The organism is Aliidiomarina maris, from assembly GCF_003987335.1.
Lineage (GTDB): Bacteria > Pseudomonadota > Gammaproteobacteria > Enterobacterales > Alteromonadaceae > Aliidiomarina > Aliidiomarina maris.
This window is the reverse complement of record NZ_PIPK01000001.1, coordinates 459,183-516,853: the sequence shown is the minus strand read 5'-3', so window position 1 is coordinate 516,853 and position 57,671 is coordinate 459,183. Positions and strand designations below refer to the sequence as shown.

Sequence of the window (57,671 nt, the reverse complement as noted above, 5' to 3'; positions counted from 1 at the left end):
AGCTGTTTACGTAATTAATAAATACACGATAGCCATCTTCCGCTAGTGCTTTTGAAGTTGCCGCGCCAATACCACGCGCACCACCAGTTACTAATGCATTACGTTTTGTCATGTGACTTCCTTATAGTTTTTTGAAGGTTGGGTTGTGGCAGCATCTAGTGTATGTGGCTGCCTCACATTACTTAATTAAGGCTTTTATCGATTCAGTTGTCTTAAACTAGTAATCACTTTCGATAAGTGCTGTTTACTTGTTTGTAGTTCCTGATCATCAATGTCCTGCTGCGCATCCTGCAAAACACTCGCGGCAATCTCTTCACACTCTGCAACGACCCCGAGGGACTTTTCCGTCAGCATGACAATTTTACTGCGACTATCATGCGTAGAGCTTTGGCGCTCAACCCAGCCACGTTTTTCTAAGCCATCGATTGAACGGCTTACACTGGATTTCTCCAGATAGAGCAACTCACTGATTTGGCTCTGCGTCATCGGTTCACTGTTTCTCAAAATCAGAATGACTCCCCACTGCTCTGCGGTCATATCAATGCCGGCTTGTTTAAAGCGTATTGTCAGTAGTCGGTTAAAAAGTCGACTGGCTAAGCCCGTTAAATGTCCAAGTGACTGTTGATGGCTGTAGTTCTTCACTCTTATCTCAATCGTTTCTGTTAACTATATAATTGTATACACAACTATATAGTTAACTGTCAATAGTTCCCATTTTGTAGTGAGTTATCACGAGCAAATTTCAGGGATGTTGCTATGGCTTACTTACTGGAAAGCATCCGCATGAATAGGCTGAGATCGGGAAAGTCAAGCGAGACCTTAAAGCTCAACGAATTTCCGTTGACGACAATGCCCTTGGTGTCCCAGTCGAACGCTATCTACTTGATGCCATGAGGCGATTGCTTGTCAGTTCCCAGTGGTTAGTCAATCTGGCTACCCATGCTGCATAGTCAACAGTTTAAATTGTTGAAAGGCTACAGTTTTATTTGTAGAATACGGGCTTATGAAAACTTTATCCGAACGACTAAACCATGCCTTGCAGCTTACTGGGGTGACTCAGTCTGAGTTGGCTCGTCGCATTGGTATCAAACAGCAGTCGATCAGCCAGATTTGCTCTGGTAAATCGGCTAGGTCTCGTTACACCATGCAGATTGCGGAAGCGCTTCGCGTGAATGCTCATTGGCTCGCCACAGGTGATGGCGAGATTGGCTTGGGGATCGGTAATGTCGAAGTTGGGCCTGACATTAAGGGAAGAATTCCTCTCATTAACTGGGTTCAGGCCGGTGATTGGACTGAAATAGCGGAGGGATTTGCCCATGAAGATGCTGAAGAGTGGCGTGAAGTCACAGGGAAAGCACATGAGGGTTGTTTCGCACTTCGCGTAAAAGGCGACAGTATGGAAAATCCAAGCGGGAAAAAATCCATACCTGAGGGGGCAGTGATCGTTGTTGATCCCGAGTTACCTTACTCTTCAGGTTCATTGGTTGTTGCGCGTTTGGATGATTCGAAAGAAGCAACTTTTAAGCAGTTGGTCATTGACGGTGAACAGAAGTACCTAAAACCTTTGAACCCCCAATACCCTGCAATACCGATCAACGGCAACTGCACCATAATTGGTGTTGTACGACAAGCTATCATCGATTTTTGGTAGCGAAGGAATTTGTGGTTTAGCCACAGTTGTTCATGAGCTGAAGAAGCAACGATTGCAAACAGCTACAGCTGAGCATTGGCGCACGCTGAGAGTAAATGGTAGCCGATTAGATAACCATTGATTGTTTATAAAGTCAAGATCAGCGAAAATAGCGGCCAATTACGATTAATACGACGGATTTGACAAGCGAAGAACTGACAAAAGAGGACTTCCAATAATGTCTACAAATTCGCCTATAAACTAAAAGAACTCATACATGGCAAATCAAGATTTTCTTAATGAAATCAATAAGCGTCGAACTTTCGCGATTATCTCGCACCCTGACGCGGGTAAAACCACAATTACCGAAAAAGTTTTATTGCACGGACAGAAGCTGCAAAAAGCGGGCACCGTAAAAGGTAAAAAGTCGGGTCAGCATGCGAAGTCTGACTGGATGGAAATGGAAAAAGAACGGGGTATCTCGGTAACCACGTCGGTGATGCAGTTTCCGTATCGCAACGACCTGGTTAACTTACTTGATACCCCAGGCCACGAAGATTTTTCTGAAGACACTTACCGCACCCTAACCGCGGTGGATTCGTGCTTGATGGTTATCGATGGTGCCAAAGGTGTCGAGGACCGCACCATTAAGTTGATGGAAGTTACGCGCTTACGTGATACCCCGATTTTAACCTTTATGAACAAGCTCGATCGCGATATTCGCGACCCGTTTGAGTTGTTAGATGAAGTTGAAGACGTTCTCAAAATTATGTGTGCGCCAATTACCTGGCCGATTGGTTCAGGGAAAAACTTTAAGGGTGTTTACCACCTGCAGCGCGACGAAACAATTTTGTATAAAACCGGGCAAGGCCACCGTATTCAAGAGCTTGACGTGATTGCAGGCATTGATAACCCTGAGCTGGATAAACGCATTGGTAGCTGGGCGGATGAATTGCGTGAGCAAATCGAGCTGGTACGCGGGGCATCAAATGAATTCGATTTAGAGATGTTTTTAGCCGGTGAACTGACCCCTGTATTTTTCGGTACTGCATTGGGCAACTTTGGTGTCGACCACATGCTGGATGGCTTGGTGGATTGGGCGCCGCGGCCGCTGGCACGTGCTACCGACACCGGTGAAGCAGTTGAGTCGGCAACGCCTGAATTCTCAGGTTTCGTATTTAAAATTCAGGCCAACATGGACCCGAAACACCGTGACCGCGTGGCGTTTATGCGGATTGTTTCGGGTAAGTATGAAAAAGGCATGAAAATGAAGCATGTGCGCACGGGCAAAGACGTGCGTATAGCCGATGCATTGACGTTCTTAGCGGGCGATCGTGCCCACGTTGAAGAAGCCTACCCGGGCGACATTATTGGTTTGCATAACCACGGCACAATTCAAATTGGAGATACCTTTACGGCAGGCTCTGACTTTAAATTCTCGGGCATTCCGAACTTTGCACCAGAACTATTCCGCCGTATTCGCTTAAAAGACCCATTGAAGCAAAAGCAGTTGCTAAAAGGCTTGGTGCAGCTGTCAGAAGAGGGTGCGGTGCAGGTGTTCCGTCCGCTGATTAGCAATGACTTGATTGTGGGGGCTGTGGGTGTGCTGCAGTTTGATGTGGTGGTGCACCGCTTGAAGTCAGAGTATAACGTGGACGCGATTTACGAGAATATTCAAGTGGCGACCGCTCGTTGGGTCTACAGCGATGATGCGAAGAAGTTGGATGAGTTCCGCCGGAAAACTGAGCATAACCTGGCTTTAGACGGTGGTGACAACCTAACCTATATTGCGCCGACCATGGCAAACTTAAGCTTAACCCAAGAGCGTTACCCGGATGTGCAATTTGAGCACACCCGAGAGCACTAAAGCGTTTTAGCCGGCTGCTAGCGTAAAACGTCTAGCAGTCGCGCTAAGTTTTTCTCATCCAGACAGTAATCAGCCACTTCACGCACTTTCGGCTTGGCCATAAAGGCCACCGCAAAGCCTGCTGCCTGTAACATCGGAATATCGTTGGCGCCGTCGCCGACTGCCATGACTTGCGATTTAGGTAAACCATACTGCGAAGTTAGCTGGGTTAACGTATCGGCTTTGGTTTTGGCATCGACGATGCGTCCGCCTAAAGTGCCAGTTAAACGATCATTGTCGTCAAACTCTAAAAAGTTACTCACCACCACGTCAAAATGAAAGCGACGCGCCAGTTCGTCTGCAAACCAGGTAAAACCGCCTGATACTAACACCGTTCGCCAGCGATGCTCACGTAAGGTGCTGAGTAATTCCGCAGCGCCTGGCATAACCGGCATTTCGTCGCGGATCATGTCTAAGGTTTCAAGGTGTACGCCTTTGAGCAAGCTAACGCGCTCTTTCAGGCTTTGGGTGAAATCGATGTCGCCGCGCATGGCGCGCTCGGTAATGGCCGCAACTTGTTCACCGCAGCCAGCTGATGCAGCGATGGTGTCGATGCATTCCATATCGATTAACGTGGAGTCCATGTCAAAAACAGCCATGCCTCGCTCTGAGAGCAGGGGAGGCTGGCGCGAAGCTGCGGTGAAGCCTCCGAGGGCTCCCGCGGGAGGTAGATTGTTCACAGTTCGTCCTTATTGACGGCCTACGTAATGACAAGGGTTGTCGCGAGCGTACGCCGAGTTATTGTTATTATGGGTCATAAATTCTTTGGCACTGCTTCAATATTAAAGCCCGAACCCTAAAATTTAGCAAAGATTAATTAACAAATTTGCACTGCCAAAATTCTAGCGCAGTTAGCGCCTTTCATATAGTATGGCTGGCATGAAAATGACAATACAAACATGGACTAAGCACTGGCTGATTGACGGCGAACACCTGTATCGACGCGCCATTCAGCTACTTGTTGCGCTGCTCCTCCTGTCTTGGATTGGAGTCAATTGGTACACCGTGGCGCAGCGCGGTGAAGAAGTGCGCTCGTTGCAAACGGAAGCCATGGCGCGGGTGATTTTGTCCCAAGCCAGCCATGAAGCCAGAATTTGGTTGTTAGAAGACAACATGGATGGTTTGAATGGTTTAGCCCAACACCTGCAACTACAAGACAGTATTCTTGAAGTGGCGATTCACGATGCGCGTGGACGTTTGCTGGTGACCGCGGGTCATTCGTTGCCGGTACAGGACTACCTCAGTTCATTGCCTACCTATTTTAGCGCTGTACCTAAAGTGTCGCCGATTGATGATGGCGATCAGGTGATTGGTTTTATTCGCTTAACCTTCGACTACCAGCGCGTCATGAGCGAAGCGGATATCTATCAGCGTGCGTATTTACAGCGCACCGGGTTCTTAATTTTCTTATCGGTGTTGGCCGGCTTTTTACTGGCTACGGCAGTGCTCAAACGCCGTCCACGCCAAGTGGCAGACCCTGAGTTGTAACATGGGTGTGAGCTTAATTGACACCCATTGCCACTTAAACCTGCAAGCTTTTGACGAAGACCGCGCTGAGATGCTGATGCGCGCGCACCAAGTGGGTGTCACCCATGTGGTGGTGCCGGGCATTACCGCAGCAAGTTGGGCGCAGCAGCGCGATTGCGCCAAGCGTTATGCCAACTGGTTCAATGCCTTCGGTTTGCACCCTTACTTTATTGATCAACACCAAGACGGCGACATCGACTTGTTAGCGCAGCAGTTGCACCAAGGCGGTGCCATTGCGGTCGGGGAAATTGGTCTCGATGCGACCTGTGCCGATATGCCACGCCAACGTAAGTTATTGCATGCCCAGCTTGAATTAGCGGTTGAATTTCAATTGCCGGTTATTTTACACCACCGTAAAACTTTGGACGAACTACTTAAATGCACACGCGAACACGGCGTTGAGCGTGCGGTGGTACATGCGTTCAGCGGTAGTGAGCAACAAGCCCTTGCCTGGGCGGATGCGGGTTATTACTTGGGTGTCGGCGGTGTGATTACTTACCCGCGGGCGCAAAAAACGCGCCGCGCCATTGCCAGTGCGCCGCTGCACGCCTTGGTGTTGGAAACCGACAGCCCGGATATGCCAACCTGTGGTAAGCAAGGTCAGCGCAATGAGCCTGCGTATATGACCCGGGTGTTTGATGCCCTGTGCGAGATACGCCAAGAGCCGCCCCATGTGCTGCGCGCGGCATTGCATGCCAACACCTGCGCGCTGTTTGGGCTAAGTTAGCGGTTACACCTGCTCAAGTGCATCAGCAATGGTTTTCACAGCAATCACCTGCATGCCTTGAGGCGGGGTTTTCGGCGCATTCGCAACCGGTACAATAGCGCGCTTAAACCCGTGTTTACTGGCTTCGTTAAGGCGCTCTGAGCCATTGGTGACCGGGCGAATTTCCCCTGCAAGACCGACTTCACCAAACACAATCAAATCGCGCGGCAATTCTTTATTTTTAAAGCTGGACACAATTGCGAGCAACAACGCGAGATCTGAGCCTGTTTCCGCGACGCGTACGCCACCGACCACATTCACGAACACGTCCTGATCGCCAAGGGCTAAACCGCCGTGGCGATGTAGTACGGCTAATAATAGGGCGAGACGGTTTTGCTCGGTGCCGACTGCGACGCGCCTTGGGTTGGCCAATTGTGAATGGTCGACTAAAGCCTGGATTTCCACCAGCAGTGGGCGCGTGCCTTCCCAAATCACCATCACCACGGAGCCACTGCCATGTTCATCGGCACGTGATAAAAATATTGCGGAGGGGTTTTTGACTTCTTTTAAGCCGCTCCCAGTCATCGCGAATACGCCAAGCTCGTTGACTGCGCCAAAGCGGTTTTTGGTGCCGCGCATGGTGCGATAGCGCGAGTCACCGTCGCCGTCCAGAATCACTGAACAGTCGATACAGTGTTCGAGCACTTTGGGGCCGGCGAGGCTACCGTCTTTGGTGACGTGCCCAACCATAATAATGGCGACATTGTTTTGCTTGGCATAGCGGGTTAAATAGGCGGCGGTTTCGCGCACTTGTGACACACTGCCCGGCGCTGACTGAATGTCACTTAAATGCATCACCTGAATAGAGTCGATCACCATAATCGCGGGCTTTTCCTGGTCCGCCAACTGGCAAATGGTCTCTACGGACGTTTCCGCCAGCATGCGCAGCTTGGCGGTCGGCAATTGCAAACGCTGGGCGCGCATAGCAACTTGCTGTAACGATTCCTCACCAGTGACATACAAGGCGTTCATGCGTTCCGCTAGCTGACACATGGTTTGCAACAGCAGGGTACTTTTACCCGCACCGGGTGAGCCGCCGATCAAGATAGCTGAGCCTGGCACCACGCCACCACCGAGCACGCGGTCAAATTCCGCAAAGCCACTACTAAAGCGCGGCACTTGTTGTAGATCGACTTCACTTAAGGTTTGTACTTTGGCATCCGTTAAGCCGGCGAACCCGCCCCGGGTGGCATGGCTACGAGCGGGGCTGGCGCTGCCTAAGCGCACCTCGGTGACAGTATTCCAGGCTTTGCATTCACTGCATTGCCCCATCCAACGTGGGTAATCGGCACCACATTCGGTGCATACATACGCGGTTTTCTGTTTTGCCATGGTGTCGTACCCTTTGCCCAGACAGTTATTGGTGTAATTCGGGCTATGATAACAAGGCGCGACGATAAACAGGCAGCTTTTTACGGATTAAAAGGTGGGTAAATGGCGCAAAACGTTGAAAGCCGGTGTCGCTGGGGTGGGTTGCTATCGACAAGCGCCCCAAGAGTTTTCATAATGGCTGCCGATATAACATAATAACTTTGCAAATCAGGCACGCAGGAACGCGTATTCATATGAACGATATCGCCCGACAAGAGTTGGTTGAGCAGTTAAAACCCGTGGTCAATGAACCCGAGTTTGATGACATTTTTGCGGCCCTTACCGAAGGGTTGTCTGGCCCTGAACGCTTTAAATTAAAAGGCGAGCTGCGCCATTTGGCGCGTCCGTGCCGTAAAGTTATTGACCTGCGCAAGCGCGTAGAGGGCAGCTGCCGCCCTTACCAACATAAAGGTATCACCCATTACATGGACGATGTGGCGATACAAATTTTTGAAAATGGGCTGCAGCAGTATCGTGGCACCTATACCGAAGACACTTATGAACAGGTGCACAACGCCGACAACAATTTCCGGATTATTGCCCAGCGCGAGCGCGAGCGTTCATTACAGGCTGCGCGGCGTACTTTTGAGGTAGGCAAGCAGCCGCTACCGTCGCAAATGAAGAAGCTGGGGGAGACCGAGGGCACCCAGTATAAGCACCTTGAAAAGCCCTATTTTACTTTCGGTGAGTATATCAGCCGACGTGAAGAGCGGATGAACTTCGTGGTGCCGGTGGTGTTAAATACCGCACGTGGTAAATCAATTGAAGCGAATACCAGTAACATTTCAATTAGCGGCATGAAAGTGAAGCTGTCACCCGATGACGTCGTCAACGAGGGCGAGCAGGTGGGTGTGCGCTTTGTTGGATTAGCCAAAGAATTTACTTTCGACCCTAGCTTTGTCGCCCCTTACAAGGTGGTCAAAGTCGAGCGTACGCCCGATGCGTTATTTTTGGGGCTGGCGCGCGACAGCATGTTTGACTCCGACGAATTTGATGAATTCTTACTGCGTTTTATTAATGGCTACAAACGACGCTATAAAGTGAATGTCGAGAACACCTATCGCACGGTGTTAAGCAAAAGCTATGAGCAGTTTTACTTTCCACGCTCGGCAGCGCTGCCGCTATTTTTTAAACGTGACGGCGTCAAAATGTTCGCGGCGTTGGCGCTGGAAACCGCCAACAACAAAGGTATTTTGGACGACTGGCTAAACGAATCGAACCTTAATATTTTACCCAATGTATTTTTGGGGCGGCGTATCGCCCAGTTGCTTAAGCACTTAAAGCAACACCCAGGCGGTATTGCACGGGTGCTGATCTATAGCTTTCATGTGTTGATGCAAGGCCAGGTACATTTTTATGCCGCTACCAGCGACGAATTTGAGCAAGATCCTGAGCTCAAGCGGGTATTTTTAGCTTATGCCGCACGCACCAATAATTTCCGTGTGTATAGTTTTGATTTCAGCCAGTTGGACAAAAGCCGTGCGTGGCAGCCGATTGCGCTGCCGGACTCGATTTTAGAGCAGGACAAATACTTAAGCCGACCGCCTTCCCCGGAAGTGATGCAAAAAATCAGTACCTTGTCGCACTTAGGTGTGCTGCGTGATGTAACCCCGCTACGTAGCTCCTATAAAAGTTACACCTGCAAGAAAGAAGAGCTTGAACTGATTAAGCCGTATCGCTTGTCACGCAAGCCACCGGTGACCTTAGAACATGTGGCGTATAGCTTTACCAACTTTCGTGCCGAGGCTCGCTTTGGGTACCGTACGCGGGTGCGTTTGCGCGTTGGTGAAACCAATGTTATGGCGACCACGCGGGATATTTCCACCATGGGTATGCAGGTTGAGTCTGAGGAAGCAGTGCCTACCAAAGCGGGGGAGCATATTCAACTGGACTTACTTGAGCTGGCGAAACGAGCCGGTACGCAGGATGTCACGCGCTTGCGTTATGAAGTGATGCATATTAGTGAAGACCAAACCACTTTGCATCTGCGCGCCGACGTCAATGATGCCAGCCATCGCGGTAAAGCGTTTTTTGAAAAGATGATCAGCGATAATCAGGACGAGATCCTGCGTAACCGTCAGGAAGGCACCCTGCATGGTTTAGCGCTGTGTTTGCGCAATTTGTACAGTCACTCAATGACCAGTTTGTCGATATATTTGCAGCGACCGAAAGACCAAGACTTCCAACTTGGGATGGTCGGTTTTTCGCCGCTTAACCACCATTTAAAAGAGCTTAGTGTTGGGCTTTCTTATCAACCAGAGCATGCCAGCTTGCGGTTTTTACTCGGTGAGAAAGATGTCAGCCGTGTGCTGCGCAAAGCTTGGGACGGTTTAACCGAGAGCTCGTATCCGCAGGCGCTGGAAGTGTATGTCTATATTGGTGCGAGTGATGCCGGGAAAGGCTTGCGTGGCAGTAAGGTTGTGGTGCGTTATCAGCAAGACTTTAAAGACACTGAGCAAGAACAAAAATTTATTGTGCAGGCGCTGAAACACGGTTGTCTGATGTTTTTGCGCATGGAGGTTAGCCGCACGGGTAAACCTGATATTGCGTTCATTGCCAAAGAATTTAAGTACGTCAGCATGTATGCGTCGCACAAAGCGCAGCAACTGGAGAAAGATTTATGGAGCGTGGTGGGCTTGGTGGACGTGGTGGATTGTACCAAAGAGCTGATGACGCGGCTCAAACTGAGCCAAAATGAGCAACAGAAGCAAGCCCAGCGCCTGGATGATTTGCTCGCAATGCGATAGCAGCGAACCACACGGCCTGAGGTTGTGAGCGATAGGCGCAACCTGATAGAATTGCGCGCCTAAGTAGAGGCGCGTTTCGCTGGTGTTTTTTGTCATGGCACTGTAGCGACCCCCAGCCCAAGTGATTAGTCAGACTGAAAAGGAATAGCCCGAGTATGGCGCAATATATTTATAGCATGCTGCGTGTCAGCAAAGTCGTGCCGCCTAAGCGCACGATTTTGAAAGACATTTCATTAAGCTTTTTCCCTGGTGCGAAAATCGGTGTGTTGGGCTTGAACGGCTCAGGTAAATCGACGTTATTGCGCATCATGGCCGGTGTCGACACCGAGTTTGAAGGGGAAGCGCGTGCGTTAAGCGGCACTAAAATTGGCTATTTGCCGCAAGAGCCGCAACTGGACGAAAACAAAACCGTACGCGAAGTGGTAGAAGAAGCCGTTGCGGACGTGAAAGACGCGTTAACGCGCTTAGATGCAATTTATGCCGCGTATGCCGAAGAAGACGCTGACTTTGATGCCTTGTCAAAAGAGCAAGGTGAGCTTGAGGCAATTTTACAAGCTAAAGATGGGCACAACTTAGATCACGCATTAGAAAAAGCCGCTGATGCCCTGCGTCTGCCGCCTTGGGATGCCAAGGTGCAGCACCTTTCCGGGGGTGAGCGTCGCCGTGTGGCAATCTGTCGCTTGTTACTTGATAAGCCAGACATGCTGTTGCTGGATGAGCCAACCAACCACTTAGACGCTGAGTCGGTGGCGTGGTTAGAGCGCTTCTTACATGATTATGAAGGCACCGTAGTGGCGATTACCCACGACCGTTACTTCTTAGATAACGTCGCGGGCTGGATTCTTGAGCTTGACCGTGGCTACGGTATTCCTTGGGAAGGTAACTACTCAAGCTGGCTTGATCAAAAAGAGAAGCGCCTGGAGCAGGAAGAGAAAACCGAAAGCGCGCGTCAAAAATCGATTAAACGTGAGCTCGAATGGGTACGCCAGAACCCGAAAGGCCGCGGTACTAAGTCAAAAGCGCGGATGTCGCGATTTGAAGAGTTGCAAAGCGGTGAGTACCAGCGCCGTAACGAAACCAACGAATTGTATATTCCGCCGGGTCCGCGTTTGGGCGACAAGGTATTGGAAGTCAACAACTTGCGTAAGTCGTTTGGCGACCGTGTACTGATTGATGATTTGACATTCAGCATGCCAAAAGGCGCGATTGTCGGCATTATCGGCCCGAACGGTGCGGGTAAATCGACTTTATTTAAAATGTTGTCTGGCGCTGAACAGCCTGATTCAGGCAGCGTAGAGCTGGGTGAAACGGTCAAGCTGGCAAGTGTTGATCAGTTCCGTGACAGCATGGACGACAAGAAAACCGTGTTTGAAGAAATTTCTGACGGTTTAGACATTCTGTCGATTGGCGGTTATGAAGTACCAAGCCGTGCCTACTGTGGCCGGTTTAACTTTAAAGGCAACGACCAGCAAAAACGCATCGGCGAATTGTCGGGCGGTGAGCGCAATCGGGTGCATTTAGCCAAGCTGTTAAAAGCTGGCGGCAACTTGTTGTTACTCGATGAGCCAACCAACGACTTGGACGTTGAAACCTTGCGTGCCCTTGAAAACGCGTTGCTGGAATTCCCGGGCGCCGCGATGGTTATCTCGCACGACCGTTGGTTCCTTGACCGTATTGCGACCCATATTTTGGATTACCGCGATGAAGGTCAAATTAACTTCTACGAAGGTAACTACACCGACTACGAAGCTTATATGAAAGAAAAGCTTGGTGCGGCGGCGATGGAGCCTCACCGCATCAAGTATAAGCCTATCGCGTAAGCGAACGGGGTTAGCAAAAGGGCAGCTTACTTAGCTGCCTTTTTTGTACTTGGCGGCAAGTTATTTAAGTTGGCATGTGGCGCATAGCATGCGATGGCTAAAACCGTTATAATGCAGCCAGACTTTAGCCGCTGAGCGCGCACGCTGCGTGTTCACACGATTCAGCCAGGAGTAAGCATGTACAGCCGTGATATGACAATTGCTGAGTTCGATAGCGAACTTTGGGACGCCATGCAGGCGGAAGAACAACGTCAAGAAGAGCATATTGAGCTCATCGCGTCAGAAAACTACACCAGCCCGCGGGTGTTAGAAGCGCAAGGTTCGCAACTGACCAACAAGTACGCAGAAGGTTACCCAGGCAAGCGCTATTACGGCGGCTGTGAGTTCGTTGATATCGCTGAGAACCTGGCGATTGAGCGCGCTAAAGAATTATTTTCGGCCAAATATGCCAACGTACAACCGCACGCGGGTTCGCAAGCCAACGCGGCTGCTTTTATGGCGCTATTAAACGCGGGCGATACGGTATTAGGTATGAGCTTGGCCCATGGCGGTCACTTGACCCACGGTTCGCATGTCAACTTTTCAGGTAAAACCTACCATGCGGTGCAGTACGGTTTGCACCCGGACACCGGCGACATTCATTACGACGAAGTGGCTGAGCTGGCGCGTGAACACAAACCGAAGCTGATTATTGCTGGCTTCTCTGCGTTCTCTGGCATTATCGACTGGCAGCGTTTTCGTGATATCGCCGACGAAGTGGGTGCTTACCTACTGGTTGATATGGCGCACGTGGCAGGTTTAGTGGCCGCTGGTTTGTACCCGAACCCAGTGCCAATTGCTGATGTCGTGACCACCACCACACACAAAACGTTGGCAGGCCCGCGTAGTGGTTTGATTTTGTCAGGTAAAGACGACCCAGAGCTACACAAGAAGCTAAATAGCTCAGTGTTCCCTGGTAACCAAGGTGGCCCACTAATGCATGTGATCGCAGCCAAAGCGGTCGCGTTTAAAGAAGCATTGCAGCCTGAATTTAAAGCATACCAACAGCAGGTGTTAGATAACGCCAACGCTATGGTCGAAGTGCTGCAAGCTCGTGGCTATAAGATTGTATCGGGCGGCACCCAAAACCATTTGTTCTTGGTTGATCTGATTGATCGTGAATTTTCTGGTAAAGATGCTGATGCCGCGTTAGGTCGCGCTTACATCACCGTGAACAAGAACTCAGTGCCAAATGACCCACGTTCACCCTTCGTGACCTCAGGTTTACGTTTAGGTACACCAGCAATTACCCGTCGTGGTTTCAAAGTTGCTGAAGCGAAGCAAGTGGCGACCTGGATTTGTGACGTATTAGACAATATCGGCGATGAGTCGGTTGAAGCGCGCGTTCGCGATGAAGTGAAAGCTTTGTGCGCACGTTTCCCAGTTTACGCCTAAGGTAAGCCATGCATTGCCCGTTTTGCAGTACACAAGACACCAAAGTGATTGATTCGCGGTTAGTCAGCGAAGGGATGTCTGTGCGTCGGCGACGCGAGTGCAATGCGTGCCACGAGCGCTTTACCACTTTTGAAAGCGCCGAGTTGATTATGCCGCGCGTGATTAAAAGCGATGGCGCTCGTGAACCTTTTAATGAAGAGAAGCTGCGTAACGGCTTATTACGCTCGCTGGAGAAACGTCCAGTCAGCCTTGAGTCGATGGAGCAGCTGATCAACCGAGTCAAATCTGAGTTGCGAGCCACAGGTGAGCGCGAAATCAGCAGCAACACCATTGGCAACTTGGTGATGGAACAACTCAAAACCTTAGATAAAGTGGCGTATATTCGCTTCGCTTCGGTGTATCGCTCATTTGAAGATATCCGTGAGTTTGGTGAAGAAATCGCACGTTTGCATGACTAACATGCCGCTAAGGCCAACCATTAAGGCAGTGTATGACCGAGGTCGGGCGCGACTTTACTCAGTTTGATAAATCCTGCATGGCAGAGGCTTTGCGCCTTGCCGCCATGGGTCTGTTTACTACCTCTCCTAACCCCAATGTAGGCTGCGTGATTGCGAGCGCGAACGGCGCGGTTGTAGGCCGTGGTTATCATGCCAAAGCGGGGACTGAACATGCCGAAGTCCATGCGTTGCGCGAGGCGGGTGAGCAAGCCGCTGGCGCCACCGCGTATGTCACATTAGAACCCTGTAGCCATTTCGGGCGTACGCCGCCTTGTGCCGATGCCTTGATTGAAGCAGGTATTGCGCGTGTGGTCGTCGCGATGCAAGACCCGTATCACAAAGTCGCGGGGCGTGGCATTGAAAAGCTGCGTGCGGCAGGCATTGAGGTAGCGGTGGGGCTGTTTGCAGCTCAGGCTGCGGCACTGAATAAAGGGTTTATTTGCCGGGCTACGACTGGCAGACCGTATGTGCGAGTGAAGCTGGCACAAAGCCTTGACGGGCGCACGGCACTGTCCAATGGGCAAAGTAAATGGATTACCAGCACTGAGGCGCGTCATGACGTGCAATTTGGGCGTGCACAATGCTCTGCGTTACTGACCGGGGCTGGCACTGTGATGGCTGATGACCCACTGCTAAATGTGCGTTTAGCGCTGGATGAATATCAAAGCCAAGCGCATTTGCGCCGCGCACTGGCGAATGAAGCCCTATATCAGGAAGTGGCGGCGACTGAACCATTGTCATTGCCATCGACGCTCGCGCAAACGGCGTTGAGCGAAGTAAGGCAGCCTGCACGTGTGGTGGTGGACAACCGCTGTGAAATTCATGATCTATTGCAGTTATGGCAGGTGGATGCGCCGATTTGGCTGGCAAGCCCGCACCATTGCGAGGACGGGTTGAATAGTGAGCTGCCGGCGCACGGTGAATACCTCTGGGTCGAAACCGGCGCAGACGACAGCCGGATTGACTTGCCCCAGTTAATTGAATTGCTTGGGCAGCGAGACGTGAATGATTTGTGGGTTGAAGCCGGTGCTTCGCTGGCAGGGGCGTTGCTGAGCCACGATTTAATTGACGAACTAATCGTGTATACCGCGCCGCGCTTGATGGGGCCTGATGCGACTGGTTTGATAGATATGCCCATGTTAAGCGCGATGGACCAAGTGCCGCAATTTGAATTTAGTGAAGTTGAGCGCGTGGGCACTGATTTAAAATTGACCGTGCGGATTACTCGTTAACCGCCTTTTATCACGACTGGGCTAGTCGCTAGCCAAATTATGCTAACCGAAAAGGTACATGCAAGCTATGAGCACATTGAACACAACTGAAGAAATCATTGCCGATATTCAAGCGGGCAAGATGGTGATTTTGATGGACGATGAGGATCGCGAGAACGAAGGCGATCTGATTATGGCGGCGGAATGTGTCGATGCCGAAGCAATTAACTTTATGGCGCGCTACGGCCGCGGACTGATTTGCCTGACTTTGAGCGAAGCGCGCTGCCAGCAGTTACGTTTGCCGTTAATGGTGAACCAGAATAATTCGCCTTATGCGACCAATTTTACCGTGTCGATTGAAGCGGCTGAAGGGGTCACGACGGGGATTTCTGCGGCTGACCGCGCGCGTACCGTGCAAGCGGCAGTGGCGAAAGATGCGCAGCCAAGTGATTTAGTCATGCCGGGGCATATTTTTCCGTTGAAAGCGAAAGACGGTGGCGTGTTGAGCCGTGCAGGGCACACCGAAGCGGGTTGTGATTTAGCGCGCTTGGCAGGGTTTGAACCTGCGGCGGTGATTGTCGAGATTCTGAAAGAAGACGGCAGCATGGCAAGACGCCCTGATCTTGAGGAATTTGCTGTCGAGCATGGGATTAAAATTGGCACCATCGCTGATTTAATTGAATACCGTTCATTGAAAGAGCGCACGATTGAGCGTGTGGCGCAGTGTAAGTTGCCAACCGCCTATGGCAATTTTGATTTGGTGACCTATCAGGACACCGTCGATGGTCAGGTGCATTTTGCGTTGCAAAGTGGTGTGATTCGTGAAGACGAACCGACCTTGGTGCGTGTGCATTTGCAAGACACTTTTAACGACTTGCTGGCGACTGAGCGTGCGACACGCCGCAGTTGGCCGTTGTACCGTGCGATGCGCAAAATTGCCGAAGAAGGCGGCGTATTGGTGCTGCTAGGGCGTCAGCAGACCCCGATGGACTTGATTGAGCAGGTGCGCCACTTTGAGCGTGAAGATAAAGGTGAACCTAAGCCGAGTGCAATGCTGAGTCAGCAATCGCGTAATGTTGGGGTTGGATCGCAAATTCTGGCCGATTTAGGCGTGCACAAAATGCACCTGTTGAGCTCGCCAAAGCGCTATTCAGCGCTCTCAGGTTTCGGCCTGGAAGTCATCGATTTCATCGAAGACAAATCGTAACGACATGCTCGCACTGGGCGTTGCATTCAACGTTCGGTGCGGGTTTTAATGTGTTGGGTTAACTGCGCGTTGGTGGGCACTGCAATGCGGTGCTGCCTGGCCATGCGCACGATATATCCATTCAGGTAATCAATCTCGGTGGGTCTACCTTGTTGAATGTCTTGCAGCATCGAGCACGTATTGTTCGCGGTGTGAGCAATCACGTCCTGGACTTTGCCAAGCAATAGCTCGGCTGGCAACACCCCCTTGCCCAACACCTGTTCAGCCACCGCGGCGACCTCATCACACACCGCCTCGATGGTGGCCTGATACTGCGGCTTAGCGAGCTCGCCATTACTGGTGCCCGCCAGGCTTGCGAGCGGGTTAATCGCGCAGTTAATCGCTAATTTTTGCCAGCGTTGCAGCAACATATCGTTCCGCCAACTAAGCGGTGGCATGGCGGCGGCTAAGGCTTCGAACCACACTGGTGGCAATCCCCCAGCGTCCGCTTTGCGTGGCCCGATGGCGCTGCCACCCACACCTGCATGCACCGTATCAAAAGGATTGCGTCGCCACGCCCCTTGGGTAGTGACCAAATCAAACACTTGAGTATTAAATTGCGCCAAGCGCGCATCCGCTGCGCCAAGCCCATTGTGGCTGACAATCAAGGCTTGCGGCATACATCCCGCTTGCTGACAGGCAAGGCTGAGCTGCGCTAACGCAGGTTCAAGTTGCCAGGCTTTCAGCATCAGCAGCACGCAGGTATCGGGGGTTAACACCGTACTTGCTTGCGACCATGTGACACGCGCGAACTGGCGTTGCTCACTTTCACCTAATGCCGATTCTAGGGTAAACACCTGCGCGTGTTTGAAGGCCTTAGTCGCGGACGTGTCACGCACCACCACATGCAATGGTTGTTCGCTGCGTGCTAAACCATGGGCCCACAAGCTTGCCAGCGCGCCGTGTCCGACCACTAACCATGGTGTCTGGTTAGCGGTCATTGGTTTGTTCCGTGGCCCGGCGGTGGTCGGCGGCTGCCTGACGCGCATTATTCTCAGCTTCCAACGCATAGATTTGATGGCGAATCGACCATAGCAATAACAAGCTTGGGATCACCATCACCGTGGTTAAGATAAAGAATACCGCCCAGTTGCCGTCCAACCAATCGACCATAGCGCCGCTGTAGGTGCCTAATAAGGTGCGCCCCAGGGTACCTAATGACGCCATTAACGCATATTGGGTGGCGGTAAATGCCCGGTTGGCAAGCAGGCTAATAAAGGCTACGAAAGCGACGGTCGACCAAGCTGAGGTAAAGCCATCAGTGACCACCGCGATGATAAATAAGGTGCGGTCGGGGCCGACCAATGCCAGCACCGAAAACGCTAAGTTACTCAGCGCCATCGCGCTACCACCGATAATTAAGCCTTTGATGATACCCAAGCGCATATTGACGTAACTGCCTATCAGCGCGAATAAGATAGTCACCCACCAGTTCATCAGCTTCGAGAACAAGCCAATGTCAGTGTTACTAAAGCCAATTTCCTGATAGAACACGATGGACATGCGGCCTAAGAAAGCTTCACCGACTTTAAATAAGGTAATGAATAGCAATACCGTGAGCGCCATGCGCACGCCATTACGCTGGAAGAATTCAGACACCGGCTCGATCATGGTAACGATAATCCAGGCCACAATTTTGTCACGGCGCCGCGCCTGTGGTTGTAGTTGCTCATCCACAGGCATGTTTTGGTGGTGAATATGTAAACGCACCAGTAAACGTACAATAAACACCAACAAAGCGAGCTGGAACAGCCCCCATAAGGTGATCGCATACCATGTGCCGGGCAGGAAATTCACCGCTAATATCGCTGACGTAATGAAGCCAGCGCTTAACAAGGTCATGCTTAAAGTTTGCTTGGGGTTGTTGGCGGCTAAACTTTGATATTTGCGTTCAGAGGCTTGCTGCAGCGCACGGCGATTGGTTTGCGGTTCACGTGACAACCAAACCCCTGCGGTTAATACCAACATAAACACGGCCATAGCTTGGTAAATCAGCGGCCAGTTCCAGCCTTGCATGTCGGATAAAATAAACGGAATCGCACCAAGGGCACCGTAGCCTGTCCACCAGCCCGCAGTGGTCATGGCCGCTGCGGCGGACTGCATCCGCGCTTCGTCTTCACCAATTGAGTCAATCCGATAGGCGTCGATACCGATGTCCTGGGTGGCGCTGCACACAGCAATAAAGAGCGCGACAAGACCGGCGTATTTTAAACTGTCGGTAAATTCGAGGGTACTTAAGTAAAAGCAGCCCGCAGCAATGCCCAGTTGGCAAAGTAAGATCCAGCCGCGGCGTTGGCCGAGCCAGCGGGTAAGACCCGGCAGGCGCACACGGTCCACTAAGGGAGACCATAAGAAATTGACTGAGTAGGCGGCAAATACGGCACCGAAAAAACCGATGCTGGTGCGACTCACGCCAATTTCATTCAGCCAGGCTGACATGGACGAACCTATCATTAGCCAAGGGTAGCCACTGGCAATGCCGAACAAGAAGATAATCAGCAAGCGGCGCTGGGTGTAAAACTTGACTAAATCACGCCAGTTTTGTGGCTGCGCGGAACTCATAGCCTTCCTTATTATTGTTGTTATTAGCGACTTAAGTGCGGCACGTTAAGCTTATTCGCGTGGTAGCAATTGCACACGAATCAAGCGTAACGGTTGCACTGGCACGTCATCGGCTTGGGTGTCCGGGTCGGTATGGGTTTCAACGCTGGCTAACTCATGCAGCAAGGCATCGTTTTCCACCACGCGGCCAAACACGGCGTAACCCCACCGGCGTGAACTCGGGTTTAAGCTGTCGTTGTCTTTGACGTTGAAATAGAACTGGCTGCTGGCAGAGTGTGGGTTGCGCTCGCGCGCCATCGCAATGGTTGCGAACTGATTGGTTAAACCATTGCCACTTTCATTCACCACAGGGTCGCGTGTGCGCAAGGGTGAATCGTCGGCTTTATAACCGCCGCCTTGCACCACAAAGTCTTCGACAACGCGGTGGAACAGGGTGTTGTTATAGTCGCCCGCGACCACATAACGAAGAAAGTTATCCACCGTAAGCGGCGCACGCATACGGTCAAGTTCGACCACCATCTCGCCATGCTCAGTGACAAATTTGACCCGTGGAAACAGGTTGTTTTGTTGAATGTCCTGGGCTTTTACTGGCATCAGCACTGACAATAGCAATGCCGCGAATAACGGGTAGAGTTTATTGCGCATGTTGAGCCTCGCGAATCCGGTTGGTCAGGGTTTCGTCGTTGAGCACATCGTTTAACACGGAGCCAAGCAAGTCAGCAAACTCGCGCTCGATGCGACGTTGATCGGCACGCAGCGGCCCATTTGATTCCCGGCTGCCGGTGAAGGTTTTCTCGGTTTCACGCTCAGCCGATGTCACTTTGGTGTACAGGCGGATGTTGTGCTGGGTGTCGTGGCGCAGTGAACCTTGCTGTACCACAAACAAGGCATCACGAATAATAATTTCCAGCTCGACTGGGGCATCATCGCGCACTGACCAGCGCTGGCCAACCCGTTCACTGATCAGACTAGCCAAGGTTGGGTCTGCCGTGGCAAACTCTGCAGTCTGGTCGTTGGTTTTTAAGCGCATGACGTAATTGTGTGCACGCTGATCACGCACTTGTAACCGCACGGCATCGCCACTTGGCTGGGTGCTAACTTGCGGGTTCAGTGATACTGGGGTCGGCGTGCTTTGACACGCACCTAAAAATGCCAAACTTAATAGGGCGGCAACCATTTGTTTTTTTATCATCGTAGTGCCTCAATGCTTGCTGATTTCACGTTTTATCTGCGTTGTTGTAAGTTCGCCGCGCGCTACGGCAAATAGAAAAATGTGGGTTTCAGACCCGTAAAGGTATACGATTGTTCCAATAGAGTCACCTGCACAGTGCTGATTGCAGCGCAAAAAGGTGGAAAAGATACGTACAAGGTTAGACTGATGAAATTTGAGAAGTATGCAGAAATTACAGGATGGGGCAAATGTCTGCCTCCGGCAGTGCTCACCAATGACGATTTAGCGACGTTTTTGGATACTTCCGACGAATGGATTAAACCGCGCACCGGTATTTCTGAGCGTCGAGTAAGCCATGTAGGCACCTCGGAACTTGCCACAGTGGCGGCACGCAATGCATTGGCCTGCGCCGACCTTGACCCCAAAGAGCTGGACCTGATTATTGTGGGTACCTGTACAGCGGACGAGATTATCCCCAATGTGGCGTCTGCGGTGCAGCGTAATATTGGCGCAAGTGGTGCCGCAGCCTACGACTTAAACGCGGCCTGTAGTAGCTTCTTTTATGCCATGCACAATGCCACGGCGGGTATTCGCACTGGGATGCACAAAAAAGTGCTGATTATCGGTGCCGAGCGTTTGACCCGAATTCTGGACTGGACCAAGCGCGAAAGTGCTGTGTTATTTGGTGATGGCGCTGGCGCCATGGTGCTGGAAGCGACGGATGAAGAATGTGGCTTGTTGGCCTCGAAAATCAGCTGCGATTCAGACGCCCGCGACGTGTTGGCCCTTGATTTTGGTTTGAGCTTTGATCGCTACAACTTTGACGGCGTGATGCCATTTAACTTTGAAGGTCAGGAAATCTTTAAGCGTGCCGTCAAAGGCATGAGCGCTGCAGTTGAAGACGTATTCCAGCAAACCGGTCTGACTATGGACGATGTGGACGCGCTGATCCCTCACCAAGCGAATAAGCGGTTAATCGATTTCCTGGCAAAAATGTGTAAGGTGCCAGAAGGTAAAACCATGCTGAATATTCATAAGTATGGCAATACCTCGTCAGCCACCTTGCCAATTGCCTTTGCTGAAGCGATTGAGAATGGCCTGGTCAAGCCAGGTGATACCATTGTGTCAGCGGTATTTGGTGGCGGGTTAACTTGTGGTGCCGGCATTATTAAGTGGGGCAAGCGAGTGAAGCCATTGCAAGACAACCAATTGCAATTGCCAAGCGATGGGCAAAGCGCGTTAGACTTAATTTTGCCATTGCATGAAGGCGCCAAGGCGGCTTGGGCCAAACGAGGCGAATAGGCGCGGCGAATTAACGCGGCAAATAAATGCGGCAAATAAGCAAGGAGCAATAGGCATGAACTGGCGTTTAGCAGGCATTGCCGCACTTACTTGGGTTATCGCGGGTTGTAGCAGCAACCCGAGCCAATCATCTGAAGACGTCGCTTGTGCGACGTCTTCTTTGTTTGCGGAGCTACAAGCCCTAAGCCCTGAGGCGCGAGTGCGTGCACGTGATATCGACCCCGTATTACTTGACCGTTGGCTCGCGACAGGCTGCGCGATAGAAGGCGGATTAGGGGTATTTGCTGCGGTAGCGGGGCTTACGCCGAGCCGCTTAGCCGATGAGCTGGCGGCTGCAGGGGAATACGAGTATGCCGTGGCCTGGTATCAGCACGAGCCGTCCGAGCGCAATTTCAGTCAACTCATAGCGCTGTATTCACCCAATGGTGCACTGGCAGATGACGCGCAGCTGTTACGCACAGAAATTCAGCGCGCCCAGTGGCAGCAAAGTATGGGTCGTGAAGTTACATGGCCACATGTTAGCCAGGCCCAGCCCTTATATGTGCAAACCGAACGCACCGCACTGCAAGCTGAGAGCGATTTTGATGCGCCTGTATTAGAGGCGCTAGAATTTGATCAGCGCGTGTACTTGATTGATGTGGTGATGCTGGCTGACAGCGACGAATATTGGGTGGAAGCCTATTTTCCGCAAACCTTAACCCTTGGTTGGATGCCTGCCGAAGACTTAGCGCAACATCCGCAGCGTGTACGTCGTGCATTGGCCGAAGTTGACGCTGCAGCGCAACGCCAATATGCCCAACAGGTGATTTTCAGTGCGCTGATTGCTGGCATGCCACTACAATCATTGCAGGCGCTGGATAGCAGCGAGTTCTTTAATACGGCAACGAAGCAACAGGTAAATAGCCTGGCATTACTGCGCCGCTTAGGCACCACCACGGACATTTGCCAGTCTGAAGTGCAGCAATTAGAAGACCAGCTAGCGCGCTACCTAGTTGATGAAGGGCCAGCACCTCAGGCCGACGATGCGCCCCATAGTCGATTGCTGCGCGAAGCACTCGCAGCATTAACTCAACGCCCGACGCCGGGGGTCGAGGTTGACGCCACTTTAGCCGAGCAATTAAGCCAGCGGGCATACCAGTATTTTCGTATCCGCAGCTATGGTCAGCTTGATCAGCGCTTATGCTTTAGTTTGCCCAACGCGGCAGGCAACCCAGAGCTTGCGGGGGCTGCATGCGACGCGATGGCCAGCTTGCAACGCTGTGTAAACCGTATCGATGCGTTGCTGACTATCAGTGCCAACAGCGCTGAATCACAGTAAAGCTTGTTTTCCGCTAACGCGAGAATCCAAATTACTGCTATGGTAGACAGGTACAACCAGTTTTATGGTAGGTTGTTAGAACTATATGCAGAGCAACTGGGAGCGAAGTCACTGTGAGCGAATTTGTTATCACTCAGCGCGAGGGCGCAATTTTACATCTGCGTCTTAACCGCGCGAATAAAAAGAACGCCCTGACGCAAGATATGTATCAAGCATTGTTAGATGGCGTAAACACCGCGGAAGCGGACCCGAGCGTACAGGCTGTGGTATTCAGTGGCGCTGGCGACGCGTTTTGTGCGGGCAACGACTTAGGTGATTTTCTGCGCCATGGTGAGTTAACCCCGCAAGCCCCCGTATTTAAACTACTCAAGCGTTTACCCGAATTAACCGTGCCCTTAGTGGCTTCCGTTCAAGGCGCGGCGATTGGCATTGGCACCACATTATTGATGCACTGCGACATTATCTATGCCGCCGAAGACGCGGTATTTGCGCTGCCATTCGTTGATTTAGCCTTAGTGCCGGAAGCGGGCTCGAGCTTGCTGTTACCTCAGATTGCCGGTTATCCAAAGGCCGCTGAGCTGTTGCTATTGGGTGAGAGCTTTGATGCCAGCCAAGCACTGGCGATGGGCTTAATTAACCGAGTCGTGCCATTAAATGCGCTGCAAAGTGCAACGGAAGAGGTCGCCGGGAAACTGGCGAGTAAGCCACCACAGGCTTTACGCCGTAGTAAGCAACTACTCAAAACCCCAACCGAAAGTACGGCTGTGCGAATCGAGCGCGAACTTGAGATTTTCATGCAAGCTTTGGCCAGCGATGAAGCGCAGCAAGTGATTGCCGTGAAAGCGAAGAAAAAGAGCGCTTAATGGGTCATTGCTGAAAAACTGTGCAGTTAAACGCCGTCTCGGGCGGTGTCCTTGCATTACCGCTGTGCATCATAGATAATGCGCAGCGGTGGCCCCATGGGTCCCCTCGCAACGTTAACCAGCGAACCCGGTCAGGCCCGGAAGGGAGCAGCCGCAGTTGGGGACGCGTGTGCCGGGGTGCGGCTTGTGGGGTCACCACCTATCTCTCTTGTTTTTTCTTCACATTCAATTAATTTACCTTTTGATTTCCCCCTCTAGGCTAATTTTTAGCGAATTAGTGCGTCTCTTTGCTTTTAATTTACATTAATAGCTGTCGTTCACTTTGAATAAAATTTGCCCATATGATGAACGTGTGTTACAAAAATATAGCAGTAAGGATAAATAAACTATGACATAAAGGATATTCAAATGAACAATTTTGGTAAAAAGTTGTTAGTGCTAGCGTTGCCGGCATTCGTGTGTAGCCAAGCTTACGCTACTGACATTGAGGCAGATGTGGAGGTTCAGGCTGTGCCGCCTCAAGTTGTTACTTTTATCGCCGCTCAAGCGAAGTCGTTTCTAATTTCGCAAGCATCCAGCTTTCTTAGAGAACAGATTTTTGGTGGTAGTAATGGGCCTCAAGTTGCTCTTCTTCATCAAGACTCATTGGATGAGATTAGAGCTATAGTCAATAGTGGCTTTGAGCAGCATCGTTTAATTACCATGCAGGCTGAATTCAATGCCTATTCAGATATGGTTCACGTAGCCCATCAGATAGCGGCAAACGACGACTACGATGCTGGTTATATCAGCAATCTGATTACTCACGGATTCTCTCTGGTCAATAACTCGACTTATAGCGCACAGGGGTATGATTACTACTTTACTCTGACTGGCAGCCGAGCAATGGCTTACTCACTTATGTTGAGTGTAATGACCGAGCGTGCGCTTAAGCAAAGTGGATATACAAGAGCAAACGTTGCTCAGTTTGCGAACGAGTGGGCGTCAAATTTAACCACTATGGGCGCGGCGGCAGACTCATACGTAATGCAAAACGTAACTATTCAGTACATGTCGCCCTCTTGTTCTGGAACAATTATTCATTCTGAGCCTCCATCACATGAACCTGAGTTTTCAACGACAAATTTAAACGGACGATGTGAAAATATAGTCACTGACAGTATTGGGAATCGACAGGAACGTATTATGGCGAACCTCTGGGGGTACGAGGGAGCGCATAGTCGAGCTTCAGAGATCGTCAACCAGTGGAGAAGCGAGTATCGAGTGAAATTTAAAGGCGCTGAATTCAATCAGTTTGTTGCAGAGCTTGAGAATTTCGGTAACTAATCTTCATTAATTCTTCCAGACTTGCGATTCTAGGCCGCATTTAGCAAATACCATGCTATGCGGCCTTTTTTAGTATGGTGGGCAGTGTTAACGTGACCAAGCAGTTAAACTATTTGTGTATAAGGTATAATAAGTGAAAAAGAACCCTGAAGCTGTGTATTACGGCGACTATCTGCAACTGGATAAGTTGCTTGACGCGCAGGCGCTGCAAAGCGAAAAGTATGCCAGCGCTGCCCATGATGAAATGCTGTTTATTATTGTGCACCAAGCCTACGAACTTTGGTTTAAGCAAGTGCTGCACGAACTGCGCTCGGTTTTGACGATTTTTCGTGCCGATCATGTGCCAGATGAAGCTTTAATGACAGTGGTGCATCGGTTGAATCGGATTAGCAAAATTCAGCAATTAATGAACCAGCAAATTGGCGTACTGGAAACAATGACGCCACAAGATTTCTTTGAGTTTCGCGATTACCTCGTACCCGCATCAGGCTTTCAAAGTATTCAGTTTAAAGAGCTGGAAATTAGCTTAGGTTTACGTCGTGACACGCGAATCGCCTTTGATCAGCAGTCTTTTTATACTCGCATTAACGACCGCGATCGCGCATACCTGGGCGAGTTAGAGGGGCAGGCAAGTTTATTTGAGCGGGTGGATGATTGGCTGGCGCGGATGCCATTTCTGGATATGCAGGATTTCGCGTTCGCTGAGCATTTCAAAGCGGCCATTGAAGATAGTCTGAGCCATGATGAAGCCATTATTCGCGCCAACGACCTATTGAGCGATGAAGAGAAAGCTCAGGAGCTTAAAGACCTGCAAGCTACACGAGAGAATTTTGCCGCTTTGTTTGAACCAGAGCTGTATGCGCAGATGCAAGCCGAGGGTAGGGTCCGGCTTTCCCAACGCGCACTTCAAGGCGCGCTATTTATTCAGTTGTACCGTGAAGAACCAGTTTTCAATCTACCTTGCCAGGTGCTTAGCTGCCTTGCGGATATGGACGATAACATGACCATTTGGCGTTATCGACACGCCATGATGGTACAGCGTATGCTGGGCTCGAAAATTGGCACCGGCGGTTCGTCAGGACATGAGTACTTACGCAAGACCACTGAACGTAATCGTATCTTTACGGATTTGCTGAATATGTCGAGTTATTTATTACCAAAATCAGCCCTTCCGGACTTGCCAGAACGAGTCAGACAGGCATTGCGCCGTCAACAATAAAGCAATGCTTGGTAAAGTTTCATCCTTTTAACCCGAAATTTTTGCCGCTGGGCGCGTCTAGCTGCGCGCCCACGCGACGGGCAATACGCGGTGTAATAAAGCGCTTACTCACTGGCAAACACGCGGAGATGTTGAGGTTTAACATGTAAGGTGAGCGAGTGCCTACATATTGACCATTCGTTAACGCCGGATGCACTGGTATTTTAATTGTGTTTTCTTTGTGTAAGTCATTGTTTATAAATAAATTCAAAAATAAATCTACAATTAGCACACAATAAATTCATAAACTCATGTAGAAAATATGTAATAACCCAAAAAGGTTATTTTTTCGCCTGCTCAATGCTTTAACAACCCCTGCGCTTGGCTTAGTATCTTGCCTCCACTTTGCACAAGGTGGGACCCACGGCGTACAACAATATTATACGGCGCCTTATGTCATCCAAAGCACTCAGTGCTCCAGGGAGAAATTATGTCAACTCATCACAAGACCGCTCGTGCGGTTCGTTTGGCCTTGATGCTTGGCGCAGCTAGCACTGCATTCAGCGGTGTGGTTAGCGCACAAGAAGGGCAAGATTCAGAAGTCGCAGACCGTCCTGAACGTATTCAAGTTACCGGTTCGCGGATTGCGCGCCCAGAGCTGTCGCAAGCGGCACCTTTGGTTTCGATTGGTCGTGAAGAAATTGGTAATTTCGGTAGCCCAGACTTGGGTCAGATTTTGGCAGAGTTGCCAGCCATCGGCGCGACTGACACCCTAATTGGTAACCGTAATAACAACGCATCAGGTGGTGTGAGCTCTGCAGACTTACGTCGTTTAGGTACTTCGCGTACATTGGTACTGGTTAACGGTAAGCGCCATGTTGCAGGTAGCCCAGGCTCGGCTGCGGTAGATCTATCGACTATTCCAGCATCGATGATTGAGCGTGTTGAAGTGATGACCGGTGGTGCGTCTGCTGTGTACGGTTCAGACGCGGTATCAGGTGTTATTAACGTGATTCTGCGCGACAACTATGAGGGCGTTGAGCTTTCAGGTCGTGCCACTACGTCAACCGAAGGTGTTGGCGCACGTACCCACGAATTTAACTTGCTAGGCGGTGGCGACTTCTTAAGTGGTCGTGGTAATGCTACCTTCCATTTAGGTGTGAACCGCATTCAGCAAACCATGGAAAATGATGTACGCCAGTTTGCGAACTGGGGCACCATTGTGAACCCTGCAGACACCGGGCGTTTAGACGGTATCCCTGACCGTATCTATGTGCCTAATATCGGTACCGACTTCCGTTCAGGTAATGGCGTGATTATTGCCGGTAGCGGCGATAGTCAGCGCTTGTACGGTTTTTTTGAGGACGGTTCTTGGCAACAGCAACCAGAGCGCGGCGGCGACAATTCCTCGGCTTATGGTTCTTTCCCGAATGGCTGTGAAACCTGTGCCTTTACTCAAGACTACGTGAACCTGCAGCCAGAAGTGAACCGCCGTATCATGGGTTCAACGTTAAGCTACGAGTTGAACGACTCAGCGCGTTTTTACGGTGAGTTTAAGTATGTTGAGGCTGATGTGGAGCAACAGTTCCAACCGTCATTTGATAACCTGGTGATTAACGTCAATGACAACCCCTATTTGGACGATGAGTTGCGCGGCATCTTGTTGGATGCTGGCCACGAGACAGTAGGTTTTAGAAAGTTCTTTGAAGACTGGGGTAACCGCACCGCTGAAAACCGTCGCCAAACTTTCCGTACCGTGTTGGGTATTGAAGGCATGGCAAATATCGGGAATAGCTTCTTAGACTACGACTTTTACTATGGCTACGGCGAAACCCGTAACGACCGTAACACGGCCAACAATATCATTCGCAACACGCCAGCGCCTGATTTCCAGCGTCAGGCAAACCTATATGCAGCGGTAGATACTATCCGCAATGCGGACGGTGACATTGTATGTCGCGACCCGAACGGCGGCTTGGTCAATAGCGGCGGTGAATGTGTGCCTTACAACCCATTCGGCCAAAACGCGAGTGACGAAGCGATTGCTTTCGTTAGCCATGACGCAAACCGCAAAGATGTGATTACCCAAGAGTACTTTGGTGCCATTTTCGTCACCGACACAGCTAGCTATTTTAGCTTACCAGGTGGCCCAGTCGATGTGGCGTTTGGTTTTGAGTGGCGTGAAGAAAGTTCAGAAACTACGACTGACGCATTTACCAAAGCGGGCTTAAGCAGCAGCGCGGCGACGCCAGATTCGTTTGGTCAGTACGACGTGACCGAAGGTTTCGTGGAAGTTAACCTGCCACTGCTGAGCGGTGTGACTGCAGTGGAAGAGCTGATTTTGGATTTAGCGTATCGTTATGCGGATTATTCTCACGTTGGTTCGACTGACGCGTGGAAAGTTGGCTTAATGTACGCGCCAATCGCTGATGTGCGTTTACGTGGTACTATCGGTCAAGCGGTTCGAGCGCCAAACGTGAACGAAGCGTTTAGCCCAATTTCACCAGGCTTTACCAACGTGACAGATCCATGTGACGTCACGCGGATTAACCAGAACCCTAACCGCATTGATAACTGTGCTGCGCTAGGTGTGCCAGAAGGTTTTGTCGGTCAAACTAACTCAAGTATTGCCTCATTATCGGGCGGTAACCCAGACCTGAACGTTGAAAGCTCGCGTTCATGGACGGCGGGTGTGGTTTGGACGCCAGCCTTTATTGAAGGCTTCAGTGCGACCTTGGACGTGTACAACATTGAAATCAATGACGCGATCGTCAGTATTGGCGCGCAAACTATCATTGATAACTGTGTGGACGCGAGTGGTGGTTTATCGACGGATTTCTGCCCACAGGTCACGCGCGACGCCGAAACGCGTCAGTTAACCGCGGTGACGTCTGGTTACGTGAATGCGTCATCCATTGAAACGCGTGGTGTTGAGTTAGACCTGAACTATCGCTTCGAACTAAGCCGTTGGGACCTACCTGGCCGTCTTGCGAGCTCGTTGTTTGTTAACTATCTGGATCGCTTCGTGACTTATGAGTTCCAGGATCAACCAGAGCTGGATAACCGTAATGATGGCCAAATTGGTGACCCAAGCTGGCAGTTCCGTTTGTCGAACACTTACCGTATGAACGACTGGTCGGTGAACTGGACAGCGCGTTACATTGACCGTTCTGCGCTTTACAACGTGACGCCACGTTTGGAAGCTTATGAAAACGTAGGCCCAGCCTATGTGGGTTCAATGACCACGCATGACATTTCAGGTACTTATTACTTTGGTGAGAACCTGACTGTGAACGCAGGTATTCGTAACGTGCTAGACAAAACCCCGCCAGGCTATGTTGGCAACGCGTTATATGACCTAGTTGGACGTCGTGCATTTGTTGGCGTGACGTATAGCTTCTAATTGCTGGACGCTTACCTATGAGGCGCTACTTCGGTAGCGCCTTTTTATTGCTTAATATTTGGGTGTTTGGCGTTCAATTTGCGCTTCAATGTTGGCGATTGCTTTTTGGCAACGCATTAAGCGTTGTTGACACAATAATACTTGCTGCTGATGACTTTCTGAACTGGATGCTGAGTCGGCGGCCGCTTGAGCTTGGCGTAAGTTATCACTCAGCCGGCGTTCATACTCATGGTGCTTGGCAAGTTCAGCATAGAGGCTCTGGCTACGGCTTTGCTGTTCATCAAAAGGTAACTTTTGTTTGCTCGCCACGGCAGGCGCAGGGCGTTTTGCACGAAAAATAGCCTGGGTAAAGGCGTTTAATTGTTCACTTAAGTGGTTAGCAAGCCAGGTTGCGCTCTCAGAGCTCGGGTTTAACTCAGCTAACTTCTGCAGGTTAGCTTGAATTTCCTGCAGGTAATCACAACTTCTTTCGCTGCGGCAATGGAAAAGCTCTGGGCTAAACCAAGTTTTGCTAATGTTTTTAGGTAAGTGTTTAGCTTCTTGCTCAAGTATGCGTAGAGCGTTACGCAAATTATTATCTGTGTGCACGACTTAAGCCTTCAATGCTGGCTTGCGCAACTGAATAAGCATGGCAAAGTTATTTTCGCAGTTCCGTATTTCTGGTTCATTCCCTACATTAGCCAAATGAAAAGGGGAAATTTCAATTTGCAGTGCACTCTGTTGGGCGAAGCTTCTTAGCTGCTGACTACGTTTTTCATCATAAGCGGCATTAATTTGGTCGGAAATACGAGCTAAATGCTCAGTTAGTTGTGCGTAATGAGCTCTTAAACTTTGCAGTTGAGCCTCAGTCGAGGCTTGGCCCGGATTCGCCATGACCTGTGCAACGCGCGATAGTACATCATCAACCCAAGCTTGGCTTAGTGCATTACTGTTCAATGTTTTGAGTTGTTGCATGACCCATTTTAACGTGCTGGTACTCGCCTGATAGAGATTATAAAGCGCTTTACTATTAAGCGTTGATGCTTGACGCAGTAGTTCCAAGCATAGCTCTGCTTGAATAAAAACAGGTGATTCATGAAGAGACATGTTTAAGACCTGAATCCCCCCTTTTGAATCTTGCACGATTGAAGAGTCTACATGATGAACCAAAAGCACCGCACGACCACCGGGTTTCAAGACTCGTTCGATTTCGATGATACTTGACTCAGGGGCGCCGTATTCAAAGCCGAATTGACTTACTACAAGATCAAAGCTTGCGTTTGAGAAGCCTAGCGCTTCGTTTCGGGTATTCGGGAAAAAATCTACGCAGCTCAGCAACTTCTTATCTTGCATGCTAAGACCAGCATTTTCCAGAGGCTTGATATCTGCGGCATCGCTGGCAAAAATTTTGAACTGGAGGGCCTGAGTTTGCTTGTACTTCGCGGCTAGTAACGCGATAGCACCATTGCCTGTGGCTAAATCTAATATGCAAGCTGAATCATTACATGCTGCAAATTCCGAGTCCCAAAACGCCTTGAGCTCACCATTGTAACCGTCTCTAGATGTACCTTCGGCAAAACTATTCAAGCTGGGTGTGCTTTGCCAGTAGGTGGTCCAATGATGCATATCGATACTCCTCAAGTTCTTTTTAGTTGGGCAATGCGTGGCAAGCGAAAGCAGTTCACCAGCATCTTAATCTCAAGTTCCTAACTAGGCAAATCGACTTCAATTTGTGCTGATTTTTTGAGCGCGTTGAGTACGTCATTTTTGCCTCTATATCAAATGATATGGAGTAAATGATGCGTAAACGCACCTGATTGTTGCAAATATATTCAGAAACATTTGATTTAATGTTGCCTTTCCATTTCCTGTTAATTAGTATGGATTCTGATGGGGTCGGACGAGAAGCGACAAACTTAGTCGTCTAAGCGAGATTCAAGTCACTCCGTTACAATAAAAATCAAGTTCCAGGGAGAACATTCTATGTATAACAATAGTAAAATAGCTAAATCAGTGCGCTATGCTTTGTTACTAGGTGCATCTAGTGCCGTCATGTCAGGCGCTACCTTCGCTCAAGAGCAAGAAGCTGCGACTGAAAGCGCTGCTACTCCAGAGCGTATCCAAGTAACCGGTTCGCGTATCCAACGTACAGACATGGAAGGCGCTTTACCTGTTACCGTTATTGACCGTGATGCGATTGACATGTCAGGCGAAAACTCTATTACTGACGTCATCCGTAATACCACTTTTAACACATCAGGTTCGTTCCGCCCGCAGTCAGGTAACGCATCAGGTGCTACTGCATCTGTTAACATGCGTGGCTTGGGTGCTGACCGTACTCTGGTATTGGTCGACGGCCGCCGTTTACCAACTTCACCTTTGACAGGTAGCTCTCAGGATTTGAACGTTGTACCAATCGGGATGGTTGAACGCATTGAGATTTTATCAGACGGTGCATCAGCGATGTACGGTTCTGACGCGATTGGTGGTGTAATTAACATTATTACCCGTCGCGAGTTTAATGGCGTTGAATTGCGCTATGGCGAGTCAACAGTTAGCCTGCCGAGCGAAGGCGGTGACCGTGAAGAGGGCTCAGTCGTATTCGGCTCATCTTCTGACACTACTCGTCTAATTGGTGGTGTATCGTGGAACAACCGTGACATCATCTACAACAATGCACAGTCGTGGGTTGATTTAGAGCCTTGGAGTGGTTACGGCAACAACTGGACTGAGCTGACCGCAGCTGGTCGTCCAGGTTCAAACGCAACCAGCCAAGCATTTGCAAACGCCTGTGGTGGCGAGCGCATGCCATTTTACTTCATTCGTGATAACCCCAATACAGGCTTAGACGGTTGTTCTTATCAGCATACTGCGGTAAGTGCTGAAGAAGCGGCGATTGGTAACCAAGCTATCTTCTTGAAAGCCGATCACGACATCAACCAAGATTGGAATATCTTCTTCAATTCAAGCTTGAGCCGTTCTAAGTACTTCGGTCGTTATGCACCAACGCTGAACGACCCGGGCGATATTTTAGCGGCGGACAGTATTAACAACCCGACCAACCCATTGAGCCCGATTTTCCAAGAGACTCAGAATGACGGCTCACCAATTGGTGATAACCGTGACGTCGCCTTCTTCCACAGAACGGCTGCTATCGGTAACCGTGACACTGAATCTGACCTGTACACTCGTGATTTCCACTTAGGTGTTGACGGTCGCATCGGTAACGTCGACGTCGACGGTGGTATTCGTCGTACGGTTTCTAAAAACTATGACTTCGGTCGTGGCTACTTGCTGCGCTCAGCGTTACGTGACGCGGCGAACATCACAGTTGATCAAGTTGAAGCACTTGGTCCAAACCAAGCTTACTACCGTCTAGACGACCCATTCGGGATGCGTTATGAAGGTAACGAAGAAGCGATGGCAGCGCACCAAGCAATCGTAAACTCAATGAACGTTACGACTTCACGTGTTTCTGAGTTCCGAATCGACGAAGTGTACGCGTCAGCAGCATTCGATTTATTCGACCTGAATGCGGGTACCGTACAAGCCGTTGTCGGTGCTGAGTACCGTGAAGAAACCTACGTTGACCGTTACGATTCACTGTCTGAAGCAGGCGTTGTCGGTGGTTCATCAGGTAGTTCTGCTGGTGGTGACCGTGACGTCACTGCAGCGTACTTCGAAACTTTGATTCCAGTAACCCTAGACCTAGAGTTGACTGTTGCAGGTCGTTTCGATGACTACTCTGACTACGGTAGCGACTTCTCACCAAAAGTAGGCTTCCGCTGGCAGCCGCTGCAAGAATTGGTTGTTCGTGGTTCTTGGGGTGAAGGTTTCCGTGCACCGTCGTTGGATATCCTTACCATGATGCCTTCATCTGGTAACCCAGGTATTCGCGACTACGTATTGTGTCAATCACAAGGTATTTCACAGTCTGACTGTCCTACACAGCAGGTTCGTCAAACTACCATTGCTAACCCAGAGCTGAGCTCTGAGTCTTCAAGCCAGTGGTCAATCGGTGTGGCATATCAGCCGACTGATTGGTTGAACATGACGTTGGATTACTACAACATCGAAATCAACGACACCATTCGCTTGTTCGGTGCTCAGACCATGATTGACCGTGAGCTTGACGGTACGCCAATTCCTGATGGCTTAGGTATTGTTCGTGAAGGCGGCATCATCCAGGAAGTGACTGGTGGTTACGCGAACGATGGTACTCAACAAACTGACGGTATTGATTTCAATATCGTAGGTACGTTTGACTTCGGCGAGATGGGTCGTTTACGCTCTAACTTGCAGTGGAGCCACGTGTTTGAGCTGACTGAAGCTGGTCAGTCGCGTAACATCATTCGTGACCAAGGTCGTCCACAAGATCGTGTGACGTTTAATAACGTTTACAGCTGGGGAGACTTCGATTTCGGTTGGAACGTCAACTTAATCGGCAGCACCTACGCAGTAGTGTCAGGTTCTGGCGACAACGTAACTCGCGAAGGCAGCGTTGGTAGCTGGGTCACTCATGACCTGCAAGTAAGTTACAACACTGCATGGGATGGTCGTCTAACTGTTGGTGCGCGTAACGCGTTCGAGAAAGAGCCACAGTTGGTACCGTTCGGTGTTCGTGACTACAACATGAACCTGTATGACGCATACGGTCGTATTATGTACTTCCGTTACACTCAACGTTTCTAAGTCAATATTGTTCAAACCCTTGCTTGGAGAACGTCAATGCCGGTCATATGACCGGCATTTTTATATATTAAGCGTGTAGTTCTAGCTTAATAACTAAACAATGTTCTGAATTTCATTTTGACGCCATGACTTTCAAAATGTTGCTTATGTTCTTTCTATTAACCTTACACGGCCCTGTTGACACTTCTCAGACATAGTGAGAGTATTCAGGCAGTGCCCTTTTTCGCCTAAGGGCAGCTGCTAGTGTAGAAAACTTGAATTTCATCACTCACACAAACTGGGCTTCGGTTAGCGAATTCGTACCGATTCGGTACTTGTGACCTCGCTGAAGTATAAAGTTAAGTCAAATTGGTTGGGAACTATGACCATAGTAATCAAACGAAGCAAAATTGCCGCCGCACTCGTAGGCACTATGGCATTAGCGGGCAGCGCAACTGTTGCTGCTAACGTTGATTTGTCACGTCTGCAAGCCGAGCAAACTCAAATTCATAATCGTTCTGCTCAGTCTCAGGAGCGTATTGACTCACTATTTGAGCAAAGCCGCGAGTTATTAGCGGATTATCGCGAAGTAGTTAGTCAGTACGAATCACTGCGTGTTTATAACGATCACGTACAACGTCTGGTTGAAGACCAACAGTCTCAACTTAATTCGCTACAGCGCCAAATCGACGGTATCGAAGAAACACGCCAAGGCGTGGTTCCATTGATGTACCGTATGATTGACTCGCTCGAGGAGTTCGTGGCGTTAGATATTCCAGTACGTAATGAAAACCGTACAGCTCGTGTTGAGCGTTTACGTGAAATCATGACTCGCTCGAATGTAACTGATTCAGAGAAATTCCGTCAGATCATGGAAGCTTACCAAGCCGAAATGGACTATGGTGTTGCACTGAATGCTTATCAAGGTGACTTGACTATTAACGGTGAAACCGTTGCAGTGGACTTCTTCCACTTAGGTCGTGTTGCTTTCCTGGCACAATCTCTGGATCAACGCAATGCATGGCGTTGGGACAACGAAGCGCGTGAGTGGGTATCTCTTGACGGTAGTTACTTGAACCCGTTGACTCAAGCAATTCGTATGGCACGTAACCAGACTCAGGTTGACGTGGTTCGTTTACCAGTAGCAGCTCCGGAGAATGCAGAATGAAACAGGTAGTTAAGCATTTAGTAACAGCCGCAGCTGGTATCACCATGGCGGCAGGCTTTGCGTTCTCTGCAAGTGCGCAACAAGCCACTTCACTCGACGACCTGCTACGTATTGTGCAGGAAAACCGTCAATCTGCGCAGCGTATTGATCAAGAGCGTGAGCGTCGTTTTATGGACGAGCGTGCTGACCGTCAGCAAATGTTGCGTGAAGCACAGCAGCAATACTCGAATGAAGAGCAGCGAGGTCAGCGTCTGCAACAAGAGTTTGCGCAAAATGAAATCGATATCGCAAATAAAGAAACTGAGCTTGATAACATGGTTGGCACCTTAGGGGAAATCTTCGGTGTTATTCGTGGTTCAGCGTCAGACGCAATCGGTCGTATTTCAACCTCAGTAGTGAGTGCTCAGTACCGTGGCCGAGAAGACGTGTTAGACAGCCTTGCTGAGGCGCAAGAATTGCCAAACATTTCTGAGCTGGAAGAACTGTGGATTGCATTATTAACTGAAATGCGTGAATCAGGCCGTATCAGCCGTTTCCAAGGTGAAGTAACCTTGTTAGAAGGTGGTACTGAGACACGTGAAATCGTGCGTATCGGTGCGTTTAACCTGATTTCAAATGGTGAATACTTACTGTACAACGAAGACCTTGGCCAAATTCAGCCATTAGGTCGTCAGCCTGACGGTCATATCTTGCGTGCGGCTGCTAACTTTGAAAGCACTACGTCAGGTTATGCCCCGGTTTACGTTGACCCTTCACGTGGTGGTATCTTGAGCTTGTTGACTCAGCGCGCAACGTTGATGGAACGCTATCACCAAGGTTCGACCGTTGGTTACGCCATCACGGTTGTATTAGCTATCGGTATCCTGATTGCTATCTACAAGTTAGTGACTCTGTTCCTTGCGGGTGCTGCGATTCGTTCACAGCTTAAAAACCCTGAAAACCCAGGTAACAACCCATTGGGTCGTATCCTGAAGGTTTACCATGAGAACAAGCATGCTGACGTTGAAACTTTGGAACTTAAGTTAGACGAAGCTATCTTACGTGAAACACCTAAGATTGATTCTGGCGTTGGTATTATTAAGATTCTAGCGGCTATCTCTCCGCTAATGGGTCTGTTGGGTACGGTTATCGGTATGATCGGTACGTTCCAATCAATCACGCTATTTGGTACTGGTGACCCGCGCATCATGGCAGGCGACATCTCAATGGCACTTGTAACAACTGCCTTGGGTCTGATTGCAGCATTGCCACTGATCGTCATCCACAGCATTGTGGCTGGCCGTGCGAAAGCTATCGTTCAAGTACTTGATGAACAAGCTGCTGGCATCATTGCTTCTCACGCGGAGAAGGGAGAGTAAGCATGCAATTATACCTGATGGGACTTTGGGAAACTGTCAGGGATTTTATTGCCACAGGTGGCGATGTCTTATACCTCGTCTTTGCAGCGCTCTTATTAATGTGGATCGTTATGATAGAGCGCTACTGGTACCTGTTTGGTGTGTTCCCGAAGGAACGGGATCGCATCATTAAAGCCTGGGACGAGCGTAAAGATACGACGTCTTGGTATGCGCATAAAATCCGTGAAGCCTGGGTTTCCGAGGTTTCTACAAATCTGAATGCACGCATGCTGTTGTTGAAAACAACTATCGTGATTTGTCCGATGATTGGATTGTTAGGCACAGTAACAGGGATGATTTCAGTATTCGAAATTATGTCTGTACAAGGAACGGGTAACCCTCGTTTGATGGCTAGCGGTATCTCGATGGCAACTATCCCAACAATGGCTGGAATGGTGGCGGCACTGTCTGGAATGTTCTTTGTAACGCGCTTAGATGCACGCATCCGTCGCGAACAAGACAGACTGCTTGACAGTTTGCCACATCACTAAGAGAGAAGAATTATGGCACGTAAACGTTTTCGCGAAGAAGAAGAAGCGACAGCAGATATGACGCCGATGCTTGACATCGTATTCATCATGTTGATCTTCTTTATCGTAACAACATCGTTTGTTAAGGAAGCTGGTATCGACGTAAACCGTCCGGAAGCCCAACAAGCCTCACAAAAGCCTTCAGCGAATATCTTCATTGCTATTCGTGAAAATGGTGAAGTGTGGATGGACCGCCGTATGGTTGACGTAGAGCGAGTGGCTGCCAACCTCGAGCGTCTGTTAGCTGAACAACCTACCGACATGGTAGTTATTCAAGCCGACGAAGGTGCTCGTCATGGGGTTGTGGTTCAGGTTATGGACCAGATTAAAGCCGCCGGTATCGCGCAAATTTCAATAGCAGCGGAGAACGACTAATATGGTGCGCGCAATAGTATCGATTTTACTAGGCGCCGCAGTCACTTTCGCTCTGTTTGTCTTTATGGCTTTCTTGATCAGTGGCGGGGCTCAGCGTGCAGAAGCACCTGAGCCACCGACTCGGATTGACATTGTCTCTGAGCCACCAGAGCAGGACGTGGATACGCGCCGCCGTACACCACCACCGCAGCCGGAGCCACCAGAGGCACCGCCGCAACAGCCTGATGCTGAGCCTGACACGGCAGATGACACTCTGTCATTTAATATGGACATGGGCGGCGTCGACTTAGGTGGTACTGACACTGGCTTGGATGGCCCAGGTGCAGGGCTTGGTCGAGACGGTGATGCTCAGCCTATCGTTCGTATTGAACCCCGTTACCCGCCAGCAGCAGCTCGTGACGGTATCGAAGGGTGGGTGCGCTTAAGTTTCACGATTGATGAAACTGGTGGCGTAACCGACGTTCAGGTGATTGAGTCTCAACCACGCCGAGTATTTGACCAAGAAGCACGCCGTGCATTAATGCGCTGGCGATATGCGCCACGTATTGTTGATGGCGTCGCTCAACGTCAGGAAGGTTTGACTGTGCAGCTTGACTTTACGATGGAGGGGCAATAATGACATTTAAATATGCAATTATTGCAGGTGCGGTAGCGCTAGGCTTAGGTTTATCTTCGCTGTCTTCGACTGTATATGCGCAGGAGGAGATGAGCCAAGAAGAAGTCCAACAGCAGGAGCGTCAGGAAGCATTTGTCGACCGTCAACGCCGAACTGACAACATCGATATTGGCTTTCGCATTCCGTCGCCATCTGAGGTTCAACAAGCTCGAGATTCTCGACGCAACCAAGCTGCCAGTGAGCGGATTGGACGTCGTATAATGCAGGCTTTTGAGGCTTACGAGGAGGACGATATTCCTGGTGCGATAGAAATCCTTGAGGGCGCAAGTCCTCGTGGTGACTATGATGTCGCATATGTTAATCGCTTTCTTGGCAACATGTATGCGGCGAATGAGCAGCCAGAACGAGCTTTAAGTACACTTCAGCAGGCTGTGGACTTAGATATTCTTGGTTTCTCTGATCAAGCGGCAGCTATGCTTCTACTTGCGAACTTGAACTTACAAGAAGAGAATTACAGCGACGCACTGCGTTACTACCAGCGTTGGATTCAGTTCACCGGTGAGCTTGATCCAGATGTATTCGTTCGGATGTCAAACTCTCATCTTGAGCTGAACAATTACGAGCAAGTAATTCCGCTGGCACGTAAGGCGTTACATTACATGCGTGAACCAAATCGCAATCCGTTTGTTCTTCAGGTTGCAGCCTTCTTTGAATTGCAGCGTACTGCAGATGCGATCCGTGTCTTGGAAGAGGGTGTGCAAACACTCCCAACTGAGAAGCGTTGGTGGGCTCAGCTTGGAATGCTTTATTTCCAAGAAGAACAGTATGACCGCGGTTTGGCGACCCTTGAATTGGCTTACCTTGCTGGATTTCTAGAGCAGCAAAACGATTTTAGGGCACTCGCGCAGATGTACTCTAACAATATGATTCCATACCGTGCAGCAGAGGTTATGCGACGTCATTTAGAGTCGGGCGATATTGAAAGCTCTGGACGTAATTGGTCGATTGCCGCTAGTTCCTATCATGCAGCACGCGAGTTTAATCGTGCTAATGATATGTATCTTCAGGCTGTGGAAGCAACTGACTCTCGTCAGGAGCGTCACGACTACCATCGCCGCCGAGGTAACTCATTGTTGCTAGCTAGTAACTATGTGGAGGCAACTCGTGCATTTACTGCGGCAATCGAGACAGCAGCATCTGGTGATAGTTCGATAGGCCGCGTGTATATGTCTTTAGCAGAAGCTCATTTTTACAATGAGCGTTATGCGGAGGCTGTAAGAGCAGCTGAAAATGCAGCTCGTTACAGTGACCAGCGTCGTAACGCAGAGAGTTGGGCGAATTACATTCGTTCGACTGCTGAGCGCCGAGGCGTGAGCCTGTAATGGCTGTATAGTCATCCTTACAAAAAGCTGCTCTAAAGTTTAGAGCAGCTTTTTTTATGTCTTTATTTGCTTAACACTACATTTTAACGTTTGTTATTTTTATTGAAATCACTTAGTATCAAGCTATCCGCATGCATCTTTAGCACAGCGGCTAAACAAAAAAATTATTAAAGTAGGGCTTGATCATGTTTAACAACTCTCTCTTAACAACTACGCTGCGTACGGCGTTAATTGCTGGTGGTGCCTATGCAGTCATACCAGCTGCATTCGCTCAAGAACAAGCAACGGATTCTGATTCTGGAACAATCGCTACGTCGTCATCTGAGCGCATCTCAGTTATAGGTTCACGTATTCGTCGCGATGGTTTAGACAGTGATACCCCAATTGAAGTGATTAGCGCCGAAATGGCGACTGAAATGGGCATCAATACAGTTGGGGAGCTACTGCGTACTGCTACTGTTGCAAGTGGCTCTAATCAATTAATTTCAGCAATGAGCGTCGGCAGCGTGACTGCAGGTGGTGCTGGCAACGAATCTATTTCCATGAGAGGGCTTGGTGCAAATCGTACTCTCGTCTTGTTAAATGGTCGCCGAGCTGGTCCTGCCGGCACCAGGGGCGAAGTGAGCGCGTTTGATATGAATGCGTTGCCTATTTCTGCAATCGAGCGTGTAGAAATCTTGAAAGATGGCGCGTCTTCTCTATATGGTTCGGATGCCGTAGCCGGGGTAATCAACATAATCACCAAGCGAGGTGATGACTCTTCTATCAATGTGAACGTAACACAGCCATTCGAATCCGGTGGTGAGACCTATCGCATCAACGGAACACTAGGACGAAGCTTCTCAGCAGGGTCTTGGCGGGTAGTCGGTGATTACCGTTTAGATCAGGAACTAAAGCGAGGCGACCGTGATTACTTTGGTTGCCAGCCTCGATATTTCTTCGATCGTGAGACAAACGAACGTGTTGATCCAATCGACCCGCGAACTGGTGAGTTTCATTGTAATGCACTTGAGTCTGCGATGTGGTTATGGGACGGTGGTGCTGAGAACTACCTAGGAGGACGTCTCGTATATGATTATGACGGTTCGCATGCGGCGGCTGGGCGCCCTCAATATAACGCAGTTAACCCTGGTGATATGTCAGTTCCAGAGGGCTGGTATCCTGTAGGATTTGATTATGAGTCAGATGGTTGGACAAATGCTAATCATCCTTTTGTTTATAATCAATCAATGATTCCTCGTCAGGAAGTTGCCTCTTTGTTTGGCCAGTTCGATTATGATCTGTCTGATAATATCTCGATGTACGGTGAGCTGATGTATAGCCGTCGGGAGACTCAAATTGCAGGTTACCGACAGTTTTGGGAACCCTTCATTCCTGGTGGCGTTGTTGACGGATTTGACGGAGACATGTTCTACGATCCAACACCAGTTACGGATCACTCTGGCAGCACCACAACGATCGATTATGTTCGTGGAGTTGTTGGTTTTGAGGGAGCCATTGGCTTTTGGAATTGGGACGCTTCTTACCAGCGCTCGTTCAACCGAGGCACGTATGATACCAAGTTAATTTACGAAGATTCATTAGAGCTTTCGCACGACGTGCTATGGGGTGATCCCTGCTCTGGTGTTGTAACGTCGATTTCTAATCGCCCTTGCGTAGAGGTTCCTTGGTTTACACCCGAGTTCATAAATGGTGAGTTTTCTCAGGATGTCCGCGACTTCCTGTTTGGCGAGGAGAGAGGACGTACTTACTATAAACAAGATACTTTCGATGCCTATATTACAGGTGACCTTTACGAGCTGCCAGCAGGACAAGTTGGTGCCGCATTTGGTTTTTCTTATCAAACGGATGAGATCGTAGATACCCCTGGTGAGCAGACGTTACAAGGTAACGCGTGGGGCTCTACCTCTGCGGGTATAACTCAAGGTTCGGCAGAAACTACCGCCTTTTATGGGGAACTTCAGATTCCAGTAGTTCGCGATTTGCCTTTTATGGAATCTTTCGACCTGACTGCTTCTGGCCGTTGGACCGATGTCAGTACTTATGGAAGCGGCACGACATATAAAGTTGGAGCTAACTGGACAGTAGGTAACGGATTTAGAGTTAGGGCTTCACGTGGTACTTCGTTTAGAGCGCCAGCCTTGTTCGAACTATTCTTAGAGAATCAGACAAGCTTCATTTCTCAAAATAATGACCCATGCTTAAATTGGGGTGCGAGACTTGAAGAGGGTTCTATAAGCGAGCTGCTTGCAGGTAACTGTTCTTTAGCTGGCGTCCCTGCTGATTATGCAGTTCCGAATGCGTCTATGACTTCGTATACAGGCGGAGGAGCAGGTGTTCTAGAAGCAGAAACTTCGGTATCAAATGGTTTAGGTGTCGTATGGAGCACAGTTGATAATCGCTTTGGTGCTTCAATTGACCTCTACGATATTGAAATTTCAGGTCAGGTTGACAACGTTGGTGGTATGGACGTAGTGAATGGCTGTTATTTCTCGGAGGATTTCGCTAATGAACCATTATGTAGTCAAATAACGCGTCACGATGGCACTGGCAACGACTGGGGTATTGACGAAATCTACGGCGGTTTCTTAAATGTTGCGTCTCAGCGTGTTCGTGGTTCTGACATTATGTTCAGCTACATGGATGATACGCCAATTGGTTTTGTTCGTTTTACATTGAATCATACGATCCAGTTTGAGCGTACATATCAGCAATTTGTTGATAGCCCAGAAATAAATTATGTAGGGCGTTTGGGTAATCCTCGCCATTCTGGTACTGCATATTTGAGTGTCGAGAATGGTGACTGGAAGTATAATTGGCAGACACGTTACTACGGAAGTGTTGACAATTATGATGCGTATACTAACGGTAGAAATATTACTTATCGCGGCATAGAAGCATATTTTGTTTCAGAGGCTTCAAGTGTGTTTTATCACACCGCTTCAGTTGCTCGGACATGGGATAATTTTGAAGTGACGCTTGGTGTTGCTAATATCTTTGATACGCATCCACCACGTGTCAGCCCCAGTTATGCATCAGCGGTTGGTAACTCAGCCTTGTATTCGCAGTATGATTTGATTGGACGTCGTGCGTTCTTGAATCTTGAGTATCAGTTCTAAGTAGCGAACGAATATTTATTAAATAGTGCCGATCACTAAAGCAAGCCCAGGTCAAGTTGTATGATCTGGGCTTTTTTAGTTAAAATCTAGTTAGTATGAGATGCTGGTTCCTCAGTATAACAACCTTCAAGGATGATGAATTTGTGTATGATGAAAATTTTATGATTACTATGCCATTAAATTAGAGTATTACTCGGTCAAACAAATTGTGCTGGCTACAAGGCAATATTAAATGATTCATCAAAGAACAAAGTCCCCCGTGAATTTGAACTTTTGGAAGGTAATTTGTACAGATGGAATGAACAGTGCGCTGACCTTAAATCGGAATGAAGAGCAATACCTCGTTAGCTAGTGTTACTTGTCCGCTGCACTTAGTTTCAAGAGAGGTTTTTTTTAAGTAATAAGTTTGATATTTTTAGATACAATTTTTTAATGAATAGAATTTCTCCCTTACGTAAGGAAACTTGAGAATGGTCAGATATATTTTAGTCTATGTCTCTTTGATTTTTGCTAGCACTGCAGCTAGCGCAGAGCAGATCCCGACTTTAGAAGATTACGCTCGGCATGCGCAATATTTGGATATTAAAATATCACCTGAAGGAAATTATCTAGCGGCTTCTAGTCGAATGGAAGATGGCAACATTCGTCTAACTGTTCTGGACATCGAGAATATGCAGCCATTATCAGCCGCCGAAGGCTCTGGTCGGGAGAGAATAGGTAGTTTTCACTGGGCTACAAACGAACGTCTAATAATGACGATGGCTCGTGAAGCGGGCGCGCTAGCTGTGCCAGTTCCCACTGGTGAAATTATGGCTATGAACGCTGATGGTTCGCGTCGTGAAATTCTTACAGGTCGCAGATCAAGAGATAGGGAACCAGTATTTGCTCAAGTGGTAGATTGGCTTCCAGATGAGCCCGAAAATATTTTAATCTTTCAGCAGAATTTCACTCATCGGGAACCTTTTCTCGATGTGTATAGAATGCGTATAGATGGCGGTCGCAAACGAAGCGAAGGACGCATCCCTTTACGAAATAGCCGCGAGGGAGGGGTGAATGTAATTACGGATGGGAATGGAATTCCAAGAATAGCTATCGGAGTGGACCCGCAGGATAACTCTAAGCGTACAATTATGCTGCGAGAAGGAAATTCATGGAATGCAATATCATCTCATAATGAATTTGATATGGGTTTTTCGCCAGTCGCGTTTGTTAACGGTGACACTGCAGTTGTTGGCGTAAGTAGAAGTGAAACTGACACGACAGCAATCTCAATCCTTGACTTAGAGACGATGGAAGAAGAAATATTGGCTGTTCATCCGAACACTGATCTAAGTCCAATATTTAGCATTAATCGTGGAAGACCAGGCGAGGTAGTAGGAGCCTTTTATGAATATGAAGGCATTCATGTTGCTCTTTTTGGTGGTACCAAAGACGAAATCTATGTTGACATTTTAGAGGGTTTAATTGGTGCATTTCCGAGTCAAAGTGTAAATATAACCTCAGCTACAACTGATAACAATAAGTTGATTGTTCGAGTTGGATCGGCAAATGTGCCCACTACCTTTTATTTCTTTGATCGTGAAGAAAATCAATTGTCAGTGCTTGCTCAAGCCCAACCGTGGCTAGCGAATGCCACTTTGCCTCGTACGCAGTCGTATATTTATCAAGCGAGAGATGGTCAGGATATTGAAGCTGTCTTAACATTGCCGCATGGTGTAGAAGCCAAGGATTTGCCGCTAATCATGCTACCACATGGCGGACCTCATGGGCCTCGTGACTCTATTGCTTCAATTGATTCAGATGCAAAAGTTTTAGCTCAGCATGGTTATGCCGTTTTACAACCTAACTTTCGAGGTTCGGGCGGCTATGGCCAGTCATTTGAGGAAGCTGGGTATAAACGTTGGGGAACCTTGATGATTGATGATATGACTGACGGTGTACATCACTTAGCTGAGCGGGGTATTATTGATATAGATAGAGTGTGTGCGTATGGAGGCTCTTATGGAGGTTACGCAGCACTTCAAAGCGCTATCCGTGAGCCAGATTTATATAAATGCACAGTTGGTTTTGTAGGCGTATTTGATTTAGATCTTATGTTCGAAGAGGGTGATATACCGCAACGTGAATCGGGTGTACGTTATTTAAACCGGGTTTTGCCGAGCACTCCAGAGGAACGGATCTCTCAATCTCCAGTTCATAACGTGGACAAACTGAAAGCGCCAGTATTTATTATTCATGGGGAAGAGGACATACGAGTTCCTATCACCCATGCATACCGTTTACGGGATGCACTACAGGCCAAAAACCACCCTGTAGAGTGGATGGTGAAAGAGCATGAAGGGCATGGTTTCTTCAACCCCGAAAATAACGTAGAGCGTTGGACCAGAATGCTCGCGTTCTTTGACCGCTATATAGGTGATGATGAGTAATATTTGGCCGAGATGGTACACATGGAGAATGGCGTTCACCATGCCTCTGAATCCATGCATTAACATGTGCTAAAGCAACATCAGTAGCAGTGGCGGCAGCTTTACCCTTCGGGAGGTGGGCCCGCCTCCACTGAGTCTCGCTGCTGAATAGCACTACAGTATAAACGAGCTGTCAGTTCGGTTGATTTGAATCAACTCGCCGCAACCGTCCTACTTTTAGTTTACAGAGCTTTGCAGTAACATACCGACAATTATATTAATTGTTGTTGGAGTTAGACCATGGCTGATAATCAGAACTTTCGTGAGGAAAGCACGAACTGGCACCTTTTATTAGGGGCCTTAGCTTTTGTAGGAATCGCGTTACTACCCGTTGTGTTAGCTGTCATTCAGTTCTTTAGCAAGTAAGTTAGTTTTAAAATGGATACGCTCACCCGGCTAACGCAAATGGCGCAGCGTGCCAAGCAATCACGTCAATATGAAGTTGCGTTGCAGTTGTACACTCAAGCGCAACAGCAATTTCCTCAAAGTTATGTTGCGGAACACAACTTAGCGTCTATGTATGGCGATATGAAGCGGTTTGATGCTGCACAAAGTCATGCGCGTATGGCATTAAAAAAGGGCTCTAAAGCGCCACAAACATGGTTGGTGTTAGCGCGTTCGCTAATGGGATTGCAGCACTATCAGGCTGCTGCAGATGCTTATTTGAATGCAATACACTTGCAGCCTGACAACTTTGATGCACAACGGGAATGGGCGCAGTTAACTTGGATGTTAACCGCTGATATTGGCTCCACCATGCAGCATATCGATACTGCTTTAAAACGTCAATTGCTCCCTCCATTACTGTTGCTGAGAGCGCAAGTTTATGAGTATGCGGGGGATTTATCCGCCGCTCAAATTATTCTACAGCGTGCAGTTGAGCAATGGCCTAGCGCAGGGCCGCTACTGGAAGCGGCGATTTTTAATAGTATCCAGTTGCACGATGCTTCGCGTGCCCGAGTGTTCACTCAGTCCTTGCTTGCACATTACCCTGACACCTTACAATCACTTATTACTGCCAGCTACGCATATGCAGCCACAGGTGAAGCTGAACAAGCGTTGCAGGCGGCTAATCGAGCCAGTGCGATTGACCCTTTAAGTCAGCAAGCCATAGCGTGCCAAGCGACTGCGCTGCGTTTGTTGTACCTGCAACATGGTCAACAGCAGCACCTGGATGCCTACCGCGCACTGTACGATTACGACACCTTAGTGACTAGAACTGAGCTCGATGTGCCGTCTGGCTGGTCGAGTTTGGCGGCATATATCGATGATTTAGCTGGTGCATTAAAATCGCTGCACCCGTTTAAGACCCATCCGTTTGGACAGTCGGTACGCAGTGGAAGTCAATTGCCGGACATCTTAAGTTATAACCAACCTGTGATTAATGCGTTTGAGCAAGCGATTGCGGGGCCGATTGCGCGGCATCTGGCGCAAGTCGGGCAGGGTGAGCACCCACTTCGGCGGCGCAATACCGGGCAGTGGGCAATCGATGGTATTTGGTCGGTATGGCTGCAATCGGGCGGATTCCACGAAAATCACGTTCATCCGCATGGCTGGATTTCATCTGCCTGCTATATTCAATTACCGGATGGCGTGGATGACGCAGATACTAAGTCTGGCTGGTTAAAGCTGGGTGAGCCGATGATGCCAACCGAACCGGAACTAGAGGTTGAACATTGGGTCAAACCCGAAGTTGGACATTTAGTGTTGTTTCCGTCTTACATGTGGCATGGCACCGCGCCTTTTTCTGCGAGCCAGCCGCGCTTGAGTGTCGCACTGGACATTGTTCCTGCTTAGGGTTCCTGCTTAGGCTGAGAAAGCTGATCGTACAAGCTGAATTTGTCTTTCATGTGCTGCTCTGATCTTGTAAGATCTGCGTCGAATTTTTAGACTGAGGTTATGCATGACCCTTCAACTTCTGTTGGTCGAAGACAAAGACCGCACTGCACAGCAGATTCTTTCTATCCTAGCCGAAACGCCTTTCGAGGTGACCCGTGCCAAAGACGGCTTAGGTGGGTTAAACCAAGCTAAAAAATCATTGTATGACGTGGTGTTAATCGACCATAAAATGCCGTTGATGGATGGCCTGACATTGCTGAAAAATTTACGCGATGTAAAAGGCTACGAACAAACACCACTATTGTTCATGACTACCGATGATCCGCGTCAAATTGCGGATAAAGCGGTCAAATTAGGGGCGGATGCTGTGTTGGCGAAGCCCGTTGAACAGCACATGCTGTTAACTGAAATTCAGCGTTTGGCACCACGCCACGTTGCTTAGATTCGTGCTGCGGGTGTGCTGATAGCACGCCCGTGCAACCCTCCCTGTGATTCCAAGGTGTGCTATGTCTGTTGAACAGCAACTTGCCTATATTCGTTCCACCGTTACCAGCATTCAAGATTACCCGAAACCGGGGATTGTATTTCGCGATATCACCAGTACCTTGGCCGACGCCAAAGCGTTACGCTTGATTTTGGATGTGATGACCGAGCGCTATCAAGACCAAGGGCTGACCCAAATTGCGGGTATTGAAGCACGCGGGTTTATATTCGCGGCGGCCTTGGCCGATCGCTTAGGTTGCGGCATGACTTTAGTGCGCAAAAAAGGCAAATTACCGCGGGCGGTGCATTCGCAGTCTTATAGTTTAGAGTATGGCAACGACACCCTGGAGCTGCATCAAGATGCGTTGAATCGCAATGATCGCGTGCTATTGATTGATGATTTACTGGCGACCGGCGGTACCATGCGTGCAGCAGCCGATTTAGTGGCTCATAGTGGTGCGACCGTGGTTGAAGCGGCATTTTTAATCGAACTGAAAAGTTTACCCGGGCGTGAAAGAATCGAACAATCAGGTGTTCCATGCTATGCCATTTGCGCGTACGATTAAGTCTGTCATTGGCCTAGGTTAGTTGACGCCATATTGGTCGGTATTATTTTTATAGGGTTTGAGGAATCGCATGGCAACAAGCACGGGTGAATATCAGGTATTAGCGCGTAAGTGGCGACCTCAGACGTTTGCTCAAGTGGTGGGTCAGCAGCATGTGTTGCAGGCTCTGTCCAATGCCTTAACCCATCAGCGTTTGCATCATGCCTATCTGTTAACCGGAACGCGCGGCGTGGGAAAAACCACGATTGCGCGAATCTTGGCCAAAAGCCTGAATTGCGAGCAAGGTATCAGCGCGACGCCTTGCGGGCAATGCGACACGTGCTTGGAAATTGACCAAGGGCGCTATGTCGACTTGCTGGAAATTGATGCGGCATCACGTACCAAGGTTGAGGACACCCGCGAACTGCTGGACAACGTACAGTATCGTCCGACCCGTGGTCGCTATAAAGTTTACCTGATTGACGAAGTTCACATGCTGTCACGTCATTCATTCAACGCGCTGTTAAAGACCCTTGAAGAGCCCCCAGAACACGTCAAATTCTTACTCGCGACGACTGATCCTGAAAAATTACCCGTTACCGTGTTGTCGCGTTGTTTGCAGTTTCATTTACGTGCGTTAACGCGCGAAGAAATTAGTCAGCAACTGGCCCATATTTTAAGCGCTGAAAGTCTGCCGTTTGAACCTGCGGCGCTGACATTGCTGGCGCGTGCGGCGCGCGGCAGTATGCGCGACGCCTTAAGCTTAACTGACCAAGCCATTGCTCAAGGTAATCAGCAGGTAGGCCTGGATTCAGTGCGCGATATGCTGGGTCATATTGAAGGCCGCCAAGTGCTGGGGCTGCTGCAATTGATTGTGAATGCGGACGCTGCTGGTACGTTGCAGGCGTTGCGCGACATGCAGGACAAAGTGTCGGACATTAGCGTGGTGCTGCCGGAACTACAAAATGCGCTGCACCAAATCGCATTGTTACAAGTCAGCGAAGCCTTTGCGGATACGGATATTTTTAAAGATATGCCGCAATTGCAGTCGTTAGCCGTGCAAATCATGCCTGAGTATGTGCAAGTGCTCTATCGCATGGTGCTGGAAGGGCGTCGTGAATTGCCTCACGGCATTGATGCCTACACGGCAGTTGAGATGACGTTGTTGCGGATGCTGGCGTTTCAACCGCAGGATCAGGTTACCAGTGCGTTGGAAGACGCCCAAGCCCGTGTTGATGTAGAGCAAGCGAATCCTGCGCAGCCAAGCAATCAAGCCGAGACAGCGCCATCGCAAGCTGTTCATTCTAAGCCTGAGGCGCCTGCGCAAGCTGAAAGCACAGACAAGGTCGAGCCTGCCAAATTAGTTGAAGAAGCAGTGCAGCAGCCCGAGCAGCCGCAGCAACAACAACAAGCTTCAAGCACCGAGCCCGAAGTGGCAACCCAAGCTCAAAGCCAACCGCAGACAAAACCTGAACCGAACGTTGACTTCTACCCGGAGTACGACGAGGACGATGATTATATCAGTCCTGAAGATATGCAGGCGCTTGCCCAAGAGCAAGATTCGATTATGCAACAGGCAGCAAGTCAGATGCCACAAGCGCATGCACAGGAACTGGCTCAGCCGGAACGCGCGCAACCAGAACCCCTGCCACAACGGTCTCAGCCGCAGCCAGCGTCGCAGCAGCAGACGCCGCCGGCAGCCAGTACCGATTTAGAGCGTATTTTAGCGACCCGAGAGGCCTTGCTAGCAAAAAAAAAAGCACCCCTAACACCTGACACCCGCAGTGCAGCTGAAGTCGATAGTTGGAGCGCTTCTATCGATAACATGCAAGCCAGCGGGCGTCTGCGTCAGGTGTTATTGAATTCACGTATGCGCCGCGAAGGCGAGGGGTATCAGTTGGTGATAGACCAAGGCCAGCAGGTAATGTGTACCCCGCAAGCTTTGCAAAGTATTGAAGCGTTAGTGCGCCAGTTGATTGGTGACGCGGCTTTGGAGATTAGTTTCGCTGAGGTGCAGCACACGCCGTATATGATTCAGCAAGCGATTGATCACTATCGTGCAGAGCATGCGATGCAACGGGTCAAAACGCATCCGGTGATTCAACATTTAGTGCAGCGTTTTGATGCCACCCTTGACGAGTCGAGTGTGAAAATCAATTAGGCTGCGACCTTGAGCATGGTCAAAGTTGGCCTCGGGCTGTATAATTATCTTCAATTTGAACATCATTGAAAGCATTCACTTATTTAAAGAGAGAGATTACGCATGTTTAAAGGCGGTATGGGCAACATGATGAAGCAAGCTCAGCAGATGCAGGAAAAAATGCAGAAGATGCAAGAAGAGCTGGCAAGAATGGAAGTCGTCGGTGAAGCCGGTGCAGGTATGGTGAAAGTCACCATGTATGGCAACCACAATGTTAAGCGCGTGGCTATCGACCCAAGCTTACTCGGCGACGCAGAAGAGCAGGAAATGCTGGAAGACTTAATTGCAGCGGCCACGAATGACGCCGTACGTCGCGTTGAAGAAGCCAATAAAGAGCATATGGCTGGCTTAGCTGGCGGTATGGGCTTACCACCAGGTATGAAACTACCTTTCTAAACGCTGCGTCAGCAGACTAGTTTGATAGCGATGTGAATAAGGTAGTCAAAGTATGCAATTCAGTCCGGCCATCGCGAGTTTGATTCGCGCATTGAAAATATTGCCCGGTGTTGGTCAGAAGTCGGCACAGCGTATGGCATTTCAATTGCTGGAGCGCCAACGTGACGGTGCGACTGGGTTAGCAGAAGCATTGGCCCACGCAGTGGCCGTTGTCGGCCGCTGCGATACCTGTCGAACTCTGACCGAAGGGACACGTTGTCATATTTGCAGCGACGACTCACGCGCCGCAAGCGGGCTGTTGTGTATCGTCGAGTCACCCGCAGATGTCATTGCGGTTGAACAAACCTCACAATTTAATGGCCAGTACTTTGTTCTGCTCGGCCACTTATCGCCCCTAGATGGCATTGGCCCGCGTGAGATTGGCTTAGATTTACTTGAAGCACGCTTTGGCGCAGGCGAGATTAATGAAGTGATCCTCGCCACCAACCCAACGGTTGAAGGCGATGCCACGGCGCACTACATTGGCGACCTGGCGCGCAAGCATGGTGTCAATGCGTCACGCATTGCTCACGGTGTGCCAGTTGGTGGTGAACTAGAATACGTCGACCACACCACCTTAAGTCACGCCTTTAATGGGCGCAAAAGCTTCTAACCCTGCATTTAATCCCAATTTTTGTCTTGAATTCGTCACCTCAGTCCCCATGTATCAGAGAGTGACTTATTTTGCGTTTTAACTGATAAGGATTGGGAGAATACCAATGTCTGACACCACCCAGGCTGAAAAGCATGGCTTTCAAACCGAAGTGAAGCAATTGCTTCAGCTGATGATCCATTCTTTGTATTCCAATAAGGAAATTTTCTTACGCGAGTTAGTATCTAACGCCTCTGACGCTGCTGATAAGCTGCGTTTTAAAGCCTTAGAAAACGATGCGCTACTGGAAACAGACGCGGACTTGCATGTGCGTGTCAGTGTCAACAAAGATGCCAATACGATTACCATTAGCGATAACGGTATTGGTATGACGCGCGACGAAGTGATGACTAACTTAGGCACCATCGCGAAATCAGGCACGAAAGAATTTATTAGCCAGTTATCTGGTGATCAATCCAAAGATTCCCGCTTAATTGGTCAGTTCGGGGTAGGCTTTTACTCTGCATTTATTGTTGCTGATAATGTGACCGTGCGCACCCGTGCTGCTGGAGCAGACAAAGCCCATGGCGTTGAGTGGAAATCCGCGGGTGACGGCGAATTTACTGTGGCAGATATTGAAAAAACTGCACGCGGTACGGATATTATTTTGCACCTCAAAGACGAAGCGAAAGAATTCGCTGACGAATGGAAGCTGCGCCAGATTATCAACACCTATTCAGATCACCTAAGTATTCCGGTGCAAATGTACAAAGAGCCGACGCCTGAAAGTGAAGGCCCAGATGGTGAAACTGTACCTGCAACCCCAGGCGAGTGGGAAACCATTAACTCAGGTCAGGCGCTATGGACACGCGATAAGAGCGAGATTAGCGACGACGAGTATAAGGAATTTTACAAAACAGTAGCGCATGATTTTGATGAGCCGCTGTTGTGGAGCCATAACAAGGTTGAAGGTAAGCACGAGTACACCAGCTTATTGTATGTGCCGAAGCGCGCGCCTTGGGACCTTTGGAACCGCGATAGCCAAAAAGGCATTAAGTTATACGTGCAGCGTGTGTTCATTATGGACGATGCCGAGCAATTTATGCCGACTTACCTGCGCTTTGTTAAAGGTCTGATTGATTCCAACGATTTGCCGTTGAACGTGTCGCGTGAGATTTTGCAAGATAACCGTATTAGCCGTTCGATGCGCTCTGCAAGCACGAAAAAGGTGCTGAGCATGTTGTCTAAGTTAGCTAAAAATGAGCCTGAGGAATATGCGCAGTTTTGGGATAACTTTGGCCAGGTGCTGAAAGAAGGCCCTGCAGAAGACCAAGGCAACGTTGAGAAAATCGCCTCGTTATTGCGCTTTGCGTCTAGCCATGGCGACAGTGCTGAGCAACGTGTATCCCTGGATGACTACATTGCGCGCATGGCCGACAACCAAGACAAGATTTACTACATTGTTGCGGACAGCTATGCTGCGGCGAAGAATAACCCGGCGCTGGAAATTTTCCGCAAGAAAGGGATTGAAGTCTTGTTGTTGTCAGACCGCATTGACGAATGGCTGATGAGCCACTTGCATGACTACAACGAGAAATCATTCCAGTCGGTCACGCGTGGTGATTTAGACTTAGGTGACATGGACGACGAAGCATCTAAGAAAGCCCATGAGGAAACCGAGAAGGCATTTGAAGGGACTGTCGAGCGCTTCACCAAGGCCCTTGGTGAGCAGGTCAAGAGCGTTCGTGTAACCCATCGTTTAACCGATTCGCCAGCGTGTATTGTGACCGATGAGAACGATATGAGCACGCAGATGGCGAAGCTGATGGAAGCGGCGGGCCAAAAAGTACCTGAAACCAAGTACATTTTTGAGCTGAATCCTGAGCATGCCTTGGTCCAGCGCATTGCCGAAGAGCAGGACGAGCAGCGTTTCGCCGACTGGGCTGAATTGTTGCTCCAGCAGGCTACTTTGGCGGAGCGTGGCAGCCTGAAAGACCCAGGCAGCTACGTGCGCAAGTTAAACCAGATGATGCTGGATTTAACCAACCGCTAACTTTATCTACGACTATGGTACAAGGCTCGCAATGCGAGCCTTGTATCTTTTCGGCCTGAGAGGTAAAGTTTGTTACAGTTAACCTTTCCTACTACAACTATAAAGTCATTGAGGACTCGACATGCGGATTATTCTGCTTGGCGCACCTGGTGCCGGTAAGGGCACGCAAGCGCAATTTCTGATGAATACCTTCAACATTCCACAGATTTCAACGGGCGACATGCTGCGCGCCGCGATTAGTGAAGGCACTGAGTTGGGCAAAAAAGCCAAACAAGTGATGGATGAAGGTAAGTTGGTGTCGGACGACATCATGATTGGCTTGGTGCAAGAACGTGTTGCCCAGTCAGACTGTAAAAATGGTTTCTTGTTAGACGGCTTCCCACGCACCATTCCCCAAGCCGATGCCATGCATGAAGCAGGGATTGAAATTGATTATGTACTTGAATTCGATGTGCCTGATGACGTGATTGTTGAGCGTATGGCTGGACGTCGTGTTCACCCTGGTTCAGGCCGTGTCTATCACGTGAGTTACAACCCACCTCAGCAAGAGGGTAAAGACGATGTGACTGGCGAAGACTTAATTGTGCGTGACGACGATAAAGAAGAAACCGTACGCCATCGTTTAAGTGTCTACCACGAACAAACCGAGCCTTTGGTCAGCTATTATCAGAACTTGGCTGAACAGGGCGTGGTGAATTATCACAAAGTTGACGGTACCCGTGAAGTTAGCGACATCAGCGCGGAATTGAAGGGCGTCTTGTCATGACCACATTGCCAATGACCAGCTTGTTTGCAGCGTTATTAACCCTGCTGTATATCGTGCTTGCGATTCGGATTATTCGTTTGCGTTGGCGTGAACGGGTTGGTATTGGCACCGGCGAGAGCTTGCCATTGAAAGCGGCTGTGCGTGTGCATGGGAATTTTTCTGAGTACGTGCCTTTGGGTCTTATTTTGCTGGGCTTGATGGAGTTTAACGGCGCATCGGACACTATTTTAGTGGCGATGGGCGGTTTACTGCTGATTGCGCGTATTTTCCATGCGATTGGCTTGACCAAAAGTATTGGGGTTAGTATTTACCGCACCATTGGTGTGCTAGGTACTTTCTCGATGCTGTTAGTCAGCGCCGGCTTTTTACTTGGTACTTGGCTCAGCGCCTAACCACGTATGCATATTTTCTGCTTTCATAGCTCGCAAAGTAGCGGCGCCCAATGGCGCCTGCTGACTGCCCAACTATCAGAGCTGGCGCAGGCAGCAGATGCGCCAGTCACTATTCACGCACCGGATTTAATTGGTTACGGTGCGCAAACCTTTGCCGCGAATGGAGCTGCTATTGCGGATTTTCGCTTAGCAGACGAAATTGAGGCGTTATTGCCGCTCCTTGAGGGTGTGCAAATCGACCCGTCAGCGGTGCAAACTGAGCAGTCGCAGCCGATTCATTTAATTGGTCATTCGTATGGTGGTGCACTCGCTTTACGTATGGCGCGCTTGATGGCGCAAGCAGGCACCCCGCCTGCAAGTGTCTGTTTGTACGAACCTGTTGCTTTCCATGTGCTACCTGAAGGTGACCCTGCCCGTGAGGAAATTCTGGCTATCGCGTCTAAAATGGACGACTTGCCCGTTGCCCAAGCTGCGGCTGAATTCGTCAATTACTGGAATCACCCGGGCTACTTTGAAGCTTTGCCAGCGCGTGTGCAAAAAGCCATGGTGGCTAAGCAACCTAAAGTACAGGCAGACTTTGCGGCACTGATTGGCGAGCCCGCTCAGTTGACTGATTACACGGTGGTTGATTGTCCGGTGCTTATATTACACGGCACACAGTCGCCATTATCGAGTCGAACTGTGGCGGAGCATTTGGTACACACCTTACCCAAGGCTACGAGTGCAGCTGTCAAAGGCGGGCATATGGCACCATTGACAGACCCGACTGCAGTTAACCCACATATCATCGAGTTCTTACGCCACTACTCTGATCTCTAACCAAGTACTGCTTAACCCCTGACTTTTCAGTTCAAATTTGCATAAGATATGTTATAACGGAATAAGTGTTGTTATAGCATGCAATCAAGACATGCAATGATAGTCAATAAATGGTTAGCGGATGTGCAGTGGGGTAGATATGAGCCAATGGCGTGAGCAGTTTTCGGTATTTCGTAAACGACCCGAATGGGCGTATTTTGACAACGCAGCGTCCTGCCAAGTACCAGACCCTGTGCTGGATACCATGCTCGAGTACCAACGTGAACTGCACGCCAATGTGCATCGCGGCAGCTATCAGCAAAGCCAACATGCGACGGCATTGTTCGAAAGCTGGCGTGCTCAGATTGCGGGCTTTATCGGCGCCAGTGCCGACACCTTAATTTTCACCCGTGGTACCACCGAAAGCATGAATGTGTTGGCGGAATCGTTGTTGCGGCCGCGTTTAAAAGCCGGTGACAATGTGGTGGTCACGCTGTCTGAACACCATGCCAACTGGCTGCCATGGCAGCGCGTATGCGAGCAAGTTGGTGCGGAATTTAGAGTCGCAGGTTTGAATGCCGCCGGTCAGGTGGAGGATATTTTCGCCCATGTGGATTCACGCACCCGCTTAGTGGCGCTTAACCATGCGTCCAACGTGATGGGGGTGATTAACCCAGTGGCGGAGATTTGCGCTAAGCTGCGGCAGCAAGGTGTTTTGAGTGTGGTCGACGCGGCGCAAAGTGCGGCACAGTTGAACCTGGATGTGAGCCAATTACAATGTGATGCGCTCGCATTTTCAGGCCATAAACTCTATGGCCCTACGGGAATTGGCGCCTTGTACGTGCGTGCAGACGTGCTGGATACAATGCCGCCGTACCAAGTTGGCGGCGGTATGGTGGATATGGTGTATGCTGACCATTCAACATTTCACCGTGGTGTGCAGGGCTTCGAAGCGGGGACACCGAATTTAGTCGGTGCTGCAGGCTTGGCGGCGGCGGTTGAATTTATTCAAGGTTGCCGTGCAAAGGGTAGTAGTGCGTATTTACGTGCGCTGTTTGGGCAGCTCAAAGACACCATTGAGCGCTTCGAATGGCTTACATGCCTGCCGCACAGTGACGGCGTAGTGCCTGTATTAAGTGTGCATAACCCAGACATCCACCCGCGTGATCTAGCCGTGTTTTTAGACCAGGACGGGGTGTCCGCTCGTGCCGGACGCCATTGCGCCCAGCCATTAATCAACAAACTCACTGCGAATGGATGTTTACGCTTCTCGTTAGGAGTGCATTCAAATGCTGCCGACATTCAGCGTTTGGCTGAAGGTTTGGAGGCATGGCAGCGCGAGCACAAAGGGCAGCGTCAGCACAAAGGGCAGCGCGAGCAGTCTTAGAGCACGCTGAGTTTAAAGGCGCGCGGCGGCCAGTGCCGTGCGCCGATGCACTTTAAACAAGCGAATAGTGAGCAATAAGGCAGCCACGCTTAAGCCACTAATAAAGCCTATCCAGAAACCTGCAGGGCCCATTGCCGGTACCAAATAGTCGGTACGTGCTAAAACAAAGCCAACGGTTAAGCCAAACGGCCAATACGATACTAATGTCACCACCATTGCCGCTCGAGTGTCTTTATAGCCACGTAACGCGCCAATTGAGATGGCCTGGAAGGTGTCGGACACGGTAAAAATAGCCGCCAAACCTAACAAGGTGCCCGCCAGCGCAATAATTTCAGGGTTGTCGGTGTAAAAGCCAGCCAGAAAGCGTCCGCCGAGCCACATACCCAAGCCATTAATCACCGCGAAGCCAACCCCCATAGTGAGCGCTATTTTGTAACTGCGTAGCGCATCGGGTATTTGGCTGGAGCCAAGGGCAAAACCAACCCTTAACGTCACCGCCATACTTAAGCTCAAGGGGAACATATACACCAAGGAAGATATATTAAGGGCAATTTGATGCGCCGACACCATAATTGCACCCAGCGGCGCAATTAAAATAGCGACGGCGGCGAACAAGCTTACTTCGAAGAATAGCGACATCGAAATTGGAAAGCCTAAACGCACAAAGTACCAAATGTCGTCCCAGCTTGGTGGGTGAAAACGCTTGAAAGGCGCTGCCTTTTGATACCGCTTCGCGAATACAACATACCCCAGTAGTGATAATCCCATGCCCCAATAGACAATCGCCGATGCAATGCCCGCACCCGCGCCGCCCAAGGCTGGAGCGCCAAACGCGCCATAAATAAAGATATAGTTGGCGGGAATATTAATCAGTAACCCAATGATGCCGATGACCAACGACGGCATAGTATGAGACATGCCTTCACAAAAGTTGCGCAGCACCATGTACAACACTAGCCCAGGCGTGCCCCAAAGAATATAACCAAGGTAAGCCAAGGTTTTACGCCGGAAGTCTTCTTCCACGTCCATCATGTTTAAAAATACGGGCGCGAAGTAAATTAACCCGACTACCAATAAGGCACTGATGGCGCAGGTATAAAAGCTTTGCTGTAACTGATTCGCCATGCGTTTATATTCGCCGGCGCCGTGGCTATGGGAAATAACCGGAGCAAGGGCCA

47 protein-coding genes and 1 other RNA gene (2 of these 48 cut by a window edge) are annotated in these 57,671 nt (G+C 49.6%); 37 read left to right on the top strand and 11 right to left on the bottom strand.

Annotated elements, in window-relative coordinates; translation table 11 throughout:
• Positions 1-112, bottom strand: the 5' portion of a protein-coding gene (locus CWE07_RS02505) for an SDR family NAD(P)-dependent oxidoreductase (protein ID WP_111568340.1). The gene continues 629 nt to the left of window position 1, outside the view; 112 of the gene's 741 nt are visible here — the first part of the coding sequence; the start codon lies at positions 110-112; its stop codon lies beyond the left edge, outside the window.
• 83 nt (positions 113-195) lie between these two features.
• A complete protein-coding gene (locus CWE07_RS02500; RefSeq protein WP_111568339.1) occupies positions 196-642 on the bottom strand; it encodes a MarR family winged helix-turn-helix transcriptional regulator in 447 nt (148 codons plus the stop codon).
• Positions 643-1,003: 361 nt separating this feature from the next.
• Between CWE07_RS02500 and CWE07_RS02490 the strand changes: the two genes are divergently transcribed.
• Positions 1,004-1,651 carry a LexA family protein gene (locus CWE07_RS02490; RefSeq protein WP_111568338.1) on the top strand — a complete coding sequence of 216 codons (648 nt, stop codon included), beginning with the start codon at positions 1,004-1,006 and terminating at the stop codon, positions 1,649-1,651.
• A gap of 256 nt (positions 1,652-1,907) precedes the next feature.
• Positions 1,908-3,497: a peptide chain release factor 3 gene (gene prfC, locus CWE07_RS02485; RefSeq protein WP_111568337.1), complete on the top strand. Its 1,590-nt coding sequence runs from the start codon at positions 1,908-1,910 to the stop codon at positions 3,495-3,497.
• A gap of 17 nt (positions 3,498-3,514) precedes the next feature.
• Here the strand turns inward: prfC and serB are convergent, their stop codons facing one another.
• A complete protein-coding gene (serB, locus tag CWE07_RS02480; RefSeq protein WP_241973998.1) occupies positions 3,515-4,216 on the bottom strand; it encodes a phosphoserine phosphatase SerB in 702 nt (233 codons plus the stop codon).
• 199 nt (positions 4,217-4,415) lie between these two features.
• Between serB and CWE07_RS02475 the strand changes: the two genes are divergently transcribed.
• Positions 4,416-5,024, top strand: a complete 609-nt coding sequence (locus tag CWE07_RS02475; RefSeq protein ID WP_206750621.1) for an AhpA/YtjB family protein — start codon at positions 4,416-4,418, stop codon at positions 5,022-5,024.
• Between the two features lies 1 nt (position 5,025).
• Entirely contained in the window at positions 5,026-5,790 is a 765-nt protein-coding gene (locus CWE07_RS02470) for a TatD family hydrolase (protein WP_241973996.1), read from the top strand.
• A gap of 3 nt (positions 5,791-5,793) precedes the next feature.
• On the opposite strand, the gene radA is transcribed toward CWE07_RS02470, so the two are convergent.
• Positions 5,794-7,161: a DNA repair protein RadA gene (gene radA, locus CWE07_RS02465; protein ID WP_111568334.1), complete on the bottom strand. Its 1,368-nt coding sequence runs from the start codon at positions 7,159-7,161 to the stop codon at positions 5,794-5,796.
• A 233-nt stretch (positions 7,162-7,394) separates the two neighbouring features.
• Between radA and CWE07_RS02460 the strand changes: the two genes are divergently transcribed.
• The 6 genes from CWE07_RS02460 (at position 7,395) to ribBA (ending at position 16,116) form a co-directional block, all read left to right on the top strand.
• Entirely contained in the window at positions 7,395-9,947 is a 2,553-nt protein-coding gene (locus CWE07_RS02460; RefSeq protein ID WP_111568333.1) for a PilZ domain-containing protein, read from the top strand.
• 155 nt (positions 9,948-10,102) lie between these two features.
• Complete coding sequence (gene ettA, locus CWE07_RS02455; protein WP_111568332.1) at positions 10,103-11,767, top strand: energy-dependent translational throttle protein EttA; 1,665 nt, start codon at positions 10,103-10,105, stop codon at positions 11,765-11,767.
• A 177-nt stretch (positions 11,768-11,944) separates the two neighbouring features.
• Positions 11,945-13,201 carry a serine hydroxymethyltransferase gene (gene glyA, locus CWE07_RS02450; protein ID WP_111568331.1) on the top strand — a complete coding sequence of 419 codons (1,257 nt, stop codon included), beginning with the start codon at positions 11,945-11,947 and terminating at the stop codon, positions 13,199-13,201.
• Positions 13,202-13,209: 8 nt separating this feature from the next.
• Positions 13,210-13,659 (top strand): transcriptional regulator NrdR, encoded by a 450-nt coding sequence (nrdR, locus tag CWE07_RS02445; RefSeq protein WP_111568330.1) that lies wholly within the window; start codon positions 13,210-13,212, stop codon positions 13,657-13,659.
• A 32-nt stretch (positions 13,660-13,691) separates the two neighbouring features.
• Positions 13,692-14,930: a bifunctional diaminohydroxyphosphoribosylaminopyrimidine deaminase/5-amino-6-(5-phosphoribosylamino)uracil reductase RibD gene (gene ribD / locus CWE07_RS02440; protein ID WP_111568329.1), complete on the top strand. Its 1,239-nt coding sequence runs from the start codon at positions 13,692-13,694 to the stop codon at positions 14,928-14,930.
• A gap of 67 nt (positions 14,931-14,997) precedes the next feature.
• On the top strand, positions 14,998-16,116 hold the full coding sequence (gene ribBA, locus CWE07_RS02435) for a bifunctional 3,4-dihydroxy-2-butanone-4-phosphate synthase/GTP cyclohydrolase II (protein WP_111568375.1): 1,119 nt from the start codon (positions 14,998-15,000) through the stop codon (positions 16,114-16,116).
• Positions 16,117-16,142: 26 nt separating this feature from the next.
• On the opposite strand, the gene CWE07_RS02430 is transcribed toward ribBA, so the two are convergent.
• Genes CWE07_RS02430 through CWE07_RS02415 form a run of 4 tightly spaced genes read right to left on the bottom strand, consistent with a single transcriptional unit; the run spans position 16,143 to position 19,909 of the window.
• Positions 16,143-17,096 carry a ketopantoate reductase family protein gene (locus tag CWE07_RS02430; RefSeq protein WP_157983203.1) on the bottom strand — a complete coding sequence of 318 codons (954 nt, stop codon included), beginning with the start codon at positions 17,094-17,096 and terminating at the stop codon, positions 16,143-16,145.
• Entirely contained in the window at positions 17,086-18,717 is a 1,632-nt protein-coding gene (locus CWE07_RS02425) for an AmpG family muropeptide MFS transporter (protein ID WP_111568328.1), read from the bottom strand. Before CWE07_RS02425 ends, CWE07_RS02430 begins: the two co-directional genes overlap by 11 nt.
• Positions 18,718-18,768: 51 nt before the next feature.
• Positions 18,769-19,311, bottom strand: a complete 543-nt coding sequence (locus CWE07_RS02420) for a peptidylprolyl isomerase (RefSeq protein WP_241974012.1) — start codon at positions 19,309-19,311, stop codon at positions 18,769-18,771.
• 40 nt (positions 19,312-19,351) lie between these two features.
• Positions 19,352-19,909 carry a YajG family lipoprotein gene (locus tag CWE07_RS02415; RefSeq protein ID WP_111568326.1) on the bottom strand — a complete coding sequence of 186 codons (558 nt, stop codon included), beginning with the start codon at positions 19,907-19,909 and terminating at the stop codon, positions 19,352-19,354.
• A gap of 186 nt (positions 19,910-20,095) precedes the next feature.
• Between CWE07_RS02415 and CWE07_RS02410 the strand changes: the two genes are divergently transcribed.
• The 7 genes from CWE07_RS02410 (at position 20,096) to CWE07_RS02380 (ending at position 29,298) form a co-directional block, all read left to right on the top strand.
• Positions 20,096-21,190: a ketoacyl-ACP synthase III gene (locus tag CWE07_RS02410; RefSeq protein WP_111568325.1), complete on the top strand. Its 1,095-nt coding sequence runs from the start codon at positions 20,096-20,098 to the stop codon at positions 21,188-21,190.
• Between the two features lie 55 nt (positions 21,191-21,245).
• Complete coding sequence (locus tag CWE07_RS02405) at positions 21,246-22,508, top strand: hypothetical protein (protein ID WP_111568324.1); 1,263 nt, start codon at positions 21,246-21,248, stop codon at positions 22,506-22,508.
• 113 nt (positions 22,509-22,621) lie between these two features.
• Positions 22,622-23,371, top strand: a complete 750-nt coding sequence (locus CWE07_RS02400) for an enoyl-CoA hydratase (protein ID WP_111568323.1) — start codon at positions 22,622-22,624, stop codon at positions 23,369-23,371.
• Positions 23,372-23,466: 95 nt separating this feature from the next.
• Positions 23,467-23,563: signal recognition particle sRNA small type (gene ffs / locus CWE07_RS02395), an RNA gene on the top strand.
• 216 nt (positions 23,564-23,779) lie between these two features.
• Complete coding sequence (locus tag CWE07_RS02390) at positions 23,780-24,697, top strand: hypothetical protein (protein ID WP_111568322.1); 918 nt, start codon at positions 23,780-23,782, stop codon at positions 24,695-24,697.
• A 133-nt stretch (positions 24,698-24,830) separates the two neighbouring features.
• Positions 24,831-25,916 carry a tryptophan 2,3-dioxygenase family protein gene (locus tag CWE07_RS02385; RefSeq protein ID WP_111568321.1) on the top strand — a complete coding sequence of 362 codons (1,086 nt, stop codon included), beginning with the start codon at positions 24,831-24,833 and terminating at the stop codon, positions 25,914-25,916.
• Positions 25,917-26,385: 469 nt separating this feature from the next.
• Positions 26,386-29,298 carry a TonB-dependent receptor domain-containing protein gene (locus CWE07_RS02380; protein WP_111568319.1) on the top strand — a complete coding sequence of 971 codons (2,913 nt, stop codon included), beginning with the start codon at positions 26,386-26,388 and terminating at the stop codon, positions 29,296-29,298.
• 51 nt (positions 29,299-29,349) lie between these two features.
• On the opposite strand, the gene priC is transcribed toward CWE07_RS02380, so the two are convergent.
• Positions 29,350-29,886, bottom strand: coding sequence for a primosomal replication protein PriC (gene priC / locus CWE07_RS02375; RefSeq protein WP_111568318.1), 537 nt, complete (start codon positions 29,884-29,886; stop codon positions 29,350-29,352).
• Between the two features lie 3 nt (positions 29,887-29,889).
• Positions 29,890-30,903, bottom strand: a complete 1,014-nt coding sequence (locus CWE07_RS02370; RefSeq protein WP_111568317.1) for a class I SAM-dependent methyltransferase — start codon at positions 30,901-30,903, stop codon at positions 29,890-29,892.
• 357 nt (positions 30,904-31,260) lie between these two features.
• On the opposite strand from CWE07_RS02370, the gene CWE07_RS02365 reads away from it, so the two are divergent.
• From CWE07_RS02365 to CWE07_RS02270, 20 genes are all read left to right on the top strand, one after another.
• The gene (locus tag CWE07_RS02365) at positions 31,261-33,969 is read left to right on the top strand and encodes a TonB-dependent receptor plug domain-containing protein (RefSeq protein WP_111568316.1); all 2,709 of its coding nucleotides are present in this window, start codon (positions 31,261-31,263) and stop codon (positions 33,967-33,969) included.
• A gap of 361 nt (positions 33,970-34,330) precedes the next feature.
• The gene (locus CWE07_RS02360) at positions 34,331-35,116 is read left to right on the top strand and encodes a DUF3450 domain-containing protein (RefSeq protein ID WP_111568315.1); all 786 of its coding nucleotides are present in this window, start codon (positions 34,331-34,333) and stop codon (positions 35,114-35,116) included.
• Positions 35,113-36,474 carry a MotA/TolQ/ExbB proton channel family protein gene (locus CWE07_RS02355; RefSeq protein ID WP_111568314.1) on the top strand — a complete coding sequence of 454 codons (1,362 nt, stop codon included), beginning with the start codon at positions 35,113-35,115 and terminating at the stop codon, positions 36,472-36,474. Before CWE07_RS02360 ends, CWE07_RS02355 begins: the two co-directional genes overlap by 4 nt.
• Before the next feature lie 2 nt (positions 36,475-36,476).
• The gene (locus CWE07_RS02350) at positions 36,477-37,004 is read left to right on the top strand and encodes a MotA/TolQ/ExbB proton channel family protein (protein ID WP_111568313.1); all 528 of its coding nucleotides are present in this window, start codon (positions 36,477-36,479) and stop codon (positions 37,002-37,004) included.
• Between the two features lie 12 nt (positions 37,005-37,016).
• Positions 37,017-37,418, top strand: a complete 402-nt coding sequence (locus CWE07_RS02345; protein ID WP_111568312.1) for an ExbD/TolR family protein — start codon at positions 37,017-37,019, stop codon at positions 37,416-37,418.
• Position 37,419: 1 nt separating this feature from the next.
• Entirely contained in the window at positions 37,420-38,034 is a 615-nt protein-coding gene (locus CWE07_RS02340) for an energy transducer TonB (RefSeq protein WP_111568311.1), read from the top strand.
• Positions 38,034-39,416 (top strand): tetratricopeptide repeat protein, encoded by a 1,383-nt coding sequence (locus CWE07_RS02335; protein ID WP_111568310.1) that lies wholly within the window; start codon positions 38,034-38,036, stop codon positions 39,414-39,416. Before CWE07_RS02340 ends, CWE07_RS02335 begins: the two co-directional genes overlap by 1 nt.
• A gap of 185 nt (positions 39,417-39,601) precedes the next feature.
• Complete coding sequence (locus CWE07_RS02330) at positions 39,602-42,535, top strand: TonB-dependent receptor plug domain-containing protein (protein ID WP_111568309.1); 2,934 nt, start codon at positions 39,602-39,604, stop codon at positions 42,533-42,535.
• Positions 42,536-43,005: 470 nt separating this feature from the next.
• Positions 43,006-44,964, top strand: a complete 1,959-nt coding sequence (locus CWE07_RS02325) for an alpha/beta hydrolase family protein (RefSeq protein ID WP_111568308.1) — start codon at positions 43,006-43,008, stop codon at positions 44,962-44,964.
• A 417-nt stretch (positions 44,965-45,381) separates the two neighbouring features.
• Positions 45,382-46,800 (top strand): 2OG-Fe(II) oxygenase family protein, encoded by a 1,419-nt coding sequence (locus CWE07_RS02320; protein ID WP_111568307.1) that lies wholly within the window; start codon positions 45,382-45,384, stop codon positions 46,798-46,800.
• Between the two features lie 106 nt (positions 46,801-46,906).
• Complete coding sequence (locus CWE07_RS02315; protein WP_111568306.1) at positions 46,907-47,284, top strand: response regulator; 378 nt, start codon at positions 46,907-46,909, stop codon at positions 47,282-47,284.
• A gap of 64 nt (positions 47,285-47,348) precedes the next feature.
• Positions 47,349-47,891, top strand: coding sequence for an adenine phosphoribosyltransferase (locus CWE07_RS02310; protein WP_111568305.1), 543 nt, complete (start codon positions 47,349-47,351; stop codon positions 47,889-47,891).
• Between the two features lie 70 nt (positions 47,892-47,961).
• A complete protein-coding gene (dnaX, locus tag CWE07_RS02305) occupies positions 47,962-50,031 on the top strand; it encodes a DNA polymerase III subunit gamma/tau (RefSeq protein WP_111568304.1) in 2,070 nt (689 codons plus the stop codon).
• Positions 50,032-50,133: 102 nt separating this feature from the next.
• Entirely contained in the window at positions 50,134-50,466 is a 333-nt protein-coding gene (locus tag CWE07_RS02300) for a YbaB/EbfC family nucleoid-associated protein (protein WP_111568303.1), read from the top strand.
• 52 nt (positions 50,467-50,518) lie between these two features.
• Positions 50,519-51,118 carry a recombination mediator RecR gene (gene recR / locus CWE07_RS02295; RefSeq protein ID WP_111568302.1) on the top strand — a complete coding sequence of 200 codons (600 nt, stop codon included), beginning with the start codon at positions 50,519-50,521 and terminating at the stop codon, positions 51,116-51,118.
• Positions 51,119-51,224: 106 nt separating this feature from the next.
• On the top strand, positions 51,225-53,150 hold the full coding sequence (gene htpG / locus CWE07_RS02290) for a molecular chaperone HtpG (RefSeq protein WP_111568301.1): 1,926 nt from the start codon (positions 51,225-51,227) through the stop codon (positions 53,148-53,150).
• A gap of 121 nt (positions 53,151-53,271) precedes the next feature.
• Positions 53,272-53,916 (top strand): adenylate kinase, encoded by a 645-nt coding sequence (gene adk / locus CWE07_RS02285; protein ID WP_111568300.1) that lies wholly within the window; start codon positions 53,272-53,274, stop codon positions 53,914-53,916.
• The gene (locus CWE07_RS02280; protein ID WP_111568299.1) at positions 53,913-54,308 is read left to right on the top strand and encodes an MAPEG family protein; all 396 of its coding nucleotides are present in this window, start codon (positions 53,913-53,915) and stop codon (positions 54,306-54,308) included. The genes adk and CWE07_RS02280 overlap by 4 nt, the downstream gene beginning before the upstream one ends.
• Positions 54,309-54,314: 6 nt before the next feature.
• Positions 54,315-55,127, top strand: coding sequence for an alpha/beta fold hydrolase (locus CWE07_RS02275; RefSeq protein ID WP_111568298.1), 813 nt, complete (start codon positions 54,315-54,317; stop codon positions 55,125-55,127).
• Between the two features lie 139 nt (positions 55,128-55,266).
• A complete protein-coding gene (locus CWE07_RS02270; protein WP_157983202.1) occupies positions 55,267-56,493 on the top strand; it encodes an aminotransferase class V-fold PLP-dependent enzyme in 1,227 nt (408 codons plus the stop codon).
• A gap of 12 nt (positions 56,494-56,505) precedes the next feature.
• Here CWE07_RS02270 and CWE07_RS02265 read toward each other — a convergent pair whose 3' ends face one another.
• A protein-coding gene (locus CWE07_RS02265) for an MATE family efflux transporter (RefSeq protein ID WP_241973995.1) crosses the window boundary here: on the bottom strand, positions 56,506-57,671 show its 3' portion. It continues 229 nt past the right edge of the window; 1,166 of the gene's 1,395 nt are visible here — the last part of the coding sequence; its start codon lies off the right edge, out of view; it ends in the stop codon at positions 56,506-56,508.

Bases quoted from the DNA above. Each gene is read 5' to 3' on its own strand.
- CWE07_RS02415 (WP_111568326.1), bottom strand. From the start codon at position 19,909: ATGATAAAAAAACAAATGGTTGCCGCCCTATTAAGTTTGGCATTTTTA.
- ribBA (WP_111568375.1), top strand. From the start codon at position 14,998: ATGAGCACATTGAACACAACTGAAGAAATCATTGCCGATATTCAAGCG.
- CWE07_RS02370 (WP_111568317.1), bottom strand. From the start codon at position 30,903: ATGCATCATTGGACCACCTACTGGCAAAGCACACCCAGCTTGAATAGT.
- CWE07_RS02280 (WP_111568299.1), top strand. From the start codon at position 53,913: ATGACCACATTGCCAATGACCAGCTTGTTTGCAGCGTTATTAACCCTG.
- CWE07_RS02350 (WP_111568313.1), top strand. From the start codon at position 36,477: ATGCAATTATACCTGATGGGACTTTGGGAAACTGTCAGGGATTTTATT.
- CWE07_RS02360 (WP_111568315.1), top strand. From the start codon at position 34,331: ATGACCATAGTAATCAAACGAAGCAAAATTGCCGCCGCACTCGTAGGC.
- CWE07_RS02320 (WP_111568307.1), top strand. From the start codon at position 45,382: ATGGATACGCTCACCCGGCTAACGCAAATGGCGCAGCGTGCCAAGCAA.
- CWE07_RS02355 (WP_111568314.1), top strand. From the start codon at position 35,113: ATGAAACAGGTAGTTAAGCATTTAGTAACAGCCGCAGCTGGTATCACC.
- adk (WP_111568300.1), top strand. From the start codon at position 53,272: ATGCGGATTATTCTGCTTGGCGCACCTGGTGCCGGTAAGGGCACGCAA.
- CWE07_RS02335 (WP_111568310.1), top strand. From the start codon at position 38,034: ATGACATTTAAATATGCAATTATTGCAGGTGCGGTAGCGCTAGGCTTA.
- radA (WP_111568334.1), bottom strand. From the start codon at position 7,161: ATGGCAAAACAGAAAACCGCGTATGTATGCACCGAATGTGGTGCCGAT.
- CWE07_RS02330 (WP_111568309.1), top strand. From the start codon at position 39,602: ATGTTTAACAACTCTCTCTTAACAACTACGCTGCGTACGGCGTTAATT.
- glyA (WP_111568331.1), top strand. From the start codon at position 11,945: ATGTACAGCCGTGATATGACAATTGCTGAGTTCGATAGCGAACTTTGG.
- CWE07_RS02425 (WP_111568328.1), bottom strand. From the start codon at position 18,717: ATGAGTTCCGCGCAGCCACAAAACTGGCGTGATTTAGTCAAGTTTTAC.
- CWE07_RS02475 (WP_206750621.1), top strand. From the start codon at position 4,416: ATGAAAATGACAATACAAACATGGACTAAGCACTGGCTGATTGACGGC.
- CWE07_RS02325 (WP_111568308.1), top strand. From the start codon at position 43,006: ATGGTCAGATATATTTTAGTCTATGTCTCTTTGATTTTTGCTAGCACT.
- dnaX (WP_111568304.1), top strand. From the start codon at position 47,962: ATGGCAACAAGCACGGGTGAATATCAGGTATTAGCGCGTAAGTGGCGA.
- ettA (WP_111568332.1), top strand. From the start codon at position 10,103: ATGGCGCAATATATTTATAGCATGCTGCGTGTCAGCAAAGTCGTGCCG.
- CWE07_RS02420 (WP_241974012.1), bottom strand. From the start codon at position 19,311: ATGCCAGTAAAAGCCCAGGACATTCAACAAAACAACCTGTTTCCACGG.
- CWE07_RS02300 (WP_111568303.1), top strand. From the start codon at position 50,134: ATGTTTAAAGGCGGTATGGGCAACATGATGAAGCAAGCTCAGCAGATG.
- CWE07_RS02490 (WP_111568338.1), top strand. From the start codon at position 1,004: ATGAAAACTTTATCCGAACGACTAAACCATGCCTTGCAGCTTACTGGG.
- recR (WP_111568302.1), top strand. From the start codon at position 50,519: ATGCAATTCAGTCCGGCCATCGCGAGTTTGATTCGCGCATTGAAAATA.
- nrdR (WP_111568330.1), top strand. From the start codon at position 13,210: ATGCATTGCCCGTTTTGCAGTACACAAGACACCAAAGTGATTGATTCG.
- htpG (WP_111568301.1), top strand. From the start codon at position 51,225: ATGTCTGACACCACCCAGGCTGAAAAGCATGGCTTTCAAACCGAAGTG.
- CWE07_RS02315 (WP_111568306.1), top strand. From the start codon at position 46,907: ATGACCCTTCAACTTCTGTTGGTCGAAGACAAAGACCGCACTGCACAG.
- prfC (WP_111568337.1), top strand. From the start codon at position 1,908: ATGGCAAATCAAGATTTTCTTAATGAAATCAATAAGCGTCGAACTTTC.
- CWE07_RS02310 (WP_111568305.1), top strand. From the start codon at position 47,349: ATGTCTGTTGAACAGCAACTTGCCTATATTCGTTCCACCGTTACCAGC.
- CWE07_RS02390 (WP_111568322.1), top strand. From the start codon at position 23,780: ATGAACAATTTTGGTAAAAAGTTGTTAGTGCTAGCGTTGCCGGCATTC.
- CWE07_RS02405 (WP_111568324.1), top strand. From the start codon at position 21,246: ATGAACTGGCGTTTAGCAGGCATTGCCGCACTTACTTGGGTTATCGCG.
- CWE07_RS02460 (WP_111568333.1), top strand. From the start codon at position 7,395: ATGAACGATATCGCCCGACAAGAGTTGGTTGAGCAGTTAAAACCCGTG.
- CWE07_RS02340 (WP_111568311.1), top strand. From the start codon at position 37,420: ATGGTGCGCGCAATAGTATCGATTTTACTAGGCGCCGCAGTCACTTTC.
- CWE07_RS02270 (WP_157983202.1), top strand. From the start codon at position 55,267: ATGAGCCAATGGCGTGAGCAGTTTTCGGTATTTCGTAAACGACCCGAA.
- CWE07_RS02365 (WP_111568316.1), top strand. From the start codon at position 31,261: ATGTATAACAATAGTAAAATAGCTAAATCAGTGCGCTATGCTTTGTTA.
- ribD (WP_111568329.1), top strand. From the start codon at position 13,692: ATGACCGAGGTCGGGCGCGACTTTACTCAGTTTGATAAATCCTGCATG.
- CWE07_RS02470 (WP_241973996.1), top strand. From the start codon at position 5,026: ATGGGTGTGAGCTTAATTGACACCCATTGCCACTTAAACCTGCAAGCT.
- CWE07_RS02430 (WP_157983203.1), bottom strand. From the start codon at position 17,096: ATGACCGCTAACCAGACACCATGGTTAGTGGTCGGACACGGCGCGCTG.
- CWE07_RS02380 (WP_111568319.1), top strand. From the start codon at position 26,386: ATGTCAACTCATCACAAGACCGCTCGTGCGGTTCGTTTGGCCTTGATG.
- CWE07_RS02275 (WP_111568298.1), top strand. From the start codon at position 54,315: ATGCATATTTTCTGCTTTCATAGCTCGCAAAGTAGCGGCGCCCAATGG.
- CWE07_RS02345 (WP_111568312.1), top strand. From the start codon at position 37,017: ATGGCACGTAAACGTTTTCGCGAAGAAGAAGAAGCGACAGCAGATATG.
- CWE07_RS02410 (WP_111568325.1), top strand. From the start codon at position 20,096: ATGAAATTTGAGAAGTATGCAGAAATTACAGGATGGGGCAAATGTCTG.